Annotated in this window: 48 protein-coding genes (2 of these 48 cut by a window edge); 21 read left to right on the plus strand and 27 right to left on the minus strand. The window is 68.0% G+C overall.

The window, feature by feature from the left end; genetic code table 11:
- The 9 genes from urtE to FHS55_RS09200 form a co-directional block, all read left to right on the plus strand.
- Window positions 1–208 carry the 3' portion of an urea ABC transporter ATP-binding subunit UrtE gene (urtE, locus tag FHS55_RS09160; RefSeq protein ID WP_183189423.1) on the plus strand. 488 nt of this gene lie to the left of the window's left edge, so 208 of the gene's 696 nt are visible here — the last part of the coding sequence; the start codon falls outside the window, past its left edge; its stop codon occupies window positions 206–208.
- Complete coding sequence (locus tag FHS55_RS09165; RefSeq protein ID WP_183189424.1) at window positions 183–1,076, plus strand: urease accessory protein UreD; 894 nt, start codon at window positions 183–185, stop codon at window positions 1,074–1,076. The genes urtE and FHS55_RS09165 overlap by 26 nt, the downstream gene beginning before the upstream one ends.
- Window positions 1,077–1,116: 40 nt before the next feature.
- The gene (locus FHS55_RS09170) at window positions 1,117–1,737 is read left to right on the plus strand and encodes an urease subunit gamma (RefSeq protein ID WP_183189425.1); all 621 of its coding nucleotides are present in this window, start codon (window positions 1,117–1,119) and stop codon (window positions 1,735–1,737) included.
- A gap of 62 nt (window positions 1,738–1,799) precedes the next feature.
- Window positions 1,800–3,512, plus strand: a complete 1,713-nt coding sequence (gene ureC, locus FHS55_RS09175) for an urease subunit alpha (protein ID WP_183189426.1) — start codon at window positions 1,800–1,802, stop codon at window positions 3,510–3,512.
- 121 nt (window positions 3,513–3,633) lie between these two features.
- Entirely contained in the window at window positions 3,634–4,410 is a 777-nt protein-coding gene (locus FHS55_RS09180) for an urease accessory protein UreE (RefSeq protein ID WP_183189427.1), read from the plus strand.
- 9 nt (window positions 4,411–4,419) lie between these two features.
- On the plus strand, window positions 4,420–5,169 hold the full coding sequence (locus tag FHS55_RS09185) for an urease accessory protein UreF (protein WP_183189428.1): 750 nt from the start codon (window positions 4,420–4,422) through the stop codon (window positions 5,167–5,169).
- 19 nt (window positions 5,170–5,188) lie between these two features.
- The gene (ureG, locus tag FHS55_RS09190; protein WP_183189429.1) at window positions 5,189–5,827 is read left to right on the plus strand and encodes an urease accessory protein UreG; all 639 of its coding nucleotides are present in this window, start codon (window positions 5,189–5,191) and stop codon (window positions 5,825–5,827) included.
- Between the two features lie 151 nt (window positions 5,828–5,978).
- Window positions 5,979–8,264: a sensor domain-containing phosphodiesterase gene (locus tag FHS55_RS09195; protein WP_183189430.1), complete on the plus strand. Its 2,286-nt coding sequence runs from the start codon at window positions 5,979–5,981 to the stop codon at window positions 8,262–8,264.
- A gap of 113 nt (window positions 8,265–8,377) precedes the next feature.
- A complete protein-coding gene (locus tag FHS55_RS09200; protein WP_343056088.1) occupies window positions 8,378–10,102 on the plus strand; it encodes an ArnT family glycosyltransferase in 1,725 nt (574 codons plus the stop codon).
- A gap of 38 nt (window positions 10,103–10,140) precedes the next feature.
- On the opposite strand, the gene metC is transcribed toward FHS55_RS09200, so the two are convergent.
- Window positions 10,141–11,340, minus strand: a complete 1,200-nt coding sequence (gene metC / locus FHS55_RS09205; RefSeq protein ID WP_183189432.1) for a cystathionine beta-lyase — start codon at window positions 11,338–11,340, stop codon at window positions 10,141–10,143.
- A gap of 276 nt (window positions 11,341–11,616) precedes the next feature.
- Between metC and FHS55_RS09210 the strand changes: the two genes are divergently transcribed.
- From FHS55_RS09210 to FHS55_RS09225, 4 genes are all read left to right on the plus strand, one after another.
- Window positions 11,617–12,648 (plus strand): amino acid ABC transporter substrate-binding protein, encoded by a 1,032-nt coding sequence (locus tag FHS55_RS09210; protein WP_183189795.1) that lies wholly within the window; start codon window positions 11,617–11,619, stop codon window positions 12,646–12,648.
- A gap of 118 nt (window positions 12,649–12,766) precedes the next feature.
- Window positions 12,767–13,957, plus strand: coding sequence for an amino acid ABC transporter permease (locus FHS55_RS09215; protein ID WP_183189433.1), 1,191 nt, complete (start codon window positions 12,767–12,769; stop codon window positions 13,955–13,957).
- 10 nt (window positions 13,958–13,967) lie between these two features.
- Window positions 13,968–15,344: an amino acid ABC transporter permease gene (locus tag FHS55_RS09220; protein ID WP_183189434.1), complete on the plus strand. Its 1,377-nt coding sequence runs from the start codon at window positions 13,968–13,970 to the stop codon at window positions 15,342–15,344.
- Window positions 15,345–15,361: 17 nt separating this feature from the next.
- Window positions 15,362–16,159 (plus strand): amino acid ABC transporter ATP-binding protein, encoded by a 798-nt coding sequence (locus FHS55_RS09225; RefSeq protein WP_246340003.1) that lies wholly within the window; start codon window positions 15,362–15,364, stop codon window positions 16,157–16,159.
- Window positions 16,160–16,171: 12 nt separating this feature from the next.
- On the opposite strand, the gene FHS55_RS09230 is transcribed toward FHS55_RS09225, so the two are convergent.
- The 6 genes from FHS55_RS09230 to phnA are packed head-to-tail and all read right to left on the minus strand — an operon-like array spanning window position 16,172 to window position 23,754.
- Complete coding sequence (locus FHS55_RS09230) at window positions 16,172–17,836, minus strand: dipeptide ABC transporter ATP-binding protein (protein WP_183189435.1); 1,665 nt, start codon at window positions 17,834–17,836, stop codon at window positions 16,172–16,174.
- On the minus strand, window positions 17,833–18,756 hold the full coding sequence (locus tag FHS55_RS09235; protein ID WP_183189436.1) for an ABC transporter permease: 924 nt from the start codon (window positions 18,754–18,756) through the stop codon (window positions 17,833–17,835). Before FHS55_RS09235 ends, FHS55_RS09230 begins: the two co-directional genes overlap by 4 nt.
- Complete coding sequence (locus tag FHS55_RS09240; protein ID WP_183189437.1) at window positions 18,753–19,619, minus strand: ABC transporter permease subunit; 867 nt, start codon at window positions 19,617–19,619, stop codon at window positions 18,753–18,755. Before FHS55_RS09240 ends, FHS55_RS09235 begins: the two co-directional genes overlap by 4 nt.
- Complete coding sequence (locus FHS55_RS09245; RefSeq protein WP_183189438.1) at window positions 19,616–21,175, minus strand: ABC transporter substrate-binding protein; 1,560 nt, start codon at window positions 21,173–21,175, stop codon at window positions 19,616–19,618. The genes FHS55_RS09240 and FHS55_RS09245 overlap by 4 nt, the downstream gene beginning before the upstream one ends.
- Complete coding sequence (locus FHS55_RS09250; protein WP_183189439.1) at window positions 21,172–22,491, minus strand: alkaline phosphatase family protein; 1,320 nt, start codon at window positions 22,489–22,491, stop codon at window positions 21,172–21,174. Before FHS55_RS09250 ends, FHS55_RS09245 begins: the two co-directional genes overlap by 4 nt.
- 3 nt (window positions 22,492–22,494) lie before the next feature.
- On the minus strand, window positions 22,495–23,754 hold the full coding sequence (gene phnA / locus FHS55_RS09255; protein WP_183189440.1) for a phosphonoacetate hydrolase: 1,260 nt from the start codon (window positions 23,752–23,754) through the stop codon (window positions 22,495–22,497).
- Between the two features lie 156 nt (window positions 23,755–23,910).
- On the opposite strand from phnA, the gene FHS55_RS09260 reads away from it, so the two are divergent.
- Window positions 23,911–24,807, plus strand: a complete 897-nt coding sequence (locus FHS55_RS09260) for a LysR family transcriptional regulator (RefSeq protein WP_183189441.1) — start codon at window positions 23,911–23,913, stop codon at window positions 24,805–24,807.
- A gap of 31 nt (window positions 24,808–24,838) precedes the next feature.
- On the opposite strand, the gene FHS55_RS09265 is transcribed toward FHS55_RS09260, so the two are convergent.
- From FHS55_RS09265 to FHS55_RS09350, 18 genes are all read right to left on the minus strand, one after another.
- Window positions 24,839–25,630 (minus strand): ATP-binding cassette domain-containing protein, encoded by a 792-nt coding sequence (locus FHS55_RS09265; protein ID WP_183189442.1) that lies wholly within the window; start codon window positions 25,628–25,630, stop codon window positions 24,839–24,841.
- Window positions 25,627–26,499, minus strand: coding sequence for an alpha/beta hydrolase (locus tag FHS55_RS09270; RefSeq protein ID WP_183189443.1), 873 nt, complete (start codon window positions 26,497–26,499; stop codon window positions 25,627–25,629). Before FHS55_RS09270 ends, FHS55_RS09265 begins: the two co-directional genes overlap by 4 nt.
- Window positions 26,496–28,523 carry a Fe(3+)-hydroxamate ABC transporter permease FhuB gene (gene fhuB / locus FHS55_RS09275; RefSeq protein ID WP_246340005.1) on the minus strand — a complete coding sequence of 676 codons (2,028 nt, stop codon included), beginning with the start codon at window positions 28,521–28,523 and terminating at the stop codon, window positions 26,496–26,498. Before fhuB ends, FHS55_RS09270 begins: the two co-directional genes overlap by 4 nt.
- Window positions 28,513–29,433: an iron-siderophore ABC transporter substrate-binding protein gene (locus tag FHS55_RS09280; RefSeq protein WP_343056090.1), complete on the minus strand. Its 921-nt coding sequence runs from the start codon at window positions 29,431–29,433 to the stop codon at window positions 28,513–28,515. Before FHS55_RS09280 ends, fhuB begins: the two co-directional genes overlap by 11 nt.
- Window positions 29,430–31,865, minus strand: a complete 2,436-nt coding sequence (locus FHS55_RS09285; RefSeq protein ID WP_183189444.1) for a TonB-dependent siderophore receptor — start codon at window positions 31,863–31,865, stop codon at window positions 29,430–29,432. Before FHS55_RS09285 ends, FHS55_RS09280 begins: the two co-directional genes overlap by 4 nt.
- Before the next feature lie 126 nt (window positions 31,866–31,991).
- Window positions 31,992–32,978 carry a FecR domain-containing protein gene (locus tag FHS55_RS09290; RefSeq protein ID WP_183189445.1) on the minus strand — a complete coding sequence of 329 codons (987 nt, stop codon included), beginning with the start codon at window positions 32,976–32,978 and terminating at the stop codon, window positions 31,992–31,994.
- A 123-nt stretch (window positions 32,979–33,101) separates the two neighbouring features.
- Window positions 33,102–33,596, minus strand: coding sequence for an RNA polymerase sigma factor (locus tag FHS55_RS09295; protein ID WP_183189446.1), 495 nt, complete (start codon window positions 33,594–33,596; stop codon window positions 33,102–33,104).
- 178 nt (window positions 33,597–33,774) lie between these two features.
- Entirely contained in the window at window positions 33,775–34,677 is a 903-nt protein-coding gene (locus FHS55_RS09300; RefSeq protein ID WP_183189447.1) for a ribokinase, read from the minus strand.
- Between the two features lie 6 nt (window positions 34,678–34,683).
- On the minus strand, window positions 34,684–35,325 hold the full coding sequence (locus tag FHS55_RS09305) for a cysteine hydrolase family protein (protein WP_246340007.1): 642 nt from the start codon (window positions 35,323–35,325) through the stop codon (window positions 34,684–34,686).
- Window positions 35,322–36,389, minus strand: a complete 1,068-nt coding sequence (locus tag FHS55_RS09310) for an ATP-binding cassette domain-containing protein (RefSeq protein ID WP_183189448.1) — start codon at window positions 36,387–36,389, stop codon at window positions 35,322–35,324. The genes FHS55_RS09305 and FHS55_RS09310 overlap by 4 nt, the downstream gene beginning before the upstream one ends.
- Window positions 36,376–37,155 carry an ABC transporter permease gene (locus FHS55_RS09315; RefSeq protein ID WP_183189449.1) on the minus strand — a complete coding sequence of 260 codons (780 nt, stop codon included), beginning with the start codon at window positions 37,153–37,155 and terminating at the stop codon, window positions 36,376–36,378. The genes FHS55_RS09310 and FHS55_RS09315 overlap by 14 nt, the downstream gene beginning before the upstream one ends.
- A 12-nt stretch (window positions 37,156–37,167) precedes the next feature.
- Window positions 37,168–37,989: an ABC transporter permease gene (locus tag FHS55_RS09320; protein ID WP_183189800.1), complete on the minus strand. Its 822-nt coding sequence runs from the start codon at window positions 37,987–37,989 to the stop codon at window positions 37,168–37,170.
- A gap of 94 nt (window positions 37,990–38,083) precedes the next feature.
- Complete coding sequence (locus FHS55_RS09325; protein ID WP_183189450.1) at window positions 38,084–39,157, minus strand: ABC transporter substrate-binding protein; 1,074 nt, start codon at window positions 39,155–39,157, stop codon at window positions 38,084–38,086.
- A gap of 229 nt (window positions 39,158–39,386) precedes the next feature.
- Window positions 39,387–40,412 (minus strand): 2,5-dihydroxypyridine 5,6-dioxygenase NicX family protein, encoded by a 1,026-nt coding sequence (locus FHS55_RS09330; RefSeq protein ID WP_183189451.1) that lies wholly within the window; start codon window positions 40,410–40,412, stop codon window positions 39,387–39,389.
- Between the two features lie 100 nt (window positions 40,413–40,512).
- Complete coding sequence (locus FHS55_RS09335) at window positions 40,513–41,145, minus strand: N-carbamoylsarcosine amidohydrolase (protein ID WP_183189452.1); 633 nt, start codon at window positions 41,143–41,145, stop codon at window positions 40,513–40,515.
- A gap of 10 nt (window positions 41,146–41,155) precedes the next feature.
- A complete protein-coding gene (locus FHS55_RS09340; RefSeq protein WP_281379578.1) occupies window positions 41,156–41,911 on the minus strand; it encodes a maleate cis-trans isomerase family protein in 756 nt (251 codons plus the stop codon).
- Complete coding sequence (locus tag FHS55_RS09345) at window positions 41,908–42,729, minus strand: alpha/beta fold hydrolase (RefSeq protein ID WP_183189453.1); 822 nt, start codon at window positions 42,727–42,729, stop codon at window positions 41,908–41,910. The genes FHS55_RS09340 and FHS55_RS09345 overlap by 4 nt, the downstream gene beginning before the upstream one ends.
- Before the next feature lie 7 nt (window positions 42,730–42,736).
- Entirely contained in the window at window positions 42,737–43,882 is a 1,146-nt protein-coding gene (locus tag FHS55_RS09350) for an FAD-dependent monooxygenase (RefSeq protein WP_183189454.1), read from the minus strand.
- Between the two features lie 470 nt (window positions 43,883–44,352).
- Here FHS55_RS09350 and FHS55_RS09355 point away from each other — a divergent pair, with 470 nt between their 5' ends.
- The 5 genes from FHS55_RS09355 to FHS55_RS09375 are packed head-to-tail and all read left to right on the plus strand — an operon-like array spanning window position 44,353 to window position 53,755.
- Window positions 44,353–44,820, plus strand: coding sequence for a MarR family winged helix-turn-helix transcriptional regulator (locus FHS55_RS09355; protein ID WP_183189455.1), 468 nt, complete (start codon window positions 44,353–44,355; stop codon window positions 44,818–44,820).
- A gap of 34 nt (window positions 44,821–44,854) precedes the next feature.
- Window positions 44,855–45,352 carry a (2Fe-2S)-binding protein gene (locus FHS55_RS09360; RefSeq protein ID WP_183189456.1) on the plus strand — a complete coding sequence of 166 codons (498 nt, stop codon included), beginning with the start codon at window positions 44,855–44,857 and terminating at the stop codon, window positions 45,350–45,352.
- Window positions 45,349–48,864: a molybdopterin cofactor-binding domain-containing protein gene (locus FHS55_RS09365; RefSeq protein WP_183189457.1), complete on the plus strand. Its 3,516-nt coding sequence runs from the start codon at window positions 45,349–45,351 to the stop codon at window positions 48,862–48,864. The genes FHS55_RS09360 and FHS55_RS09365 overlap by 4 nt, the downstream gene beginning before the upstream one ends.
- Window positions 48,865–48,887: 23 nt before the next feature.
- Window positions 48,888–51,110: an amylo-alpha-1,6-glucosidase gene (locus tag FHS55_RS09370; protein WP_183189458.1), complete on the plus strand. Its 2,223-nt coding sequence runs from the start codon at window positions 48,888–48,890 to the stop codon at window positions 51,108–51,110.
- Window positions 51,107–53,755, plus strand: a complete 2,649-nt coding sequence (locus FHS55_RS09375) for a hypothetical protein (protein ID WP_183189459.1) — start codon at window positions 51,107–51,109, stop codon at window positions 53,753–53,755. The genes FHS55_RS09370 and FHS55_RS09375 overlap by 4 nt, the downstream gene beginning before the upstream one ends.
- A gap of 43 nt (window positions 53,756–53,798) precedes the next feature.
- Here the strand turns inward: FHS55_RS09375 and FHS55_RS09380 are convergent, their stop codons facing one another.
- Together FHS55_RS09380 and FHS55_RS09385 are read right to left on the minus strand one after the other, a co-directional pair.
- A complete protein-coding gene (locus FHS55_RS09380; protein WP_183189460.1) occupies window positions 53,799–55,082 on the minus strand; it encodes a nucleotide disphospho-sugar-binding domain-containing protein in 1,284 nt (427 codons plus the stop codon).
- Window positions 55,079–56,038 (minus strand): GntR family transcriptional regulator, encoded by a 960-nt coding sequence (locus tag FHS55_RS09385; RefSeq protein WP_183189461.1) that lies wholly within the window; start codon window positions 56,036–56,038, stop codon window positions 55,079–55,081. Before FHS55_RS09385 ends, FHS55_RS09380 begins: the two co-directional genes overlap by 4 nt.
- Before the next feature lie 162 nt (window positions 56,039–56,200).
- Here FHS55_RS09385 and FHS55_RS09390 point away from each other — a divergent pair, with 162 nt between their 5' ends.
- The gene (locus FHS55_RS09390) at window positions 56,201–57,247 is read left to right on the plus strand and encodes a polyamine ABC transporter substrate-binding protein (RefSeq protein WP_183189462.1); all 1,047 of its coding nucleotides are present in this window, start codon (window positions 56,201–56,203) and stop codon (window positions 57,245–57,247) included.
- A gap of 127 nt (window positions 57,248–57,374) precedes the next feature.
- Window positions 57,375–57,671, plus strand: partial view of an ABC transporter permease gene (locus tag FHS55_RS09395; RefSeq protein WP_246340008.1) — the start only. The gene runs 570 nt beyond the window's last position; 297 of the gene's 867 nt are visible here — the first part of the coding sequence; the start codon lies at window positions 57,375–57,377; the stop codon falls past the right edge of the window.

The raw sequence follows: 57,671 nt of genomic DNA on the forward strand, positions 1-57,671 counted from the left end.
CCAGCCCTCCATCATCAAGGATATCGGCAACGCCATCCGCTACCTACGCTCGAAGGGTGACATCGCCATCGTGCTGGTCGAGCAGTATTTCGACTTCGCCAAAGAACTCGCGGACCATTTCATCGTCATGGAGCGCGGCGCCGTGGTGATGTCGGGCGATGGCGCCGCCCTTGAGGATCCCGATGTTCGCAACCGAATTGCCGTTTGAACCCGTTGCCGCCTCGATCCCGATCGAGCGGCGCGGGCAGGGGCGGCTTGTCGTGGAGGCGCACGCGCGGGACGGGCGCACGCAGCGAGGGCGGGTCGAGGAATCGGGCTTCGCCCGGGTGCGCTTTCCGCTCTCCGGCCGCCGCGCCCATGCGCTGGAGGCGGTGCTGATCAATACTGGCGGCGGACTGGCCGGGGGCGATGTCTCGCAGACGATCATCCGCGCGGCAGACGCTGCCCAACTCGTCGTCACCACCCAGGCGGCGGAGAAGATCTACCGTTCCGACGGCGCGCTTTCGCGCATCGCGGTGGACCTTTCGGCCGGAGCGGGCGCGCGGATCGACTGGATGCCGCAGTCGACCATCGTGTTTGACGGCGCGCGGGTGGAGCGCTCCATCGCGGCCGAGATCGCGGCCGACGCGCGGCTGCTGCTGGTGGAGCCGGTGATCCTCGGGCGCACCGCGCGCGGCGAGCGCTTCCGCCAGGGCCTGCTGCATGACCGCTGGCGCATCCGCCGCAACGGCAGGCTCGTCTATGCCGACGGGTTGCAGCTGGAGGGCGACATCGCGCGCCTGCTCGATCGCCGCGCCACGGCCGGCGGCTGGGCGGCCTTTGCGACGCTGCTGCTGGTCGCGCCCGATGCGGAAGGCCGGCTGCAGGAGGTGCGCGCCGCGCTCGGCCTGCGCGATGGCTCGCCCGAAGATCCGCCCGATACGCTGCCCGCCAATCTCGAGGCCGGCGCCAGCGCCTGGGACGGCATGCTGTCGGTTCGGCTGCTGGCCCGGGACGGCGCGCCGCTGGAGGCCGCGATCCGCCGTGTCCTCGCCGCGCTGGGCGTCGCCGACATTCCGCGTATCTGGCATTCCTGATGCAGGTAACACTCGCCTTATTCGATCCGGAGACCGCCCGATGAACCTGAGCCCGCGCGAGAAGGACAAGCTGCTCGTCGCCATGTCCGCGATGGTGGCGCGCCGCCGCCTGGAGCGTGGCGTGAAGCTCAACCATCCCGAGGCGATCGCGCTGATCACCGATGTGGTGATCGAGGGCGCGCGCGACGGCAAGAGCGTGGCCGAGCTGATGACGCTCGGCGCGCAGGTGCTGACCCGCGATCAGGTGATGCCGGGCGTCGCCGAGATGATCTACGACATCCAGGTCGAGGCGACCTTTCCGGACGGCACCAAGCTCGTCACCGTGCACGAGCCGATCCCGTGGCACAGCGGCCCTGGGGCGCCGGGCGAGTTGCTCATCGAGGAAGGTGAGATCGAGCTGCTGGTCGGGCGCGAGATCATCGACCTCGTCGTCGCCAACACCGGCGACCGGCCGATCCAGGTCGGCAGCCATTACCATTTCTTCGAGACCAACCCGGCGCTGGCCTTCGACCGCGCGCGGGCGCGCGGCATGCGCCTCGCCATTCCTTCCGGCACCGCGGTGCGCTTCGAGCCGGGCCAGAGCCGCGAGGTGAAGCTGGTGGCGCTCGCCGGGGACCGCGAGGTCTATGGCTTCCGCCAGGACGTGATGGGCTCGCTCTAGGCGACGGTATCCGCCCGCCCGCACCTCCTTGCCCGCGGCCTTGCCGCTGAACGGATTGTCCCATGTCGATCAAGATTTCCCGCGCCACCTATGCCGAGATGTTCGGTCCGACAACCGGCGACCGGGTCCGGCTCGCCGATACCGCGCTCATCATCGAGGTGGAGAAGGACTTCACCGTCTATGGCGAGGAGGTGAAGTTCGGCGGCGGCAAGACTATTCGCGACGGCATGGGCCAGTCGCAGGTCACGCGCGCCGCGGGCGCGGTGGACACGGTCATCACCAATGCGCTGATCCTCGACCACTGGGGCATCGTGAAGGCCGATATCGGCCTGCGCGACGGGCGCATCGCCGGCATCGGCAAGGCGGGCAATCCGGCGATCCAGCCGGGCGTCGACATCGTCATCGGCGCCTCGACCGAGATCATTGCCGGCGAGGGCAAGATCATCACCGCCGGCGGCTTCGACAGCCATATCCACTTCATCTGCCCGCAGCAGGTCGAGCACGCGCTGATGAGCGGCGTTACCACCCTGCTGGGCGGCGGCACGGGGCCGGCCGCCGGCACCAACGCCACCACCTGCACGCCCGGCCCGTGGCATATCGAGATGATGCTGCGCGCCGCCGACAGCTTCCCCGTCAATCTCGCCTTCTCCGGCAAGGGCAACGCCTCGCTGCCCGGCCCGCTGGTCGAGCAGATCGAGGCCGGCGCCTGCGCGCTGAAGCTGCACGAGGACTGGGGCACGACGCCCGCGGCCATCGACAATTGCCTCTCGGTGGCCGACGACTACGACATCCAGGTGATGATCCACTCGGACACGCTGAACGAGAGCGGCTTCGTCGAGGACACGATCGAGGCGTTCAAGGGCCGCACCATCCACGCCTTCCACACCGAAGGGGCGGGCGGCGGCCATGCGCCCGATATCATGAAGGTGGCGGGCCTGCCCAACGTGCTGCCGTCTTCCACCAACCCGACCCGACCCTTCACGGTGAACACGCTGGACGAGCATCTCGACATGCTCATGGTGTGCCACCATCTCGACCCGCTGATCGCCGAGGATCTCGCCTTCGCCGAAAGCCGCATCCGCAAGGAGACCATCGCGGCCGAGGACATCCTGCACGATCTCGGCGCCATCTCGATGATGAGTTCGGACAGCCAGGCCATGGGCCGGCTCGGCGAGGTGGTCACCCGCACCTGGCAGACCGCGCACAAGATGAAGCTGCAGCGTGGCCTGCTGCCGGGAGACAGCGAGCGCAACGACAATGCGCGCGCCAAGCGCTATGTCGCGAAATACACCATCAACCCGGCCATCGCGCATGGCGTGTCGCGCCATATCGGCTCGGTCGAGGCGGGCAAGCTGGCCGATCTCGTCGTGTGGTCGCCAGCTTTTTTCGGAACCAAGCCGGACATGATCATCAAGGGCGGCGTCATCGTGGCGGCGCGCATGGGCGATCCCAACGCCTCCATCCCCACGCCCCAGCCGGTGCATTACCGGCCGATGTTCGGTGCCTTCGGCAAGGCACGCACCGCCACCAGCGTCACCTTCGTCTCGAAGGCGGCGATCGAGCGCGGTGTCGGGGACAAGCTCGGCCTCGCCAAGACGCTGGTGGCGGTGGAGAATGTGCGCGGCGGGATTTCCAAGGCGTCGATGATCCACAATGACGCGACACCGCATCTGGAGATCGACCCGGAGACCTATGAGGTGCGCGCCGATGGCGAATTGCTGACCTGCGCCCCCGCCACCGAGCTGCCCATGGCGCAGCGCTACTTCCTGTTCTAAGGATCGGTGAGACTGGCCGCGCGCCTCCTCGGAGGAAGCGCGGCGGATTTCAGCCGCGTAGGCATGGCATCGCCGCAAAGGTTTCCCACCTTTGTGGCAGCTGTCCCGAGGAGACCCGATCATGATCCGTGCCCGTTCGCTTCTGCCCGCCGGAACCTGGGACGCCGCCCAAGCGGCCGACCGCGTGGTGCTGCCGCATGACGGCCGCCACCGCCGCCGTATCGCCATGCGCGGGGAGGGCGACGTGGTATTCCTGCTCGACCTGCCGGAGGCGACCCGCCTGAAGCAGGGCGACGGGCTGGCGCTCGACGACGGGCGCACCATCGCCGTGGTGGCGGCGGACGAGCCGGTGGCGGAGATAGTCGCGCGCGATTCCCATCACCTCGCCCGCCTCGCCTGGCATCTGGGCAACCGGCATGTGCCGGCCGAACTGCTGGAAGACCGAATCCGCATCGCCCGCGATCCCGTGCTGGAGGAAATGGCGCGCGGCCTGGGCGCGCGCGTCGACGTGGTCGACGCGGCCTTCGAGCCGGAAGGCGGCGCCTATGAGGCGGCCGAGGCACATGGCCATCCCCATGGCCACGCGCATGACGATGCGCATGATCACCACCATGCCCATGGCGAGGCCTGCGGCTGCGGCCATGACCATGGCGACCATGATCACGAACACCATGACCATGAGCGCCACGGTCACCAACCTCATTCGCATCATGATCACGGCGACGCGGCGCACGCGCCGGCGGCGGCACCGGAGCGCGACGTGCTGCATGTTCATGAACATGCCCGCGAGCATGCGCACGAGCACAAGCATGGCGACGCCTGCGGTTGCGGACAGGATCACAGCCATGATCACGAGCATGCGCACGATCCTTCCCATGGCCATCGCCACGGCCACTAGGCCCGCGCGATGAGCGGAGACGCCGCACCCGAGCGCCGCTTGCCCGCGGGTGTCGCATCGTCGCAGACCACGTCCGCCGAGGCGCCCGCCGATCTACTGGCGCTGTTCGTCTGGCTGTCGCCGGCCTATCCGGTCGGCGCCTTCGCCTATTCGCACGCCCTCGAATGGGCGGTGGAGACCGGCGACATCCGCGATGCGGCGACGCTGGCAGGCTGGGTGGACGATCTGCTGCGCCATGGCGGGCCCTTCGCCGATGCGGTTCTGCTGGCCCATGCCTGGCGCGCGACGGAGACGGAGGACGATGCCGCGCTGGCGGAGGTGCTGGAGCTTGCCAGCGCCTTCGCGCCGGCCCGCGAGCGGCAGATGGAGACGCTGAACCAGGGCGATGCCTTCATCAGTGCCACCCGGCTCGCCTGGCCCTCGCCGCGTCTCGATCGACTGCCCGACATATGGGCCGGGCGTGTCGCCTATCCGGTCGCGGTGGGCATCGCGGCCGCCGCGCACGGGCTGCCGCTGGGGGCGACGCTCGGCGCCTATCTCAATGCGGTGGCGGCCAATCTCATTTCGGCGGCGGTGCGCCTCGTGCCGCTCGGCCAGACCGATGGCAACCGCACGCTGGCGGGTACGACAAGCACCGTCCGCGCCGTGGTGCCGCTCGCTCTGCAGGTGCCGCTCGATCGTCTCGGCGGCGCGGCGTTTCGTTCCGACATCGCGGCCATGCGCCACGAGACGCAATATACGCGGCTGTTCCGCAGTTGAGGCGAGGGGAGTTCATTCGATGGCAATTGAGGCGAGCAGTCCGCTGCGAGTGGGCATTGGCGGGCCGGTGGGCTCCGGCAAGACGGCACTGATGGAGGCTTTGTGCCGCACGTTCCGGGACCGTTACGACCTCTGCGCCATCACCAACGACATCTACACCAAGGAAGACGCCGAGATCCTCACCCGGGCAGGCGCCCTGCCGGCCGAGCGCATCATGGGCGTGGAGACCGGGGGGTGCCCGCACACGGCGATCCGCGAAGACGCCTCCGCCAATCTCGCGGCGATAGCGGAGATGCGCGCGCGCTTTCCCAAGCTGGACCTGATCCTTATCGAATCCGGCGGCGACAATCTAGCAGCCACCTTCTCGCCCGAGCTTGCCGACCTTACCGTCTATGTGATCGACGTCTCGGCCGGCGAGAAGATTCCGCGCAAGGGCGGGCCGGGCATCACGCGTTCGGACTTGCTGGTGATCAACAAGACCGACCTCGCCCCTCATGTGGGCGCGTCGCTCGAAGTGATGGACCGCGACTCCCGGCGCATGCGCGGCCGGCGGCCCTTCGTGTTCTCCAACATCCGCAGCGGAAGCGGGGTTGCGGAGGTCGCGCGCTTCATCGAGGAGGCGGGTGGGCTGGTGCCGGCGGAGGCCGGCGCGGTGTAGTGATTACCCTCTATTGCCGCAATGGTTGCAGGATGGTCAAATCGCCGCGTGATGGTATCATGCGGCTTTCTTGCTGGCATGCTTGCTACTGCGGTCCCGTGGGTCCGACGGGTCGCGCGCTATTTGCTTTAGCCGTCCTATCGGGTGCCAGATGGATTTTCCGCTTCCCGACAACGAAGCCGAGCGCCTTGCCGAGTTGCATGCGCTCGATATTCTGCGCTCGGCAAGCGCCGAGGCGCTGGACGGGGTCTGCGTGCTCGCGCGGCAGATGTTCGACGTGCCCTATGCCTGCATCGGCCTTGTCAACGAGGACCGGCATATCTTCAAGGCCAATTCCGGCTGGGGCGATACCGATGGAACGTCCCGGGCCCATTCCTTCGGCACCTGGACGATCCTGTCCTCCGAGACGCTGTTCATCCCGGATACCCGCACGGATCCCCGTTTCGCGAGCAATATCTACGTCACCGGTCCTCCGCACATCCGTTTCTATTTGGGTTCGCCGCTCGCGCTGCGTCCGGGGGTGAATATTGGCTCGCTCTGCATTTTCGGCTGCGAGCCGCGCGAATTGCGGCCGGGTGATCTTGCACTCCTCAGCCATCTGACGCGCATCATTATCGACCAGTTCCGGCTGCATCAGGCGAACCAGCGCGCCAAGCGCGAGCTGGAGCACCGACGTGCCAGTCAATGCCTGCTGGAAACGCAGAGCCGGGAATTGTGGCGCCGGCAGACGCTGCTCGCCCAGACCGAGCGCATGGCCCGGGTGGGCGGCTGGGAATATGACGTCGCCAGCGCCCGGCTGAGCTGGTCGGACGGCGTCTTCCGCATTTACGGACTGACGCCGGGACTTGAGCCGACCACCGCGCTGGCGCAGTCCTATTTCCCGAGCGAGGCGCGCCAGCATTTCCAGAAGCGTTTCGAGGCCGCGCTGCGCACGGCGGAGCCGTTCGAGTTGGAACTGCCCTTCATCAACGCGCAGGGTCATCACCGGCTGATCCGCAAGACCTGCGAACTGGAGACGGACGGTGCCAGGGTGCTGCGCGCCTTCGGCATCCTGCAGGACATTACCGAGCAGAAGGAAGCCGAGCAGCGCATGTGGCACATGGCCAATCATGATGCGCTGACGGATCTGCCCAACCGTGGGCTGATGCGCGAAAAGCTCGATCTGGCGGTGCGCCGCGCCCGTCGCGCCAGCCATAATGTCGGCGTGCTTCTCGTCGATCTCGACCATTTCAAGGATGTGAACGACACGCTCGGGCACGATGCCGGCGATGCGCTTCTCGTGGAGGCCGCGCGCCGGCTGAGCGGCTGCGTCGACGATGCCGACACGGTGGCGCGGCTGGGCGGCGATGAATTCATCGTGCTGCTGTCGCGGCTGACGAGCCCGGCCGAGGGCATGGCGGTGGCGCAGCAGCTTCTCGCCGTGCTGGCGCAGCCGTTCAGCTATCGGCGCTCCACCCTGTCCTGCCAGGGCAGCATCGGGGTGACGGTTGCCCCCATCCACGGCAGCGATCCGCTGACCCTGCTGAAGAATGCGGACATCGCCCTCTATCGCGCCAAGTCGGCCGGTCGCGGGGTGGCGGTGGAATATGACCCGCGCATGCAGCAGGCGACCGAGAGCCGCATCCAGCTCGCCGCGCGAATCCGCTTGGCCCTGCGCCATGGCGAGCTTGTGCCCTATTACCAGCCCAAGGTTTCGCTGACCAACGGAGAAATCGTCGGTTTCGAGGCGCTGATGCGCTGGCACCATCCGCGCCGGGGCGTGCTGGGGCCGCAGGATTTCGGCGAGGTATTCGACGATCCCCAGCTCTCGATCGAGATCGGCGAGCAGCTGCTCGGCCAGGCGACGCGCGACATGGCACGCTGGGCGGCGATGAACTGCCCGTTCGGCCATGTCGCCATCAATGTAAGCTCGGCGGAATTCTCGCGCGGCCACCTTGCCGAGCGGGTGCTGGCGGCACTTGCCGCTGCCCGGCTTGCCCCCGAGCTCATGGTGGTCGAAGTGACGGAGTCGGTGTTCCTTGGCCGCTCCATGGAGACGGTCCGCCAGAGCCTGCAGGCGCTCAGCCATGCCGGCGTGAAGATCAGCCTCGACGATTTCGGCACCGGTTACGCCTCGCTCACCCATCTGAAGCAGTTCCCGGTCGATCGCATCAAGATCGATCGCTCTTTCGTGCAGGATCTCGAACACGATGCCGACGACGCCGCCATCGTGCGCGCGGTCATCCATCTGGGCCGAAGCCTGGGCATCGAGACCGTGGCGGAAGGGGTTGAGACCCGGGCCCAGGCTGCCTATCTGCGCGCCAATGGCTGCGATTTCGCGCAGGGCTTTCTCTATGCGAGGGCGCTGCCGGCCTCGCGCGTGCCGGCGCTGATGGAGGGCTGGTGCGCGGCCGATGCCGTTCATGGCTCCGACGGGCCGCTGGTCGTCGCGGTCTGAGCGCGGGTGACGCGCGGTGGGGGCGGCGCTTCTGATATGGTCGCCGCCTACCGAATCGGACGAGCGCGATGACTGGCAGAACTGCATGGGAGACCGGGCCTGGGACGTCGCCCGTGCGACGCAACGGGCTGCGGATCGCAAGTCACATCGTCGCCCTGTTCGACGCCTGCGCCACCTCGACGCGGCGTGCCTGCCTGTTCCTGACATTGGTCAGCCTTCTGGCCTTCCTGCCCGGCTTCTTCGCGCTGCCCGTGCTGGATCGGGATGAGGCACGCTTCGCGCTGATCTCGCGGCAGATGGTGGAGACCGGCGATCTGACCGATGTCCGGCTCGGGCTGGAAGGCCAGCGCACGCGGCCGTTCGGGCTGTACTGGCTGCAATCGGCGCTGGTGGCTGGGGCACAGGCGGTCGGCATGCCGGACGCGGCGCGCAGCATCTGGCTCTATCGGCTACCCTCCCTGCTGCTGGCCATCGCGTCGGTGCTGCTGAGCTACTGGGCCGCGCTCGGCTTTGTCGGGCGTCGGGCGGCGCTACTGGCCGGGCTGCTGCTGGCAACCTCGGCATCGGTCGGCGTCATTGCCCGCCTCGCCGTGCCGGATGCGGCGATGCTTGCGGCCGCCGCCGCGATGATCGGCGCGATCGGCCGTCTCTATGTGCGCGAGACCCCGGTGCTGGCCGCGGGCACGGCCGATCCGTCCGCCACCCGCCGCCTGGTGGCGCTGTTCTGGGCGGCGCTGGCCTTTGCCTTCCTCTTCAAGGGGTTGTTCGCGCTGGTCTATCCGGCGCTGGCGCTGACGGCCCTGGTGGCGCTTGACCGTTCGCTGCGCCTGCCGCGGCTGCTGGCGCGTTTTCCGCTGGGGATTGTCCTCCTGCTGGCGATGGGGGCCATCTGGTACTATCTGCGCCATTTCGCCGGCCCGACCGACGGGTTGACGACGCGCTTCGTCGTCGGCTGGGTGGCGCCGGCCTTCACCGGCATCGGTGCGCCGCCCGGCGCCTTCCTCTTGATGTTCTGGGCGCTGTTCTGGCCGGCCGCGCCGCTGGTGGCGCTCGCGGTACCCATCATCTGGAAGGCGCGCCGGCTGCGGGGGGTGCGCAGCCTGCTGGTGTGGATCCTGCCGGTCTGGTTTCTGCTCGAACTGCTGCCGACGAAGTTTCCCGCCCATCTCGTGCCCACCTTCCCGGCGATCGCCATTCTGGTCGGTCTGGCGGTGGAGAAGGGGGCGCTGGCGCTGGCCAATGCGCGGCTGGCCCGCATTCTCTGGCTCTGGCCGCTGCTCGGCGCCATCATCGCCATCTCGTCGCTGCTGGTCCTGGCGGTGCTGGATCGGACAACGAGCCTTCTGGCCTGGCCGCTGCTGCTGGCGGGCCTGTTCGCGCTGATCACCGCTGCCAGCGCGGTGCGCGAATACGGGGTGGAGAAGGCGACGCTGCTCGCGCTGGCCGGCACGCTGGTGTCCGGCTTCGGCGTGGTCGATCTGGTGATTCCGAAGATGGAGAGTCTGTGGCTGTCGCGGCGCATGGCCGCGGTGGTGGAGGGCGAGGCCTGCGCGGCCGGCGCCGCGTCGCTGGCGGTCGGCACGGCCGGCTACAACGAGGCGAGCCTGATGTTCGAACTGCCGGGGCGGACCTGGCTGCTCGACGGCGGCAGTGCCGCCGATTTCCTCAAGGAGGGCGGCTGCCGCCTCGTCTTCGTGGAAAGCCGGCAGGAGGCGCGCTTCGTGCGCCGGGCCGAGGCCATCGGCCTGCGGATCGAGCGCCGGGCCGATATTCGCGGCTATGAATATACCAATGGCCGCCGCGTGCGGATTTCGCTCTATCGCAATTCCGGCGGCTGAGTGCCGCGCTCAACCGCCGGCGGCTGCGCGTTCGCGCGTCAGCCGGCGTCGTCCGCGGCGCGCAGCCGGGCGAAGCCCTGCTCGAGGTCGGCGATCAGGTCGGCTGGATCCTCCAGCCCGATATGCAGCCGCAGCGTCGGCCCGCCCGGCTCCCAATGCGTGGCGGTGCGCGAGGAGCGGCAGTCGAAGGGGATGATGAGGCTCTCGAAGCCGCCCCAGCTGTAACCCATGCCGAACAGCGCGAGATGGTCGAGCATCGCCGCGACCGAGGCCTTCGACACGGGCTTGAGGATGAGGCTGAACAGGCCGGACGCGCCCTTGAAGTCGCGCTTCCACACCGCGTGTCCGGGATCGTCCGGCAGGCCCGGGTGCAGCACGCGCGCGACTTCCGGCCGCCCGGCCAGCCAATGGGCGATCGTCAGCGCGGATTGCTGGTGCCGCGCCAGCCGCACCGCCAGCGTGCGCAGCCCGCGCGCGGCGAGGAAGGCATCTTCGGGGGCAATGGTGAGGCCAAGATCGCCATACGTGCCCTTCACGCGGTCAAACTGCGCGGCATTGGCGGAAATAATGCCGATATTGATGTCGGAATGGCCACTTATGTACTTGGTGCCGGCCTGGATGGAAATGTCCACGCCGGCATCATGCGGCCGGAAGAACAGCGGCGTCGCCCAGGTATTGTCCATCAGCGTCACGATCCCGCGCCGCTGCGCGACCTCCACGATGGCGGGGATGTCCTGCATCTCGAAAGATTGCGACCCGGGCGCCTCCAGAAAGATCGCCCGCGTGTTCGGCCGGATGAGCTGTTCGATGCCGGCACCCGCGAGCGGGTCGTAATAGGTGGTCTCGATACCGTAGCGCTTCAGCACCACGTCGCAGATCCGCCGCGTGGGATGGTAGCAGGTATCGACCATCAGCAGGTGGTCGCCCGCCTGCAGCACCGACAGCAGGCCGATGCTCACGGCGGAAAGGCCGGATGGGGTAAGCACCACGCCGGCGCCCCCTTCCAGCACGCACATGGCCTGCTCCAGCCCTTCCAGCGTGGGGTTGCCGCGCCGGCCATAGGTGTAGCGGCCGGCATGCCCCTCGAGATCGGCGACGGTGGGCGAGAGCACGGTGGAGCCACGCACGATGGGGGTATTCACGAACCCGTCATAACGCTGGGGATCGCGACCGGCGACAACCAGCTCGGTTTCGACGGCAAAGGCGGGGCGGTTGGCGCCCCCGGTCTGGCGGGACATGCGTTTCAGAGGCTCCTGCATCGATGCTGGGGGCATTGATGATGGATGGACAAGCTCCGTCAAGCGCTTGACCGAAAGACGATAGAGCGTTCTGATGACCTTAGGGCTGCCGCGGGGCGGTGCATCCCTTTGCTCCGCTGCGGATCAGACCAAGGACGCAGGGTGTGCCACCCGGGCGCGGCATGCCGCGGCACACGAATTGCTTTGACTGTTCACCCGTGCCGTCCGTTACGGCAGATGGCACGTCAATCATAACCGATGAAGAAGGCTGCAATGATGAAACGCCTCCTCTCCACGCTTGCCCTCGCGGGTGCCTGCGGCCTCGCGGCCGTTGGCGCGCAGGCGCAGACGAAGCCGGCAAAGCTCGACCAGATCAAGGCGAAGGGCTTTGTCCAGTGCGGCGTCAGCCAGGGTCTGCCGGGTTTCTCGACACCCGACGACAAGGGCAACTGGACCGGACTCGACGTTGACTTCTGCCGCGCCGTCGCGGCAGCCGTGTTTGGCGATGCCACGAAGGTGAAGTTCACCCCCCTCTCGGCCAAGGACCGCTTCACCGCGCTGCAGTCCGGCGACATCGACGTTCTTTCCCGCAACACCACCTGGACGATCTCGCGCGATACCTCGCTGGGCCTCAACTTCACGGGCGTCACCTATTATGACGGCCAGGGCTTCATGATCCGCAAGGACAAGAAGGTCACGTCCGCGATGGAACTGTCGGGCGCCTCGGTCTGCACGCAGACCGGCACCACGACCGAGCAGAACCTGGCCGACTTCTTCCGCGCCAACAACATGACCTATGAAGTCATCGCCTTCGCCACCAATGACGAGGTGGTCAAGGCCTATGACGCGGGCCGTTGCGACGTGCTGACCACGGACCGCTCCGGCCTGGCCGGCGAGCGCCTGAAGCTCACCAACCCCGACGACCACATCGTCCTGCCGGAAATCATCTCCAAGGAGCCGCTCGGCCCGGTGGTCGCTCACGGCGATGACCAGTGGTTCGACATCGTCAAGTGGGTGCTGTTCGCGCAGCTCACCGCGGAAGAACTCGGCGTGAACTCGAAGAACGTCGACGAGCAGCTGAAGTCCTCCGCCAACCCCGAAGTGAAGCGCCTGCTCGGCACCGAAGGCAAGTTCGGCGAGGGCATGGGCATCGGCAACGACTGGGGCTACCAGATCGTCAAGACGGTCGGCAATTACGGCGAAATGTATGACCGCAATGTCGGCCCCGACACCCCGCTGAAGCTCGCCCGCGGCGTCAATGCGCTGTGGAACAAGGGCGGCCTCCAGTACGCGCCGCCGATCCGCTGAGACGCGGCTAGCGAAAAGGCTCCCGGCGTCATGTCGGGAGCCACCTCGTCCGGCCAGACCAGCCAAAAAGGCGGCGTGCCGGGCATCGTATCGAGCCTCGTGAGAGGCGAGGGGGAACATGTCGGATCTGGTCGAGCCCGCAATCGGGCGTTCCAAGACGTCTTTCATCAATGACCCGAAGGTCCGCAGCATCGGGTTGCAACTGATCGCCCTGGTACTGGTCGTTTTTCTCGGCTGGATGTTTGTCGACAATGCCCGCCAGAATCTCGCGGCCCAGAAGATCGCGACCGGCTTCGGCTTTCTCGACAACACGGCCGGCTTCGGCATCAGCCAGACGCTGGTCCCCTATAGCGAAACCTCGACCTATGGCCGGGCCTTCCTGGTCGGCCTGCTCAACACGCTGCTGGTGGCGGTGGTCGGCATCTTCTTCGCCACCATTATCGGCTTTTTCGTGGGCATCGGGCGCCTGTCCAAGAATTTTGTCGTGCGCCTTCTCTCGACCATCTATGTCGAGGTGATCCGCAACCTGCCGCCGCTGTTCCAGATCCTGTTCTGGTACCTCGCCGTTCTCAGCGCCATGCCGAGCCCGCGCCAGAGCATCAATCTGCTGGGCGAGGTGTTCATCTCCAATCGCGGCATTATCGTTCCCCGGCCGGTCTTCGAGGCCGGAACCGGCTACGTGCTGTGGTCGTTCGGCGCGGCCTTGCTGGTCGTCATCGTGCTGCACTACTGGTCGCGCGAGCGGCGGGCGGAGACCGGACGCGGCCTGCCCATGCTGCCGATCGGGCTCGGGCTTATGATCGTGGTGCCGTTCATCGCCATGGCGCTCACCGGCTTTCCCATCAGCCTGGAACGCCCCGAACTGAAGGGCTTCAACTTCGTCGGCGGAGTGCGCGTCATTCCCGAATTCGTCGCGCTGACCGTGGCGCTGGCGACCTATACCGGCGCCTTCATCGCGGAGAACGTGCGGGCCGGCATCCAGTCGGTCAGCCACGGCCAGACCGAGGCGGCCCACTCGTTGGGCCTGCGGAACGGGCACACGCTGCGTCTCGTGGTGATTCCGCAGGCCATGCGGGTCATCATCCCCCCGCTCACCAGCCAGTATCTCAACCTCACCAAGAACTCGTCGCTGGCGGTGGGCATCGGCTATCCCGATCTCGTCGCCGTGTTCGCCGGCACGACCCTGAACCAGACCGGCCAGGCGATCGAGATCATCGCCATCACGATGGGCGTCTATCTCGTGCTGTCGATCATCACCTCGGTCATCATGAACGTCTACAACAAGCGCGTCGCGCTCGTGGAACGGTGAGGGGCGTGCGATGAGCCTGACATTCGACGACGGCACCTTCATCCGCTCGGAACTGGTGACGCCGCTGCCCCCGCCGATCCGCAATGTCGGCATTATCGGCTGGATGCGGGAGAACCTGTTCTCCAGCGTTCTCAACACCTTGCTGACGCTGTTCGGCCTCGCGCTGCTGATCCTGATCGTGCCGCCCATGGTGCGCTTTGCCTTGATCGACGCGGTATGGACCGGCGAGAACCGCGAGGCCTGCCTCGATCCCGGCGTGGGCGCCTGCTGGCCGTTCATCCGGGCAAAGTTCGCGCAGCTGATCTATGGCTTCTATCCGATCGAGGAGCGCTGGCGGCCGAACATCGTGTTTGCCGCCGGCGCGATCCTGCTGGTGCCGCTGCTGGTCCCGAGCTGGCCGATGAAGCGGCTGAACGCGCTGCTGTTCTTTGTCGTCTACCCCATCATCGCCTTCATCCTGCTGACCGGCGGCAATATCGACGCCTCCTCGTTCCTGTTCCAGCGCTTCGGCCTCATCCAGCCGATCACCGGGGATGCCAGCATTGCCGGTGTCAACATCGCCTTCTGGGCGGATTTCGTGCTGACGGCGCTGGTTGCCGCGGCACTCGTCGGCGGCATCATCGGGCTGATCGGCGGCAACGCGCTGAGCGCGGGGCGGGCGGTATTGCTGGCCTTCGCGGCCTTCGGCGTGCTGGTGCTGGCGTGGGACATCGATTTCGGCCTCCGGCCGGTCGAGACGCGCCAGTGGGGCGGTCTGCTGGTGACGCTGGTCATCGCCGTCACCGGCATCGTCGCTTCGCTGCCCCTCGGCATCCTTCTGGCGCTCGGGCGGCGCTCGCAGATGCCGATCGTCAGGCTGCTCTCGATCGTCTTCATCGAGTTCTGGCGCGGCGTGCCGCTCATCACCGTACTATTCTTCGCCACCTACATGCTGCCCCTGTTCCTGCCGCAGGGCGCCAATCCGGACGGGCTGCTGCGCGCGCTGGTCGGCGTCGCGCTGTTCTCCGCCGCCTACATGGCGGAGGTGGTGCGCGGCGGCCTGCAGGCGATCCCCAAGGGGCAGTATGAGGGCGCGATGGCGGTGGGGCTGACCTGGAGCCAGATGATGCGCCTCATCATCCTGCCGCAGGCGCTCACCCTGGTCATCCCCGGCATCGTCAACAGCTTCATCTCGCTGTTCAAGGACACGACGCTGGTGCTGATCGTCTCGATCTTCGACTTTCTCGGCCAGCTGCGCGCCTCCTTCACCGATCCCAACTGGGCGACGCCGGTGACGCTCTATACCGGCTTCGCCTTCGCCGGCATCGTCTATTTCCTCTTCTGCTTTGGCATGTCGCGCTACTCGCTCTTCGTCGAGCGGCGGCTCAACACATCGCACCGGCACTGACCGACGGAGACACATTCATGAGCGACACCCATTCGATCGTCCCGCCGGATGCGCTTCCGGCGGTTCACACGCCGCCGGGCAAGGACGTCGCGGTCGAGCTGGTCGGCGTGCACAAATGGTATGGCGAGTTCCATGTGCTCAAAGACATCAACCTGAAGGTGCGGCGCGGCGAGCGCATCGTCATCTGCGGGCCGTCGGGGTCGGGCAAGTCGACCATGATCCGCTGCATCAACCGGCTGGAGGAGCACCAGCAGGGCACCATCGTGGTGGACGGCATCGAGCTGACAAACGACCTCAAGCGGATCGACGAGATCCGCCGCGAGGTCGGCATGTGCTTCCAGCATTTCAATCTGTTCCCGCACCTCACCATTCTGGAGAACCTGACGCTGGCGCCGATCTGGGTGCGCAAGATGCCCAAGAAGGATGCGGACGAGCTGGCGATGCACTTCCTGAGGAAGGTGAAGATCCCCGAGCAGGCGACGAAATATCCCGGCCAGCTTTCGGGCGGGCAGCAGCAGCGCGTGGCGATCGCCCGGGCGCTGTGCATGAAGCCGAAGATCATGCTGTTCGACGAGCCGACCTCGGCGCTCGACCCGGAAATGGTCAAGGAAGTGCTGGAGACCATGGTGAGCCTGGCCGAGGAGGGCATGACCATGCTGTGCGTGACGCATGAAATGGGCTTCGCGCGGCAGGTGGCGAACCGGGTGATCTTCATGGATGCCGGCCAGATCATCGAGATGAACGAGCCCGAGGCGTTCTTCTCCAACCCGCAGCACGAGCGCACCAAGCTCTTTCTCAGCCAGATCCTGCACTGAGGCGCGTGGATTTTACCAGGCCGGCAGGCAATCGGCGGCGGTTGAAACTTGCAGCCGCGGTTGCCCGCCGGGTTTTTCGACGATCGCGCCGTCGAATTTCGGCATCAGCCGCGCGGACAGGAGACGCCGCGTATAGGGGTCGCGAACGGCGGATAGCTCAAGCTGCTCGGGACGGCAGCGCTCGACAATGCGCCCCTGATGCATGACCAGCACCTCGTCGGAAATCCACCGCACCGCCTCGATGTCGTGGCCGACGAACAGCATGGCGAAGCCGCGCTCGGCCTGCAGCCGCTTCAGAAGGTCGAGGATCTGCACCTTCACCGTCATGTCGAGCGCCGAAATCACCTCGTCGCAGATCAGCACCTCGGGTTCGCACAGCAGCGCCCGCGCGATGCAGGCGCGCTGGCGCTGGCCGCCGGAAAGCTGGTGCGGATAGCGCATGGCGTGGTCGGCATCGAGACCGACCTCATTGAGGCCCGCGACAATCCGAGCGGCCTGCGCCGACGCGGGCACGCGGGCAAGCGCCAGCGGCTCCGCCAGCGCGCGGCCTATGGTGAGCCGCGGATTGAGCGCGCCATAGGGGTTCTGGAACACCATCTGGCACCGGCGGCGCAAAGCGTCCGGCAGCGGTTTTCCACGCGGTTCGAGAGCATGGCCAAGAAGGCGGATGCGCCCGTCGGCGAGCGGTCGCATCCCGGCGAGTGCCGCCGCGAGCGTACTCTTGCCGGAGCCGGATTCGCCGAGCAGTCCCAAGGTGCGGCCCGCCAGCAGGGAGAGCGAGGCGCCGTGCACGGCGCGGAACGACGTGCCGAACAGCCGGCGCGCGGAATAATCGACACACACGGCTTCAGCTGTCACCGCAACGGGGCGCGCCATCGTCTGCGCCGCCGGCACGTCGGCCAGACGTCGCCGCGCACCGACGAGGCGGGCGGTGTAGGGATCGCGCGGCCGCGAGATGACCTCTGCCGCCGGCCCGGTCTCGACAACGCGGCCATGCTGCATCACCGCGATGGAATGGCCGAGCACGCCCGCTACCGCCAGATCATGGGTGATGATCAGCAGGGCGAGCCGGCGTTTCGCCTGAAGGCGCGCCAGCAGCGCCACGATGTCGGCCTGCACGCTGGCGTCGAGCGCGCTGGTCGGTTCATCGGCGATGAGAAGATCCGGCTCGCCGGCCAGCGCCATGGCGATCATCACCCGCTGCTGCTGGCCGCCGGAGAGCTGGTGAGGATAACGCGTGGCCAGCGCGGCCGGATTCGGCAGTTCCACCTCGGCAAGGCCGGTCACGATCCGCTGCCTTCGCTCGGCGGGCGCCGCGATGCCGGCGCGCTGCAGCGTCTCCTCGATCTGCTCGCCCACCCGCATGAACGGATTGAGGCAGGCCATCGGATCCTGAAACACAATGGCGATGCGACGTCCGCGCAGCGCCCGCCAGCCGCGTTCGTCGCGCGGCGCCAGCACGCGACCGTCCACCGTGATGCGGGTCGCGGGATCGACCTCCAGCCCATCCGGCAGCAGGCCGAGCAGAGACAGCGCGGTGAGCGACTTGCCGGAACCGGATTCGCCGATGATGGCGAGGGTGCGCCCGGCCTCAAGATCGAGCGAGACGCCATCGACCAGCCGGCGTCCGCCGGCGCTGATGATGAGGTTGCGCAGGGAGAGAAGCGGCGCGGTCATGACGTCATCCTCGGGTCGATCAGGCGATGGAGGAGATCCGTGGCGGCATTGATGATCACAAGTGCGATGGCGATGACGAGGATCGCGGCCTGGATCACCGGATAGTCGCGGCCGTGAATGGCGTTGAGCAGCAGGCTGCCGACGCCCGGCAGGCCGAACAGCACTTCCATGGTCAAGGTGCCGGCAACGAGGCTGGTCAGCACGAGGCCGGACAGCGCCAGCATCACCGGCACGGCGGTCGGCAGCAGATGGCGCAGGGCGATGCGCGAGGGCGCCAGACCCTTGGCGCGGGCGGTGCGCACATGCGCGGAGGTCGCGGCCTCCCGCAGTTCCTCGTGCAGCGGCTTGACGATGAGCCCGGCACTGTCGATCCCGATGATGATCACCGGCAGCACCATCGATCCGAGCACCGGCAGCCAGCCGAGCCAGATGGAAAAGACCAGGATGCCGACCACGCCGACGCAGAAGGTCGGCAGGGCGATCGACCAGACGTTCAGCACATCGACCAGCCCGCGCAGGCCGCGATGGCCCGTCGTCACCGCGCTCACCGCGACGCCGAGCGCGAGGAGCAGCGCGAAGGTGAAGCTCAGCGCCGTAAACAGCAGGGTCGTCGGCAGCGCGGTTGCCAGCATGGCCGAGACCGGCCGGCCAAATCGGATCGACGCGCCGAAATCGCCGTTGAGCAGCCGCCAGCTCCAGCCGGCGAGCTGTTCGACGACGGGACGATCCAGCCCGAGTTGATGGCGCAGTTCCACCTGCTGGGCGGCGGTAAGATCGCCCTCGAGGCCCTTCACATCCACCGCGTCACCTGGAACGAGCCGGGCCAGAAGGAAGACGATGACGACGATGCCGGCGGCTTGCACCAGCATCCGCGCCAGGGTGAAGGCGAGGGGGGCGAGACGGTGGAGAAGGTTGGTCATAGCTTTGCCTCGCCGGCCGCGCGCAGTGGATCGAGATTCCGACGCACCGCTTCGCCGAGGATGGAGAGCGACAGGGTGAGCAGGATGATCGCAATCACCGGCGCCAGGATGACGTGCGGGGATGTCTCGATATAGCGGCTGGCGTCGGCCACCATGCGGCCCCAGGTCGGCTCATCGGGCGAGGAGCCGAGGCCGAGGAAACTGAGCACCGATTCCGTCACCACGCAGCGCGGCAGCAGGATGGCCGCCTGGGTGACGAGCCCACCGACAAGGTTCGGCGCCAGATGCAGGCGCAGCACATGCAGCTTGCCGCCGCCGAACAGCCGCGCCGCCGTGACATAATCCTTCACCGCCTCGCGGTGGAAGGTGGCGCGGGCGACATAGGCGAAGAAGGGCGCAAAGGCGACACCGAGGGCGATGACAACCGGCTGCGCCCCCGCCCCGAGCGCCACGATCAGCAGCAGCGCCAGCAGCACGTCCGGCATGGCGCGCACCAGGTCGATCAGCGCGAACATCACCGTCTCCGCCACCCGCCCGAGCGACAGCGCGACGAGGCCGAACCCGGCGCCGAGGATGAAGGCGACCAGTGCTCCGCCAAAGCCCACCATCAGCGTGGTACGGGCACCCATGACGAGGCGGGAGAAAACATCCCGCCCCATGTGATCGGTGCCCAGCCAGTGCTCCGGGCCCGGCGGCTGGTTCAGCGCCCGCAGATCCTGGTCGAGCGGGTCGAACGGGGCGACCAGCGGTGCGGCAAGCGCCAGCGCGACGATCAGCGCCAGCACCAGCGCGGCGATCATGGTGCGCGGGGAGGGCCCCCGCCGCACCGCTTCGCCCGCCTTGGCGGGGAGCGCGAGGCTCACGACCGGCCCGCGAGCCAGGTCTGGGCGACGCCGCCATCCACCCGGTTGGGCGACCAGGTGAAGCCAGGCTCGTAGCCCTCCACGCCCTTGCGGATGACGATCTGGTCGGCGTTGAGGCCGAGGGCGACGACGTAATACTGGTCCATCACCCGCTTCCACGCCGCGAGATAGAGCTGGCGACGGGCCGAAAGATCGGTCTCGGCCACGGCCTTCTTCACAAGCGCGTCGTAGTCGGCATCCTGGATGCCGCCCCACAGCACCGGGTTGGGTCCGTCGCTCATCATGCGGACATAGCGCAGGAAAATATCGGCGCGCGGACCGGAATCCATGCAGTTCATGTCCCAGTCATACTGGCCGAGGCGCTTCTGCGTACCGATGTCGTCGAGCGCGACATGGTTCACGTTGAAGCCGAGCTTGCGCACCATCTGCACCACCACCTGCGGGTAGCTTTCCTGCCAGGAGACAAACTCGATGGTTTCCTTGGTGGGGTCGACGCCCGCCTCCTTCAGCAGCGCCTTCGCCTTGGCGAGGTCCGCCTTGGCATGTGGGTCGGCCTTGAACAGCGCCTCGTCGAAATAGAGATTGCCCGGGCCGACCATCTGGTTGGAGACCACGCCAGTGCCCGCCGAGGCGAAGTTGATGAACGCCGCCTTGTCGATCGCGTAGGTCAGCGCCTGACGCACGCGCACGTCATCGAAGGGCGGGCGAGGCTTGCGGTTGTTGAAGGCAACGAAGTACCAGCCGGCGTCCTTGAGCTGGGAGACGCGCAGGTTCGGATCCTTGGCCAGCTGCTTGGCGATGTCGGCCGGCACGCTGGCAATGTCGATCTCGCCGGCGCGCAGGGCCAGCTGGCGGTCGGCGCCATCGCGCAGGTCCGCCTCGATCGCGGCGAGGTAGGGCATGCCGCCGCGCCAATAGGCGGTGTGGGCCGGCGCGGTCAGCTTCACCTTGGGCTGCCAGTCACCGAAGGTGAAGGGACCGGTGCCGATCGGGGTGGTGATGGTGTCGTCCCAGCCCGGAGATTTGGGCGAGAGGATCCACAGTTCGGACATCAGGTTCAACAACGGCGCGTAGGGCTCGCGCATGGCGATGACTACGGTGCGGGCATCGGGGGCCGTCGCGGTGTCGACCAGCTTCATGGCCGAGGCAAGCCAGCCGCCCTTCACCTTTTCCTTCACGCGGGTGATGTTGGCGACCACGTCGCCGGCGCTCATCACCTCGCCATTGTGGAACTTCACGCCGTCGCGCAGCGTGAACGAGTAGGTCTTGCCGTCCGGCGAGACGCTGAAGCTCTCGGCGAGGAAGGGCTTCACCGAGCCGTCATCGCCGATCGAGGTCAGCGCCTCGACATAGATCTGCTGCACCGAAATCGACCCGGTATGGCGGTGCGGATCGGCGGTATCGAGCCCCAGCGTCGCGTAGCGCAGAACGCCCCCGCGCTGGGGATCGGCGGCGGCGCGGGCATTCTGCGGCTGGAAGCCGGTCAGTCCGCCGGCAAGGCCGATGGCGGCGGTACCGGCCAGGAATGTGCGACGGCTGAGACGTAGCGAGGTCATGGGCGGGTCTCCGAAACGGGAAGCTGAAGGGAGAGGGGGCGGGAGCCCGAACGCGAGGGCTCGATCTCCTGCAGCGGCGCGCCATCGAGTTGGTTCACCGGCAGGCCGAGATGGGCGAGAAGGGTGGGGGCGATGTCGACCACCGCCACCGGGGCGGCGCGTTCGCCGGATATGAAGCCGCCGCCGTCGATGACGAGCGCCGGTGCCTGTTCATGGCCATTCAGGCCGCCATGCTGGCCGAAGCCGAGCCGGTCGGCCTTGCCGCCCTGCGGCTTCACGGCAAGGCATGAGCCGGGAATGCCGAAGGCGTTGGGCGCCTCGCTGCCCTTCATCGACACCGCGAAAGCGAGGGCGCCGGCCGGCGCCTGCCCGACGGCGCCCAGTTCGTCCCTGCCGAAGACCGCGCCGGCCCAGGCACGGCCGCGCAGGAAATCGTCGAGCCGGCCGCGCCGGCTTTCATGGTCGGGGTGCAGATAGATCAGCGCCGCGGTGCCGTTGGCGGCAACCACGACATCGTCGGAATGAAGCTCCGCCTTGAGGCCAGAAGCGACGAGTTCTTCTTCGATATCGACAATGCCGGTGATGGTCTCGTGGCCATGATCGGAGCCCGCGATCAGCAGCACGTCCTCACCCTCGCGGCGCAGCGCCTCCACCATGGCGATGACGCGGCCGAGATTGGCATCGGCTGCCCTCAGCACCGCCAGATGGGCCGGCGAACCCAGCGGCGTCTCGTGCTGGATATGGTCCGGTTCGCCCATCCACAGCACCGCGAGAGCCGGACCACCGGGAACCAGCGCCTCGGCGATGAAGCGCGACGTCATCGCCGTATCGCCGGCCACGTCCAGCGCAATATCGAGCCCGTCGGGAATCGGCACCCGCCCGGGCCCGAAGGAGCCGGCGCGATGGAACACCCGGCCATGGCCATCGGGGTCATGGGCATAGGCGGCGCCGGGCGAGACATTGTTGAAGATCATCGCCCCGCCATGGCCGGCCACGCGCTCGGCAAGGGTCGGCGCGGCGAGGGAGCGGCCGGTCACGCGGCGCTTGTGCTGCAGGAAGTCCGGGTGACCGACATCGTGGCGCACCAGCCGCCCGGCCTCGACCAGCACCATGGAATTACCCTGCAGGCCGTGCCGCGCCGGCCAGCAGCCGGTCGCCAGCGTCGAGGACACCACCCGCGTCGCGGAGGGAAAGGCGGAGCGATAGCCGGCAAAGAAGGCGCCACGCTCGCGCAGCGCCGCCAGATGTGGGGTGCGCTCCGCGTCGACGAAGTCGCGACGCAGGCCATCGAGAACCACGAGGACAGCGCGGCGCATGGCTCAGCCCACCCGGTTCAGCACGAAGTCGAAAATGTCGAAATTGCGCAGTCGGTGGCCCGCCTCCGCCTCCAGCAGCGGATGCGAGAGAAGGAAGGGCACGCGCTGTTCCGACAGGCTGCCATGCGAGCGCAGCCGCTCGCCGGCGAGCTGGGTGATATCGTGGTCCACCGCACGGGCGCCGAGCGCGAAGCCCTCGGCCCCCACCACCACGAAATCGGCCTCGCGGTCTTCCGGCATCTCGAAGCGGGCGGCGGCTTCCTCTCCCGTCAGCGCGAGCGCGACGCCCGGCTGGGCGGCCAGCAGGTCGTGCACCGCCTGGCGCGACAGGCCGTCCTTGAGCAGATGGACCCGCACGAAGCCGCCGAGGGCGCCGTGATGCCGCACGAAAGGATCGGTGATCGGGCAGATCACCCGCGTCGCGCCCTCGCCGAAGGCGGCATCGAGCACATCGCCGAGATAGGTCACGCGCGGAGCGCCGTCAGGCCGGGCCATGTCGGTCATGCCGTGATCGGCAGTGATGCCGACAACGGCGCCGAGCTCCAGCAGTCGTGCCACGCGCGCATCCACCGCCGCCATGAAGGCCAGCGCCTCCGGGGCTTCCGGCGCATGCTTGTGCTGCACATAGTCGGACAGCGAGAGGTAGAGCACCTCGGCACGCCCCGCCTCGATCAGCCGGATGCCGGCATCGAGCACGAAGAGCGACAGTTCCGGCGAATACTGGTCGGGCTTCGGCAGACCAACGAAGCTTGCCGCATCGTCTATGCCGTGCTCGTCATCCGTGGTGCCTTTCGCGCATTCGGCGGAGAAGGCGATGCCGTCGAGCCCGAAGGCCAGCGCCTTGCGCAGCTTGTCCTTCGCCGTGACCACCGCCACCGGGCTGCCGATGTCGGCGAGGCCGGCCAGAATGGTAGGCGCGCGCATCAAGGCGGCATCAAGCATCATCACGGTCTCACCCGTGGCGCGGTCGAGATAGAAATTGCCGGCCACGCCATGGACGGAGGGCGGCGCGCCGCACACGATCGACACGTTGTTCGGATTGGTGAAGGTCGGCATCGCCGCATCGGCGAGGGCGAAGTGACCGTTCCTGCGCATGGCATCGAGCGCGGGCGTGACGCCGGTCTGCGTGGCGGCCTCGATATAGGCCGGGTCGCATCCATCGAAACAGATCACCACGGTGGTACGCTGCGGCCTGCGATAGTGTCGCCCATTCACGTCAATGCATTCGCGCGACGCGCTGGCGTCGGTCGTTATCGTGTTCATTTTATCTATTCCGTTATTAAATCGTCGCAAATGAGATGTAACTTATTGTGATTTGTTACTTTTATATCTCATTCTTATTGTCTTTATTATTGACTATACACTGTGTGAGTAAAGCGATATTAGTTCCGTCATAGTGTGAGGTTTTGGAACAAAGGAATGAGGCGCAGTCTTCCCCCGCTGAAGGCGGTCGTGGCATTCGAGGCGGTGACCCGCATCGGCAGCGTCACGGGAGCCGCCCAGGAGCTCGGTGTCACCCATAGCGCGGTAAGCAAGCAGCTGGCGGTGCTGGAGGCCTGGCTCGGCGTGCCGCTTTTCGACAGCAATCGACGTCACATGACGGCGACGCCACCGGCCCTGCGGCTGGCCTCCGCGGCCGGTGCGGCGCTGGACCTGCTTGCCTCCGCCATTGACAGCTTCATGCCGGACGAGGCGTCGGAAGTGCTCGATGTCATCGCGCCGGCCACTTTCGCCATGCGCTGGCTGATGCCGCGCCTCCCGGCCTTCGAGGCGGAGTTCAGCCATGTCGATGTCCGCGTGCGACCGATTCACACGGGCGAGGAGTGGAGCGGCATTCCTTTCGATGTGGTGATCCGGCGCGGGGAGGCGCTGCAGGGCGACCTGCGCGGCATCACCTTGCTGCGCGAGGAGATCGGGCTACTGGCACGGCCGGAGGTCGCGGCGTCTCTCGCCACCTGCGCAGATCTGGCCGGCATTCGTCTGCTGGAATCCGTGACGCGGCCGGGCGAACTGGCTCGCTGGCTGGTGGCGGCGAATATGCCGGCGGAGCTTGCCGCCGGCGCATCGCGCTTCGGCCATTTCTATATCGCGCTTGAAGCCTGCCTGGCCGGGCAGGGCGCCATTGCGGCGCCGATCGAGGTCGTGTCGGATCTGCTCACCCGCGGCGATCTCGTCGAGCCTTTCGCGACCCTGCGTGTGAGTGGACCGGAGTATCGGCTCGGCTATGCGCCCGCCGGTGCGCGGGCAAACCTGGCTGCCTCTTTCGCCGAATGGGCCTTGCGGACGGTAACGATGGATTCGGGCCTGTCGGCGTGACAGCCGACGGTCGACAATGCGTGCCGGCCGTTCAGATGCGGGGCATCGCGACGTACCCTCCGCCATCCTGGCGCATCACATCCATGGCGATGCCGTAGATGCGCGCGAGCGTATCGGGCGCCACGATCTCCTGCGGCGTGCCGCGCGCGATCAGCCGGCCGCCATGCAGCGCGATGATGTCGTCGCAGAACCGCGCGGCCATGTTCACATCGTGCAGGACCACGATCACGCCCGTGCCGCGCTCCCGGCACAGGCTGCGGATCAGCGTGAGCGTCTCGATCTGGTGCGCGATGTCCAGCGCGGAAGTCGGCTCGTCCAGCAGCAGGCAACCCGCGTCCTGCGCCACCAGCATGGCAATCCACACACGCTGGCGTTCGCCGCCGGACAGCGTGTCGACCAGCCGGTCGGCGAAGGCGCCGGTGTCGGTCAGCGCGATCGCCTCCTCCACCTTCTGTCGGTCCACTGCGGTGAACCGGCCGAGCGCGCCGTGCCAGGGATAGCGGCCGAGGGCTACCAACTCCCGCCCGCTCATGCTGCCCGTCGCGGGCGATGATTGCGGGAGATAGGCGACACGGCGGGCGAAGGCCCGCGTACCCCATTCCCAGAGCGGCCGCCCTTCGAAGCGGATCTCTCCGCCCGTGGCTGCGTGCTGCCGGGCGAGCAGCTTCAGCAGCGTCGATTTGCCCGAGCCATTATGCCCGATCAGCCCGACAACGCGCCCCGCCGGTACCGTGAGACTGAGTGGATGCAGCAGGGTGCGGGCGCCGATGCGCATCTGGGCGTCGACGAGTTCGAACAGCGCGGGCGAGGGCGGGGCACTCATGCGCGATCCCGGCCGAAGGCGAAGCGTATCGCCAGATTGAGTGTCGCCGGAAGCACCGACATATGCGTCTCGCCGGGGATAAGGGCGAATTCCGCCGTGAGGCCCGGTGCCTGCGCGAGGCGCTCGGCCATCTCGCGCGTATTGTCCACGATCCGGCTCTCCTCGAAACTGGCGCGCCGCGTCGGCGCGTCGGCGGCACCGACCTGGAACGGCGCGAGCTTCTGTTCATATTCGCCGGCAAGGAGCAGCACCCGACCCTCGCTCGCGATGCCCTCGGCAAGGAAAGCCTTGGCGCTATCGACAATGCCCGCGCCCTCCCACCAGATGGCCGGGCTGGCGGCGATCCACCGGGCAAAGGCGGTAGGGCGGCGGAACAGCGCGTGCAGCACGAACAGACCGCCGAAGGAATGGCCGAGAATGGATTGTCGCGCCGGATCGACCGGAACGCGGCGGGCGATTTCCGGCTTGAGAACGTCCTCGATAAAGGCGAGGAACCCGTCCGCGCCGCCGGTACGAACCTCCGGCCCATCCGGGGTGTGGGGCGGATAGGACTGGCCAGGCGGCGGCCCCATGTCCCAGGAGCGGCGCACGCTGTCATAGGCACCCTCGACGGGATAGCCGATGCCCACCATCACGCCCCACGCGATGCCGGTGCCGAGCGGATAGGTCGCCTGAACGCGCATGATGTCGGCAGCGGTGCCGGCGACGGCGTTGGCGTCGAGATAATACAGCACCGGCCATCCCGCCTCCGGCGCCTCGTCCGGCGGCCGGTAGAGGTAGATGCGCCAGGGCTTGTCGCCGGAGGTTTCGCCGCCCGCGGGCGCAGCGATCTCGAAGACTTCCGTGTCGGGGATGGGGGCGGCGATCATGCGAGGTCCTGCTTTCGCGAAAGGAGCCAGAGGAAGGCGGGAGCGCCGATCATCGAGGCGACGAGCCCGGCCGGCATCTGCCAGGGAAAGGCGATGGTGCGGCCGAGGAAATCGGCCGTCACCAGGATGAACGCGCCGATCAGGGCGGCCCCGTAGAGTTCGCTCAGGGGCCGGCGCAGGCCGAGGAGCCGGGCGGCATGCGGGGCCACGAGGCCGACGAAGGACAGAGGCCCGACCAGCAGAGTCGCCAGCGCCGTGGCGACCGCCGCGATCATTAGCAGCAGCAGCCGGCCCGCGCCGAGCGGCACGCCGAGCGCGCGCGCCGTGTCCTCGCCCAGAGGCAGCATGCCGAGCCATCGCCGCACCAGCGGCAGCAGCGCCAGCAGGACGAGCGCGGCGAGGAGGCTCGCGCCGGCCGTCGAGGCGTCGACGCCGTAGGTCGAGCCGGTCATCCAGTTGAACAGCAGGATGGCGCGGGGATCGCCGCTGGCCATCAGCACGCTGACCAGCGCGTCGAGCAGCGCGCCGATGGCGATGCCCGCCAGGATGATCCGCTCCGGATTGGCCTTCGATACGCGAGCGGCCAGCAGTAGCACGATCAGAGCCAGAAAGGCCCCGAGCGAGGCGGCCAGCATCTGCTCCAGACGACTGGTCTCGGCGATCAGGAAGATCGCGACGGTGAGTCCGCCGGCCGCGCCCGCGCTCACGCCCATCACTTCCGGGCTCGCCATGGGATTGCGGGTCAGGCGCTGCAATACGCAGCCCGCCACCGCGAGCAGCGTGCCGCCCGCCAGCGCCGCCAGCGCGCGCGGCAGCCGCAGCGCCCAGGCAGATGAGGGATCGCCCGGCAAAGCCAGGCTCCACCCGGTGGCTGTCGGCCCGATGAGGCTCGATAGCGTAAGCGCGAGGAGAAGCAGACCGCCCAGCAGCAGCAGGCGTCGCCCCGGCCGTCCCACACTCTGTCCAAGCTGGACGGAGAGGCTGCCGGCGGCGGCCGGGGGAAGGCGAAGGCGCGGGATGATCCAGAGCAGCAGCGGCGCGCCGAACAGCGCGGTGACGGCGCCGGTCGGTATCATCTGCGCAGAGATGACGGCGGCGACCTGCACCATCTGGTCGGTCGCCCAGAGCAGCGCGGCGCCGGTCGCGGCGGAGGCGAGCATCCATGGACCGATCCGGCGCGCGCCCGCGATCCGTGCCAGCGCCGGCGCGGCAAGGCCGATGAAGCCGATGCAGCCCACGCTCGCGACGACGAACGCGGTCAACGCGACCGCCACCAGCAGCGCGGCGAGCCGGACCATGCCGACGGAGAGCCCGAGACTGCGCGTCTGCGCGTCCTCCATCCCCAGCAGCGCCAGCGGCCGCAGCAGCAGGATCGCCGCGAGCCCGGCAAGGCCCAGACGCGGCGCGAGGAACAGAGGTTCCTCCCAGCCTTGCAGGCTGAGCGAGCCGGCGCCCCACAGGAACAGGCCAGCCAGATAATGGCTCTCGAACAGCGCCAGCAGCGCGGCGAGCGAAGCGCAATACAGCCCCGCCACCATGCCGGCGAGGATCACCACCAGCGGCGCGAAGCCGCTGCGGCGCGACAGCAGGAACACAACGGCGATGGTGAGAAGACCACCGGTCAGCGTCACCCATTCCCGCCCGAAGCCGAGCAGGCCCGGCATCCAGATGAGCGCGGCCGAGAGCGCGAGATTAGCGCCGGATTCAATGCCCAGCGTCGTCGGCGAGGCGATGGGATTGCGCAGCACCTGCTGCAGGATGGCACCGGCAAGGCCAAGCGCTGCGCCCGCCAGCAGGCTCACCACGAGGCGTGGGGCGAAGCTGTAGGCGGCGAGCAGCTGGTCGGGAAGGCCGGCGTCCGGCCGGACGATCGCCGCCCACCATCCCCCGCCGGGTAGCAGCATGGCGAGATTCGCCACCGTGCCGGCGAGGCCGATGGCGGCAAATCCCAGCACCAGCGCGGCCGCTCCGAGGCGCGACGGCGCCCGCGCGCGCCGTCGCGCCCATGGCGTATCAGCCATCATTCCGCTCTCCGGCGAGGTGGAGCGTCAATTGCCGGGCGAAGCGCATGGCGGAGGGAAGCATTCCGAACATGAGGACGGCGGGCAGGCGGATGACCCGCCCGGCCTTCACGAAGGGAAGGCTGCGCCAGAGCGGGCTCGCGGCCAGACGGCCCAGCGTGTCGGCCGCGATGGGCTCGAGATAGACCAGGCGGCTGGCCGGGCTTGCCGCCAGCGCCTCGATGCCCACGGTGCTGAAGCCCCAGTAGTTGCTCGGCTGGGTCCAGCCATTGACCAGCCCCACACGCTCCAGGACATCGCCGAACAGGCTCCACGCGCCGTAGACGCGGACGTGGCGAGCGTCGAGGAAGTTGACCGCCAGCACCGGCCGTCCCGCGAGGCCTGCCGCGGCTAGATGCCGGCGCGCCTCATCCATGCAGGCTTGCGTCCGCGCGATCAGTGCCTCGCCGGCATCCTCCCGGCCGAGTGCGGCGGCGAGTTGGTTCGTGGCCACCACGCTGCGGTCAAAAGCATGGCCGACCGGCGGCGCATAGACCGAGAAGGTCTTCGTCGGGGCAAAGCGTGCCAGCAGAGGCGCGATGGCGTCGAGATAGGGCGTCGTCACGATGAGGTCCGGCTTCAGCGCGGCGAGAATTTCCAGATTGGGCTCCCGGTCGGTGCCGAGATTGACGATGCCGGGCGGCAGCGCCGGCTCCACCACCCATTGCGTCCAACTGGCGGGATCGGGCAGCGCGACCGGGGGCAGCCCCATCTCGATCAGGGTCTCGGCAAGGCCGAAATCCATCGAGACAATCCGCAGTTCCACCGCTCCTTGCCGCGCGGTGGCGCCCCAGGCATTGGGAAAGGGCAAGGCGGCGGAGGAAAGCCCGCCGAGCATCACGGCCCGGCGGGAGGGCATGGACAATACGCTCACCAGCGATACTTCAGGCCGGCGAGAACGGTGCGCGGTGCCCCGAGATAGCAATAGCCGGCATCGCAGGTGACATATTCCTCGTCGAGCAGGTTCTGCGCGTTTACCTGCAGGCTCCACCCCTTGAGCTTGGGGTCGAGATGGCTGAAATCGTAGCTGATCTTGGCATCCACGAGGGTGTAGGCGCTGTTCTGGAACGTATTGAGCGAGTCGCCCCAGGTGGCGCCGACATAGCGCACGCCGGCACCGACGCCGAGGCCCACCAGCTTTGAGCCGGGCTGGAACTGGTAGTCGGCCCAGAACGCGAACGTGTTCTCCGGCGTGCCCGACGGCACCAGGCCGATCGTCTCCGCGGCGCCCGAGACATTGACCATGTCGAGATAGCTGTAGGCGCCGCGCACCTTCAGCCCCGCGCCGAGATTGGCCACCGCCTCCAGCTCGAAGCCGCGCGCGCGGACCTCGCCGGTCTGCACCTGATAGAGCGGGTTCGTATCGTCCGTCACCAGGCCGTTATTCTGGTCGATCTGGAACACCGCAGCGGTGATGTAGCCATCGAACCCGACCGGCTGGTATTTCACGCCCGCCTCGATCTGCTTCGCGGTGGTCGGCGTAAAGGCCGTGCCGGCCATGTCCACACCGAGATTGGGCGCGAACGAGGTCGCATAGCTCACATAGGGCGCGAGGCCGTTGTCGAAGCGATAGGTCAGCCCGGCGCGCCCGGTGAACTCGCTGTCGTCGATAGTCTCGGAACTGTTGTCGAGCAGGTCGTCGCTCTTGGTGTCGACCCAGTCCTGCCGGCCACTCAGGGTGAGGATGAGACGATCGAAGGTCGCCTGTTCCTGTACATAGAGGCCGGTCTGGTTCTGCCGCTGCCGGTAGCGCGAGGCGTTGAGCTCGGGATCATAGGTGGGCCCGAGCGGCTGGCCCGCGTTCAGGTCATAGTCGGACGCCGTGCCATAACCGATGCCGCCATCCAGCGCGAGATAGGAATAATCGAGCCCGATCAGTAGCTTGTGATCGATTCCACCGGTCGCGAAATTCGCCTCCAGCTGATTGTCGACGACGAAGGAGTCGAGATAATCATGCACGAAGCCGGTGTAGCGGCTGGCGATATTGGTCGCCGCGTCCACGGCGCTCGTGCCGGCATAGCGCACCGAGGTGTTGGCGCTGCCATAGCGCAGGTTCTGCCGGACGGTGAAGACCTCGTTGATGTCGTGCTCCGCGAGATAGCCGACGCGGTACTGCTCCTGGTTTTGCGCGTTGTAGTCGCCGAAATTCTTCGAGAAGGTTTCGGTTCCGCTGCCGGTCCAGCCGAAATAGGGCAGGGAGGCCGGTGTTTCCGACTTCTGGTACTCGCCGAGGAAGGTGATGCGGGTGTCGTTGCTCGGCTTCCAGGTCAGCGCCGGGGCGATGAAGTTCATGTCGTTGGTGCCGCCATTATAGACGTTCGGCGAGCCGGCATCGCGCAGCACGCCGGTCAGGCGGTAGAGCCACGTGCCGTCCTTGTCCGCTGGGCCGCCAATGTCGAACTGGCCCTGCCACCAGTCATAGGTGCCGCCCTGCAGTTCGACCTCGCCGAAGGCTTCCTCGGTCGGCCGCTTGGAGGTGATGTCGACGAGGCCGCCGGGCGAGCCGAGCCCGTACAGGGCGGAACTCGGGCCGCGCAGAACGGTCACGCTCTCCACGCCATAGGGCTCGACCTTGAAGATCGACATGTTGGCGCCCGGCAGGCGCAGGCCGTCGCGGTAGATGCCGTTATAGGTCACGTCGAAGCCGCGAATGGAGAACGCGTCGAAACGCGGATCGTAGCCGCTCTGCTGGGTCCGCACGCCCGGCGTGTAGGCCACGGCGTCGGTCAGCGTCTGCACATTGCGGTCGTTAAGCTCCTCACGCGTGACGACGGAAATCGACTGCGGGATTTCGATAAGGGGCGTGTCGGTCTTGGTGCCGACGGTGCTGGTCGAGGCGACATAGCCGACCGTGCCCTGGCCTTCGACGGCGATGGTTTCCAGTTCGATGGCATCCGGGTCGGCGCTTCCCGCGCCGGTGCGGATGGCGGGATCGACCACGGTAACGCGGTTCGGCGCGGTGAAGCGATAGCTCAGACCGGTGCCGCGCAGCAGCATGTCCAGCGCTTCCGGCGCGCTGAGCGTGCCCACCACCGGGCTGGAGCGGCGGCCGCCAAACTTTCCCGTGTCGAAGAACACGCGCACGCCGGCCTTCTGCGCGAACGAGAGCAGGGCGTCGTTCAGGTCCTGCGCGGGAATGCTGAAGGAAATGCGCGCCGGCGTCACGCTGGCCGTGGCCTGCGCCTGCGCGGGGGCGGACGGAGCCGTCAGGCCGAAGCCAGCGGCCAGCGCCCCGAGGGTGAGGGCGCGATGCGCCACGTACCCACGAAAATGCCGCCGCTGCCGCAAAGGAGCCGAACGCGTCATGGGGTCTTCTTCCTTCCTGCCAGATGGCGCGACACACGCATCGTCCGGCCTTGGCACCGGCTTGCAGTAGGGAAGACAATCGAGCGGGGGAAAGCCGTAAAAGATTCTGACGCTTTCCGCGAAAATCTAATAAAGTACTGTGATAAAAGGATAAATAGACCTTTCGCCGATCCCCAGCTCGGCGGTGATCGTCTCGATCGCGTCGCCGAGGTCATTCGTGGCGAAAACGCCGCTGACCCGACGCCGGGCCAGGTCGTCATCGAGAATAACGATGCGGCCACGGCGATAGCGGTTCAGCGTCTCCACCACATGGCGCAGCGGGGTGTCGCTGAACACGAGCATGCCACGCCGCCAGGCCGTCGCCGTCTCGATGTCGCGCGTGCGGACCTCGCCGATGCCCCGCCCGGCGGCGTAGCGCACTTCCTGCCCCGGCGAGAGCACGACGCCATTGCCCGTGGCGCGGTCCTTCAGCGCGACTTCGACATCGTGCTCGACCGCCAGCACGTCGGCACCTTCGCCCGCCTGCTCGATGACGAATTGCGTGCCAAGCGCCGTGGCGGTTCCCCCGGCCGCCTCGACCACGAAGGGGCGCGTCTCCATCCCCGCTCGTGGCGCGGCTGCGAAGAAGATTTCCCCGGCGAGCAGCCGTACGCGGCGCTCCTTGTCGGTGAAGTCGAGGGCGAGGGCGCTGGCGGGGCCAAGCTCCACCTCGCTGCCATCGGATAGCGTCACGCGGCGCAATTCGCCCGGTGCGGTCCGGTAGTCGGCCGCCGCCAGCAGCCAGGGATCGCCAAAATGGAAACGGGCAGCGCCGGCGGCGGCCAGCACGGCCAGCACCAGGGCGATGCGGATGCCGGCCCTGCGGCGTCTGGCACGGCTGCGGCGCCAGTCGGGCAGCAGGTCCCGCAGGGGGCCGGGGTCATGCCGCAGCAGCGAGAGTTCACGCCAGGTCGATCCCGCCTCCTCGAAGGCGGCGCGGTGCTCGGGATCCGCGGCGAGCCAGTCGCGCAGCGCGCGTGTCTCGGCCTCGCTCAGCGACGCGCCTTCGAGCCGCGCCACCCATTCGGCGGCGCGCAGGCCGATTTCATCCGGTTGCCCGTCGACCCAGCTCACCGTTCAACTTCCGCAAATCGATGCCCGCCCATCGACGTCCCCAATTCATGCCCCTGCCGCTATAGGACATTCCAACCGGGGCCGCGTCGAAAATGACGGCAATCTCGTTTGCCCCGCGCGCGCTCATCGCCCTCGCAGGCGGCGGGTCATGTGCGCGATGGCAACGGCCAGATGCTTCTGCACCGAGCTCTCGGATATCCCGAGGCGCCGGGCCACCTCGATCTGGGTCAATCCCTCGATGCGGCTGAGCACGAAGATCTCCTGCGTGCGCACGGGCATTTCGCGAACCAGCCCGTGCAGGCGCTCCAGCTGAAGGCGGGAATCGACGATCTCCTCCGGCGAGGGGCGATCATCCACCATCTGGGCGAAGGCTTCCGGGGCCAGCGTCTGCGTGCGCCGCCGGCGCTCCTGTTTGTGGTGGTTGACGAGGAGATTGCGGGCGATCGCGTAGAGATAGGCGCGAATGTCCTGGATGCAGGTTTCCGGCCGCTCCAGCACGTTCAGGAAGGTGTCCTGCATAAGGTCGCTGGCTGTATGTCCGTCGCCGAGCCGGCGTTGCAGATAGGTCCGCAGCTCGCGGCTATGGCTCGAAAAAACAAGCGACAGGTCTGGTTGCATGAACCGGCCCACTCTCCACATCACGAAGGCGTGCGTGGATCATTATCATGCACCAATTATCAAGGTAAGCTGAAGTACCGTCTTTTAGTATCGGTCCAATCTACTGAATTAGAACCATTCTTGACTTGGGAATTCTTGCGCGCCGCAGTGCGCCGCGCGCCGCCCGGCCGGGCTGATGTCAGGCGCGGTCCACCCAAGCATCGATCGCCGCGCGATCGGGAATGCTGTCCTGCGCGCCGGCCCGGGTGCAGGCCAGCGAGCCCGCCACGACGCCGCGCCGCAGCGCTTCCGCGAACGGGCGGCCTTCGTCCATGGCGGCGGCGAAGCTGCCGACGAACGAATCCCCGGCCGCCGTCGTGTCGATGGCCTCGACGCGAGGCGCGGGCTGGCGATGGATGACGCCATCGCGGAAGGCTACCACGCCGTCGGCACCCACCGTCACCACCACGGTGAGGCCATAGCTGCGGTGAAGTTCCTGCGCGGCGCCGTGCGCATCGGCGGCGGTGAGGCCGGCCTCGCGGGCGACATGCTGCGCTTCATGCTCGTTGACGATCAGCGTATCGATCCGGCGCAGGATGTCGTCCGGCACGCGACCGGATGGCGCTGCGTTGAGCATCGTCCGCCAGCCGCGCTGCCCGGCCAGATGCACGGCCGCGAACAGCGCCTCGTCGCGGATCTCGCGCTGCAGCAGCAGCACGCTGCCGGGGGGAGCGGCGAGGGCGGCGAGCCGGCTGGCGTCCACCGCGTAATTCGCGCCGGCCGCCACGACGATAGCGTTCTCGCCCTGCGCATCGACGCTGATGAAGGCGACGCCGGTGGGCGTGTCCACCCGCGCCACGCCGGCGAGGTCCACGCCGCTCCCGGCCAGCGAGCGCAAGGCAAGCGTGCCGAAATCATCGCGCCCCACCGCCCCGACAAACGCCACCCGCGCACCGCTGCGCGCGGCGGCGACCGCCTGATTGGCCCCCTTGCCGCCGGGAATGGTGCGGAAGCCGGGCCCGATCACCGTCTCGCCCGGCGCGGGGATATGGGGAACCTCGGTGACGAGATCGAGATTGATGGAGCCGAAGACGATGATCATCGCGGGTCAGTCCGTCCAGAGCGCGAGCAGCGTCGCCGTGTCCATCAGCGCCACCTGTTCCGGCATGCGCGGCAGCAGGTGGGTCATCACCGCCTCATGCGAGGCGGGCGCCGAGCTGGTGACGGCATCCGTCACGACAATGGCATGGAAACCGCGATCGAGCGCATCGAACAGGCTCGCCAGCACGCAGATGTCGGTCTCCACGCCGGTGAAGACCAGCGTGTCGATGGCATTGTCCGTCAGCCAGTCGGCAAAGCCCGCATTCGCGAAGATGGAATAGCCGGCCTTGTCGAACACCCGGTCCGGGGCGGCATGCGCCGCCAGCGGCGCGACCAGTTCGTGCAGTTGCGGGTCCATCTGCTCAAGGGTGAGCGTGGACCATTTGAGGTAATAAGGCTGCCAGCAGCCCGGCGCCGTCTGCGCGCTGTCGGCCACGATGAAGCGGGCAAACAGGCTGCGTCCGGGCTTGGCCTCGGCGATGCGCAGGATGTTGGGGAGCACGTCGGCCATGGCCGGTGTGTGCCACGGTGTCGGCTCCGCGAAGAGCCGCTGCATGTCGATGCACAGATGCACGGCATGCGCACCGGGACGGCGCGGAGCCGCCGCCACGTCGCCCGCCACGTCGCCCACGATGTCGCCCGCCATCATGGCGCGTCCTCGATCGGCACGGTGTGGTCCGGTGACCAGCTGAGCGTCACCGCCGCGCCGCGCGCCAGCGGCTGTGCATCGCGGTTCTGCGCGAAGATCTTGAAGCGCTGACCCGCCGCGTCCACCTCATAGGTAAGCGCCGTGCCGGAATAGAGCGAGGCGATGATCGTGCCTTCCACCCGGTTCGTCAGCCCGTCCTGCGGCGCGGCATCGCGCGCCGCGACGGTGATCTTCTCCGGCCGGACCGCGAGCGTGACGGGCGCGCCACTGGTCGGCAGCGGCGAGGCAGTGGCGATGCGCATCCCATTGGGCAGGCTCACGCGCCCCTCCGCCACCGTGCCGGTGAGGAAATTGGTGTCGCCGAGAAACTCCGCCGCGAAGCGCGTGCGCGGCCGCTCATAGACCTCGGCCGGCGCGCCGATCTGCACGATGCGGCCGCGATCGAGAATGGCGACCTTGTCGGAAAGCGTCAGCGCCTCTTCCTGGTCATGCGTGACGAAGATGGTGGTGAGGCCGCTCTCGCGCTGGATTCGCAGCAACTCCACCTGCATTTCCTGCCGCAGCCGCCGGTCGAGCGCCGAGAGCGGCTCGTCGAGCAGCAGCACGCTCGGGCGGGTCACGATGGCGCGGGCCAGCGCCACGCGCTGCTGCTGGCCGCCGGAAAGCTGCTTGGGCTTGCGCGTCCCGAAGCCGCCGAGATGCACCATCTCCAGCGCGCGCTGCACCTCGCGGCGGGCCGGCTCGCCCTTCACGCCGCGCTGCGCGAGCCCGAAGGCCACGTTGTCGGCGACGCTCATGTGCGGGAACAGCGCATAGGACTGGAACACCATGCCGATATTGCGCGCCCAGACCGGCACGCGTGTGACATCGCGCTCGCCGATCGTCACCCGCCCGGTATCGGGGATCACGAAGCCGGCGATGATGCGCAGCAGCGTGGTTTTCCCCGAGCCGGAGGGGCCGAGCAGGCTGGTGAACGAGCCTTCGGGAAAATGGGTCGTGATGTCGGAGAGCACCTGGACCTTGCCGTAGGACTTGGCAATGGCGGTGACGTCAACTGCGGTCACGGGAGGCTCCCGGTTTGGCGAACAGAGTGAAAAGCAGGAAGATCGATACCGAGCCGGCGAGCAGGATTGTGCAGACGGCGTTGATCTCCGGCGTGAATCCCTTGCGGATGGCGGAATAGATCTCCACCGGCAGGGTGGAAGAGCCCGGCGTCGCGAGGAAATAGGACACCACGAACTGATCCAGCGACACGGCGAAGGCGAACAGCGCCGCGCCGAAGATGCTGGGCGCCAGCAGGGGCAGCGTCACCTGGAAGAACGCCTTCACCGGCGGCGCCCCAAGGCTCATCGCCGCTTCTTCAAGGTCGGCGCGAATGGTGGTGAGGCCGGTGCCGACCACCAGCACCACATAGGGTATGGCGAGCGCGACATGGCCGATCAGGATGGCGTGGAAGCCACGCCCGATGCCGGTCCAGTAGAAAAACACCAGCATCGCAGTGCCGGTGATCAGCCAGGGAATGGCGATCGGCGGCAGCAGCAGCAGGCGCAGCGCCTCCTTGCCGAAGAACTGGCGGCGCGACAGCGCCACGGCCGCGAGCGTGCCGAGCACCGTGGCGATCACCGCGGTGATGGCGGCGATGAGCACGCTGTTCCAGCTGGCGCTGATCAGCTTGCGGTTGCTCATCAGTTCCACATACCAGTGGGAGGAGAACTGGAAGGGCAGCTGGTAGAGCGGCGATTCGTTGAACCCCATCGCGATCAGCACGCCGATCGGCAGATAGAGGAAGACGAGGACGGCGAGGATGTAGGTGCGGGCGGCGAGCTTCATGGCGCCTCTGCCTCACAAGGACGAGCTGCGGCGCAGCACGCCGGAGAAGGTCGCGAAGATGCCGAGCACCAGCGCCAATATGGTGAAGGACAGCGCCGCGCCCAGCGGCCAGTTGAAGGCCTGGGTGAACTGTTCCTCGATCACCGTGCCGAGCGTCACCCCGCGCGGGCCGCCAAGGATGCGCGGTTCCATGAAGGCGCCGATGACCGGCACGAAGATCAGCACCGAGCCGGAAATGAGCCCGGGCGCCGCCATCGGCACGATGATGCGCCACAGCACGGTCCATTTGCGCGCGCCAAGGCTTTCCGCCGCTTCCAGAATGGAATCGTCGATCGTCACCAGCGCGATGTAGCAGGTGAGCACCATGTAGGGCAGGTAGCCGTGCACGAGGCCGAGGATGATGGCGGGCAGCGAATAGAGAAAGCCGAGCGAGGGCGCATCCGGCCACACGCTGCGGGCCAGAAGGTCGAGGAAGCCGCCCTCGCGGATCACCATGGTCCAGGAAAATACGCGCACCAGCCCGTTCGTCCAGAAGGGCAGGATGACGAGGATCAGTAGCGTCTCGCGCAGCCGCCCGGCGGTGGCACGCGCCAGGGCCAGCGCCGTGAAGAAGCCGACGACGGCGCAGAGGAAGGTGGTCCACAGCCCGATGAGCAGCGAGGTCCAGGCCACGCCGATGAGATAGGGCTGGTCGATGAAGGCGCGGTAATGCTTGAAGGTGAACGCCACTTCCTTCTTGCCCAGCGGCGTCGCGGTCATGAAGCTGAAGCTCAGCATGGCGCCGAGCGGCAGCAGGATGGCGAGGGTCAGCCACGCATAGGTCGGCAGCAGCATCGTCAGCGTGACGAGCCAGCTCGGCAGACGCAGGCCGGCCGAAGGGACCGCGCCAAGGGCGCGGTCCGGGGTCGGCGGGGTCCGGGAGGCGGCGTCAGCCGGCATAATAGGCTTTCACTTCCTGCCAGAGATTGTTGAAGGACTCGCGCCGGTCGTCGGGCAGCGGCGCCATCAGCGTCATGGTCTCCAGATACTGCGCCGCATGGACGCGCCGGTTGAGATCGTCGGCCGGCAGCCGGTCCATGGCAAGGGCATTGGCCGAGGCCGGGGCGCCGATCTTGGTCGCCCATTCGTGGTAGAAATCGGGGCTGATCATGTAGTTGATGAACGCCTCGGCATTGGTCTTGTTGGTGCTGGAAGCGGGAATGGCCAGCGTGTCCAGCCAGCCCACGGCGCCTTCCTTCGGCACCACGAAGGTCACGGGCAGCTTGAAGTTGCGCTGCGAGCGCACCGAGGCGCCCGACCAGTAAACCGAGAGGTCGAACTCGCCCGCGGCGAAGCCCTTGTTCCACTGGTCCTCGCTGGACCACAGGGTCTTGATGTTCGGCTTCAGGCTCTTCAGCCAGTCGCCGATCGGCTTGAGGTCCTTGGGCGCGTTCATGTCCTGGCCGGTCATGAAGGCGCCCAGCGCGATCGCGGTGACGGCATCGTCATACATCGCCACCTTGTTCTTGTAGGCGGGGTCGGCGAGCGCGCCATAGCTCTCCGGCAGCGCCCGGCCGTCGCGGATGGCGAGCGAGTTCATGCCCCACAGCCACGCGACGCCGTAATGCTTGCCGTCCACGGTGAAGGCCGCGTTGTCGCGCAGCTTGGGGACCAGGCCGGCGGCGTTGGGAATCTTCGCCAGATCGACCGCGTCAAGCAGGTCGTCCGCCATCGCCTGCTGGGTGCGCGCGCTGTTGATCAGCACGACGTCGTAGACGCCCGGATTGGTCCGCAGCTTGGTGATCATCTCGGATTCGGCGTTGAAGTAGTCATTGACCACCTCGATGCCGGTCGCCTTGCGGAAGGCTTCGAGCGCCCACTTCTCGTCCGTGCCGTAGCCCTGCCAGTTCAGCACGGTGACGGTTCCCGCCGCCCGCGCCGGACGGGAGGTGGCGCTGAGCCCGGACAGGGCGGCGGTGCCGGCACCGAGCAGGGTGAGAAACTCGCGTCGAGACTGCTTCATTGTCGTTATCCCCTTGGAAGCTGTGGTCTGGAAGGCCGTTGCCTGGAAAGCTGCTGACCGGAAGATCCGTGCCTGTTCTCGTCTCGTCGGTGCCGGTGCGGGCGGAGCCTCCGCCCGATCATCGGTTCTGGAAAGCCGGTGCGCGCCCGAAGGGAGCATGCCGGCCGTCCGCGTCAAGGTCCCCGTGCCAAGGTCCTGGCGCCAAGGTCCTGCCGCCGGGGGGCGCCCCTCAGGTCCGGCGCTGCATTTCCTTCACGGCGATGTCGCCGTCGAGAACGATCGGCTCGTCGTCGAGGAAGAGGGAGCACCCGCGCATCGGAATGTCGAGATGGCAGGCGGTGTCATTGGGCCCGCCCAGCTCGTTGTTGGGGCCGGTGGAGAACATCACGTTCCCGTAGAACGAGCGCAGTTCCATGCCCATGCCGCCCGGGAACTGGGTCAGCCCGTGCCACTGGGCCCGGTGGTCGAGGCCCCAGCCGACATGGCTCATTCCCATGCCGCGCGGGTCGTTGAACTCGCCCATGTAGCTCTTGATCAGCTCGGCATCGAGCCCGCCACGGATGTCGGTGACGAAGCCCTTCTCGATCGTGTAGGTGACCTTCTCGCGCACATAGGTGTTGAAGGGCAGCAGCACGTCGCCGGGCGCGAGCACGATCTGGCCGTCGACGCCGTCATCGGTGCCGCCGGTGAAGACGAAGGCCGCTGGCCAGTGGTCCCAGCGGCCGGGCTCGTCGGTGTAGCCATATTCGGCGATGGTGGGGTACTTGCCGATCGTGTAGGTCACGTCGGTGCCGTGCTTCGAGGTGATGCGCATCACCTTGGCCTTCGCGAGGATCTCCGCGCCGACCTCGACCCGCTCGCGCAGTTCCTTGGTCGGCAGAAGGCGAGCGAGCAGCGGGGCCGGCTCCACGGCGGTGAGCACGCGGGTTCCGGCGGCCTGGATGGCCATCTGCTCGGGGCTGAACAGCAGGAAGATGAGGTCGACCACCATGTCGGCCTGCTTGAGCGCCTCCACCGCATCGGGATTGGCGGCGAGACCGGTCTGGCCGACCGCCCAGGAGCCGGTGGCCGGCAGCGGCGCGGGCAGGCGCATGTGGTACATCTGCGCGCCGAGGCGCTGGCCCGCCGCGAGGAACGCATCGGCATAATCGAGCCGGTCGCTGCCCTGGCTGAGCACCACCACCTTCTCGCCCTCATGAACGCCCGACAGCGTGAGCTGGTGAAGGCAGATTTCCGTCAATACGTTGCGATCCATGGGTCTTGTCTCTCCTCGGAGCATGGGAGGGGCGGCAAGCCCCCATCCGTTCAGGCACGCAGGCGGCACGGCTCAGGTGGCACGGGCCCGGTAGCGGGACTCAGGCGCGGCGGCCGAGCGCCTGCAGCGCCTCGTCCAGCGTGACGACGTCGCCATATTTGGAATCGATGTCGAACAGGTTGGCCTCGTGCGGGCCGTCATGACGGTCGCCGACGCAGTCGCGCACCACGATGGTGCGGAAGCCGTTCTGGCAGGCATCGACCGCGCTGGCCCGCACGCAGCCGCTGGTGGAGCAGCCGGCGAGGATCACCGTGTCGACGCCCTGCACATGCAGCATCGAACCGAGGCTGGTGCCGAAAAAGGCGCTGGCATATTGCTTGGTGAAGACCGGTTCACCCGGCGCCGGCTCCACACCCTCGCAGAATTCCGCCAGCGGGTTGCCGGGCACCATCGCGGTCATGACCGGCGCCTTCTTCACCCACACGCCGCCATCGGCGCAGTTCGGCGCGTGGTAGAGAATATTGGTGTGGATGACCGGCACGCTCGCGGCCCGAGCCGCCTCCAGCAGGCGGGGCGCCTGCGCCACCGCCGCGACCACGCCGGGGGCGAAAAGCGGCGCGCCCTCGGTCGTGTAGGCCTTCATGAAGTCGATCATCAGCACCGCCGGCCTCGCGCCGAAGCCGATGCGATGCCCCCAGACGCCGCGATAATTGTCCGATGCGCTCTCGCTCATGGCTCGCTCCTCAGTAGGCGCCGGAGAGCAGCGCGCCGGCACCGGGCACCACCGGCTCCAGTTCCAGCGCCTGCAGCATGCGATAGGTGGTGGCCACCGCCGCGGTGAGGGTCGGCTTGCCGGTGAGCGCCTCCACCTTGGCGACGCTGCCGAGCGAGGGCATCTGCACGCAGGCCGACAGCACGATGGCGTCGACGCCGGACGTGTCGAGTTCCGCGACGATGCCGGGCAGGCGGGCCGGATCATGCGCCGCCACCGCCAGATTGTCGGAAATCTCCAGCGCGCGATGCGTCACCACTTCCACGCCTTCGGCCTGGATATAGTCGATCACCATGCGGGTGAGCGGCTTCATGTAGGGCGCGACAAGCGCGATGCGCCGGGCCTTCAGTACGCCGAGCGCCTCGACCAGCGCCCCCGCGCTGGTGACGACCGGCGCCGGCGCGCCATTGGCGGCGGTCACGCCCTCCAGCCGGCTCTGGCTCTCGCGGTGATAGCCGTGGCCCATCGACATGATCGCGACCAGGCAGGCATAGCCGAGCACGTCCACACGCGCATCGGACAGTTCCAGCGCGCAGCGGTCGGACTGTGCGTCCATCGCCGCCAGCTCGTCCTTGGTCACGTGCTTCATGCGCATGCGGGCGGAGTGGAAGGTGAAACGTTCCGGCCGGATCAGCTGGCGGGCCGCCAGCATGGCCGGAATTTCCGTCTCCATGGTGACATTGGAGCTGGGGACGATCTGCCCGATACGATAGCTGCGCGCGCTCATGGGCGGTTTTCCTCGAAATCCGTGCCGAGCAGTTCATCGAGGGCGCGGAAGAAGCCGTCGAAATCGTCCCACGGGATCATGTGCCCGGCATCGGCCACATGGGCCACGCGGATGCCGGGCGTGAGCGCGGCGATCTCCGCCTCGTCCGCCGGCTCGATGACGCCGCCGCGCCCGGCAACCATCAGCGCCACGGGGAGGGCGAGGGCGGGCAGGTCGCGATGGATGTCGTCCGTGTGGAAGCCCTCGAAGGCGGTGACGATGGCCGGCTCGAAGCAGGTGTGCAGCCATTCGGCGCGCAGCGCGCGCTGCTCCTCGCTCCAGGTCGGGCAGAAGGCGCGCATCGCCTCCGCATCCATGCCCGCGCTCGCCAGTCGGATGGAATCGACATACCAGGGCAGCTTCGAGGGGTAGGCGCGCCGGCCGGGGCCGGAGACCGGCGGGTCGACCAGCACCAGCTGGCTCATGCCCGAACGATCGCGCGCGGCCGCGCGGATCGCGACGCGCGCGCCCATGGAATGGCCGAGCACGGTCACGCCATCGAGCTTGAGCGCGGCGATGAGGCCAATGAGGTCGTCGGCCATGGCGTCCAGCCCATAGTCGAGCGCGGGGCCGGTGGAGGACAGGCCGCGCCCGCGCACGTCGACCACATAGGTGTCGAACACCGCCGCAAGCCGCCGCGCGACGAAGCCCCAGGTCACGGCCGGGCTGGTAATGCCGGGAACGAGAATGAGCGGGGCACCGGGGCCGCGAAAGCGCAGCACATGCTGGCGGATGCCGTTGGCGGCGATGTTGTGACCGGTCGGAATGAAGGAATCCATCACATCCTCACGCGGCCGCGTCGCTGCCGAGCGCATGCTCATAGATATCGTAGCCGAACACCCAGGCGGGATCTTCCTGCGTGCGCAGCCAGGTATTGGCGTTGGACACCGCCTGCACGCGCGAGGCGCGCTCGCGGCGGTTCGCCTCATAGAGCTGGAAGCCGGTGGCGAAGTCCGACAGCCCGGTTTCGGCCAGGCATCGCGCCAGCATGGCGCCGTCCTCGATCGCCATGGCCGCGCCTTGCGCCATGTGCGGCTTCATCGGGTGGCAGGCATCGCCCAGCAGCACCATGCGCCCACGGCTCCACAACGGCAGCGGATTGCGGTTGAGCAGCGGCCATTTGGAAATCTCGTCGGCGCTGGCGATCAGCCCCTGCACGACCGGATGATAACCGGCAAATGCCTCGTGCATTTCCTCCCGGCTGGCGGGCACCGAATTGCCGTCGAACTCCCAGGCCGGGTGCGGCACGCCGGTGACGAAGTAATATTCGTTGCGGGTGGACGTGGTGTAATAGGCCATCATGTGGCGGTCGTCGGTCCACCACTTCACGCAGGGCTCCACCGCGATGCCCGCGGCCTCCAGCGTCGCGCCGGGGATCAGCGCGCGGTGCGCGACCCAGCCGCTGTAATTGGGCTTTTCCGGGCCCAGCAGCGCCTCGCGGATGCGCGAATTGATGCCGTCGGCACCCACCACGATGTCGGCGCGATGGCGCGTGCCGTCGGCGAAGGTGAGGTCGACGCCTGCGCCATCATCCTCGATCTCGGTGAGGCGCTTGTCGAAATGCAGCGTGCCCGGCTGCAGCGCGGCGATCTGCAATTCGTGAAGATCGCCGCGATGGATGGTGACATAGGCCGCGCCATATTCGCGCCGCGCGAAATCGCCGAGCGGAATGCGGGAGAAATAGTCGCCGCTGGCGCCGTCCCGGCTCAGCCAGAAATCGGGCTGCGATCCCAAGCGGGCAACGGCATCCTCGATGCCGAGCCGGCGAAAGATCTTCATCACGTTCGGGCCCATGTGGATGCCGGCGCCCAGCCGCGAGAAGGCATCCGCCTGTTCGAAGACATCGACCGAGAAGCCGGCACGCTGGAGAAGCGCGCCCGCGGCGGCGCCTCCCAGTCCGGCGCCGATAATGGCGATTTTCTGTGGTGACATAGGCGCTCCAAGCGGCGGTGCGGTAACTGAGATTGCTCTTAGAGAATAGCGTATGCGCTATAATCGCAAGCCTAAAAAACACGCAGCTTACGCATTTTTCCTGATTGAAATTCAGTCATGACGACGTTTTTGGACAGTGCTATTGACATAACGCAAGATCTTGATGGCCGCCGTATCAGTGTATACGCTTATATCTCGGGGTCGAGAGGATGGTGCGCGGCACGCCTCGCGGGGGCAGGCCCTGCTGCGGTGAGGGGAGCGTGATATGCCGGGCGGCGGTCGGATCAAGGCGAGCGGTCATCGCAGGATTACAGGCTGTGATGCGGGCTCCCACGTCGCCCCCCACGTCGCCCCCCATGGTGGCTCCCCTGGCGGCTCTTGCCCTGCGCCGAGTTTGCCCGTACCCGCACATAGCGAGGGTCGCGGCGATGGTGCGCCGGTGCCCGCCCATGGCAGGGAAGGGGAGGCGAATGCACGATCCGGACGACGCGCCCGAAGCGACGCAGGCGGCTGGGTACATCCTCGCCGAGCAGGTCGGCTATCTGCTGCGCCGCGCCTATCAGCGCCATCTCGCCATCTTTCAGGCCGAGGCCTGCGATCCGCAGCTGACCTCGGTGCAGTTCTCGACCCTGTGCGCGCTGCGCGACGGCGGGGCGCAATCGCAGGGGCAGCTGGTCAAGGCCACGGGCATCGACCAGGCGACCATTCGCGGCATCGTCGACCGGCTGAAGGCTCGCCATCTCATCGCCCTGTCGAAAGATCCGGGCGATGCGCGCAAGGTGATCATCGCCATCACCCCCGCCGGCAGCGCCCTGCTGGACCGCATGATCCCCTGCGCCCAGCTCATTACCGAACTCACGCTCGACGGGCTGAATCCGGCCGAGCGCATGGCGCTGCTCTACACGCTGAAGCGGATCGCGGGCACGGACGAGGACTGAGCCGCGCCGGCTCCCGCCGCCGGAGGCCCCCGCGATGACCGCCTCCACCATCCTGTGCGTCAACGGCCGGGATGTCACCGTCCAGGCCGACCCCCGGACGCCGCTGCTCTATGTGCTGCGCAACGATCTCGGGCTCAACGGACCGAAATATGGCTGCGGGCTGGGCGAATGCGGGGCCTGCGCGGTGCTCATCGGTGATCGCGCCGCGCGCTCCTGCACGGTGCCGATCGGCGCGGTGAAGACGCGCCCGATCACCACGCTGGAAGGGCTGGGCACGGAGCGGGACCCGCACCCGGTGCAGGCCGCCTTCATCGCCCATCAGGCCGCCCAGTGCGGCTATTGTCTGAACGGCATGATCATAGCCACGGTGGCGCTGCTGCGCGCCAATCCGCGCCCGGCAGAGGCCGAGATCCGCCAGGCCCTGCGCCATCATCTGTGCCGCTGCGGCACGCATATCGAGATACTCGCCGCCGTCCGCGCGGCGGCCGCGCCCGCCGATACCGGGGACAGGACATGCGGGGACAGGACATGACCGCGCCTCACGATCGCCCCGCGGCCGACTACCGGGCCGATGCGGATACGCTGCTTGTCACGCGGCCTGTCGCCGGCGGCGCGCCGGAACTTTTCCTCGCGCTGCAGGCCGATGGCGGCATTACCGCCTTCAACGGCCATGTCGACCTCGGCACCGGCATCCGCACCGCGCTGGCGCAGATCGTCGCCGAGGAGCTCTGCGCACCGTTCGAGCGGGTGACGATGGTGCTGGGCTCGACGGCCGCGACGCCGAATCAGGGCGCCACCATCGCCAGCGAGACCATTCAGGTCGCCGCCATCCCGCTGCGCCAGGCAGCGGCGACGGCGCGCGGCTTCCTCCTTGGCGAGGCGGCGCTCCGGCTGGCCCGTCCCATGGACAGCCTGCGCCTCGAGGATGGCGTGATCCGCGCGGCGGCCGGCGACAACCTGTTCGTGACGGTCGGCGAACTCATCGCCGGCCGAGCGATCCGCCTCACCCTCGATCCCGCCGCGCCGCTGAAACCGGTCGCCGCCTACACGCTGGTCGGCCGCGCGCAGCCACGCTCCGATATTCCGGCCAAGGCGACGGGCGCCTTCCAGTATGTCCATGACGTGCGCGTGCCGGGCATGGTGCATGGCCGGGTGGTGCGCCCGCCCCATGTGGGGTTCGATCTCGGCCCGCATGTCGGCGCCAGCCTCATCTCGGTGGATCGCGCCTCGGTGGCGGACATTCCCGGCCTGATCGACGTGGTGGTGATCGGCGATTTCGTCGGCGTGGTCGCGACACGCGAGGAGAACGCGGTCGCGGCGATGCGCCAGCTCAAGGTGGCGTGGCGGACGCCGCCGCGCATCCCTGATCTCAACGCGCCGCAAGCGCCCCTGCGCGACAACCCCTCCACCGCCCGCGTGCTCGCCGATCGCGGCGATGTCGGGCGGGCGCTGGACGCCGCGGCCGGGGCGATGGAGCGGACCTATGTCTGGCCCTATCAGATGCATGGTTCGATCGGGCCGTCCTGCGCCGTCGCGGAGTGGCAGGACGAGGGGCTGACCGTCTGGTCCGGCACGCAGAATCCGTTCCCGATGCGCCGCGATCTGTCGCGCCTGCTCGACCTGCCGGAGGAGCGCATCGTCGTCGAGCGCCTGGAGGCCGCCGGCTGCTATGGGCGCAACTGCGCCGATGACGTGACGGCCGATGCGGCGCTGCTGTCGCGGGAGGTGGGCCGCCCCGTGCGGGTGCAGCTGACGCGCGAGCAGGAGCATGGCTGGGAGCCCAAGGGCGCGGCGCAGGTCATCGATGTGCGCGGCGGGCTCGATGCGGAAGGCGGGCCGGCCGCCTATGATTTCGAGACGCGCTATCCCTCCAATCTCGCGCCGACGCTGGCGCTGGTGCTCACCGGCAAGCTGCCGCCCGTCGCCGATGTCGCGCAGATGGGCGATCGCACGGCGATCCCGCCCTATGCCATCTCCAATCTGCGCGTCACCGTGCACGACATGCCGCCCATTGCGCGCGCCTCGTGGTTTCGCGGCGTATCGGCGATGCCGAACAGCTTCGCGCATGAATCCTTCATCGACGAACTGGCGATCGCGGCCGGCGTCGATCCCATCGAATACCGGCTGCGCTACCTCACCGATCCGCGCGCGATTCACCTCGTGCGGGCCGTGGCCGAGCGGGCGAAATGGCAGCCCCACACCGCGCCGTTCAGCCATGGGCAGGCGGGCGACATCCTCTATGGTCGCGGCTTCGCCTATGCCGTCTACATCCACGGCACGTTTCCCGGCACGGCCGCTGCGTGGGCCGCGTGGGTGGCGGACGTCGCGGTAAACAAGGTCACCGGCGAAATCGCGCTGACGCGGGTGATCTGCGGTCAGGATACCGGCCAGGTGGTCAATCCCGACGGCGTGCGCCACCAGATCCACGGCAATGTCATCCAGTCGACCAGCCGCATCCTGAAGGAGGAAGTGCGCTTCTCGGAGACGGCGGTGGCCAGCCTGGAGTGGGGCGCCTATCCGCTCCTCACCTTTCCCGAGGTGCCGGATATCGACGTGCTGATGATCCCGCGCCCGGACGAGCCGCCGCTCGGCGCGGGCGAATCCGCCTCCGTGCCGAGCGCGGCGGCGATTGCCAATGCCGTGTTCGACGCGACCGGCATCCGCTTCCGCGAATTGCCGCTGACGCCGGAGAAGGTGCGCGCCGCGCTCAACCCGCTGCCGGCCCCTCCGCCGATGCCCGCGCCCGAGAAGAAGCCGGCCGGGCGCCGCTGGGCGTGGCCGTTCGCTGGCATGCTGTGCGGCGCTCTCGCGGCCGGCGCCGCCCTGCTGCCCTGGCGCGCTCCCATCGCGCCGGTCTCGGCCATGGGCGGCGACGTCTTCTCCAGCGCCGCCATCGAGCGGGGCCGGCTCGCCGCCGCGGCGGGCGCCTGCAATGTCTGCCATGTCGGCGCGGACGGCACGGCCTTTGCCGGCGGGCGGGCGCTGGAAACGCCGTTCGGCACCATCTACGCCTCCAACATCACGCCGGACCGCGCGGCGGGAATCGGCAGCTGGAGCTACCTCGCCTTCGAGCGGGCCATGCGGCAGGGAATCCGCCGCGACGGCCGGCATCTCTACCCCGCCCATCCCTACACCTCCTTCGCGAAGGCCGACGAGCGCGACATCCAGGGGCTCTACGCCTATCTCTCGACGCAGGCGCCCGCGCCGGTGGCGGCGCCCGACACCCGGCTGCGCTTCCCCTTCAATCTGCGCCCGCTGATGGCCGGCTGGAACGCGCTGTTCCTGTCCAGCGCGGCGGTGCCCGCCGACCCCGCTCGCAGTGCGGAATGGAACCGGGGCGCGGAACTGGTGGAGGGGCTCGGCCACTGCTCGGCCTGCCATTCGCCGCGCAACGCGCTGGGCGCGGAGAAGACCGGCGCGGCGCATCTCGCCGGCGGTTTCGCCGATGGCTGGGACGCGCCCGCGCTCTCTTCCGCCTCGCTGGCGCCGGTGGGCTGGAGCGAAGCGGCGCTCTACGACTATCTGCGCACGGGGCGGGCCGTCGATCACGGTGCGGCCGCCGGGCCCATGGCGCATGTGGTGGAATCGCTCGCGCCCTTGCCCGATGCCGATATCCGCGCCATGGCCACCTATCTCGCCAGCCTCAACACCGGCACGGCCCAGCGCGATGCCGCCACGGTCATCGCCGCGTCCGACGCGGCTGCCGGCCGCGCAGCCATGGCCGAGCCGGTCGGCGCGCGGATCTTCGAGGGCGCCTGCGCCGCCTGCCATGGGCCGGGGACCCGCCTGCCGTCGCTGGCGCTGAACAGCAACCTGCACGCGAACCAGCCCACCAACGTGCTGGCGGCGCTGCGCGCGGGCATCGCCGCGCCCGCGGGCGAACTCGACGAGACCATGGCGATGCCGTCCTTCGAAGGCGTGCTGGATGAGCGCGCGCTCGGCGACCTCCTGCGCTATCTCAGGGCGCGCTTCGCCCCCGAGCGGGCGCCGTGGCAGAATCTATCCGACGCCATCGCCTCCGCCCGTACCGCCCCCGGGCCTTGACCTTGAAGTGTGGAACTCTCCCGATGCTTTTGGATCCCAACATCGCCCCGGCCGAGGCCTGGAACAGCTGGTCCGAGCGGCCGGCGGAAATGGTGTTCCTGCCGCTGGGCGTGCGCATCACCCCGGTGCTCTATTCCAGCAAGATGCGGCAGGCGACGCTGATCTGCCCGCCCGAGGAGATCCGCTTCGGCCGGCATGATCTGGCTGGCGAGCACATCGCCTTCGAGACGTTTCACGGCGGCACCCGGCTGGCTTTCGCCTATGAAAAGCGGGACCCCTTCACCTTCAGCGGAGGCTGGGAGCGGGTCGAGACCGGCGAATGGGGCCTGCGCTACTGGGTCGTCCTCGCCATCAGCGCGGGGGGCCGTGAGATCGCGTTCGACGCGGCCAGCGGCTGCGCCCTCGTGGAGGTGGGCGGGCGCTTCATGGCGCTGGCCTCGACCGAAGCGCCGGTGCTGGTGACCGCCCATGACGATGCCGAAGCGCTGGCCGCCGACATGCAGGCCAATGGCTATTTCGACAAGTCGAGCCGGGGCACGCGCGGCCCCACCCTCGGCCTGCGCTTCAATCTGGAAATGATGCCCCGGCAGCGTTTCGCCGCCGCCGTGGCGGACAGAAGCGACCTCGCCATCGCGCGGGCGCGGCAGGCGCTCGAAGCTCCCCCCGCGGAGGGCGCGACGTTGCAGGAGGGACGCAATGCCGGCGCGCTCGATGCGGTGCGCGACGTGCTCGGCTGGAATACGGTGTTCGATGCCAGCCGGCGGCGGACCTATACGGCGGCGAGCCGCATCTGGGGCCTTGGCGACGCCGTATGGTTCAATGACCAGTGCTTCGCGGCTCTGATGGGCAGCGTGCTGGACACCGCTTTCGGCCGCGCCAATCTCGCGGTCGCGCTCAGCAACGCGACGCCGCAGGGCAACATGGCCTGCCTGGTCAACCCTAGGGATGCGTGGGTCGATCGCAGCCAGGCCCCGCACGGGGCCTTCACCGTGTGGACGATGTATCTGCGCAGCCGCGACCGCGCGCTGCTCGATGCCGCCTTCGCGCCGCTGGCGCGCAATCAGCTGTGGTGGCGCGCCAATCGCGATCCCGAGGGGCGCGGGCTTGTATCCTGCGGGACGTCGGATGTCGGCGATGCCATGTACAAGGGCACGGCGTTCGGGGCGCGCAACGAGACCGGCATGGATAATTCCTCGACCCATGACGAGGCGGTCTATGACCCGGTGACGCGCACGCTTTCCACCTTCGATGTGGGGCTCAATTCGGCGCTGGCGCTCGATGCGCAGATGCTGGCGCGGATGGCGCGCGAACTCGGGCGACACGACGAGGCCAACCGCTTCGAGGCGCTGGCCGCCGAAACCTGCGCGCGCATCCATGACGAATTGTGGGATGCCGCGCGCGGCCTGTTCGCCAACCGCCAGCGCGATGGCGGCTTCGTGCGCAGCGTCTCGCCAACCAGCTTCTTCCCCCTGCTGTGCGGCGCCGCCGATGCGGATCAGGTGGTGCGCCTGCTGGGTCATCTCGCCGACCCGGACATGTTCGCCACCCCGTTCGGCCTGCCCAATGCCACGCGCAACGACCCCGCCTATCGGGACGACACCTATTGGCGCGGCCGGATATGGCCGAACGTGAACTATCTCGTCTGGCAGGGGCTGCGCCGCTACGGCCTCGACGCCCCGGCCGATACCCTGGCGGAAGCGAGCTTCGCGCTTTTCCGCGGCCCCTGGTCGGCGCGCCGCCTCTGCGGCGAGAATTACGGCGCCGAGACCGGGGAGATCGATGACAAGCCGGGCAATGATCCCTTCTATACGTGGGGCGCCATGCTGCCGCTGATGGCGGTGGCGCAGGTGATGGACATCAGCCCGTGGAACGGCTGGGAAGTGAGCAATACCGGCGCGCCCGTTCGCCTCGGCCCGCTGGCGAGCCCGGCCGGCGCGGTGACGGTCGCGGTCACCGACGGCGCGCTCACCCTGTCCGGGCCCGAGGGCGCCCTGTTCACCACCAACCTCACGGGACGCCTGACCCACATCATCGTGGAGCGCGGCCTCCTCTCCTTGACGCTTCCCGCGCGGATCGCAGCCGGCACGTGGTTGCGGCTGGGGGAGGGGCCATCCGCCCGCTTCCTCATCGCGCGCTGCGGCGGGCAGGAGGTGGCGACCCGTATCGAGCAGGGATGCCGCGTGATCGACCTGACCGGCCTGCCGCCGGGCGACCGGCTCGACTGCCATTTCGAGCCGCGCACATGAGTGAAAACTCCATCGCACAGACCTCGGCGCCGGACTGGTTCCGCAACCCGGGTCGCCCATTCCAGGTCGCCACCTTCTGGTTCTGGCACCGGCTGCCGACCGAGGACGAGATAGAGGCCCAACTCGCCGACATGAAGGCGAAGGGCATCGGCACGGTGATGATCCAGGCGCGGCCGGCACTGGAGCGCACCACCTATCTGTCGCCGCCCTATCTGGATGCCTGCCGGGCGGCCTGCGCGCAGGCCCGGCGGCTCGGGATCGGCATCACGCTCTATGACGAGTATGGCTGGATGTCCGGCCATGGCGGCGGGCGCACGGTGGAGGGGGCGGATCACCTGCGCGAGCGGCACCTGTTCTGGGCCAGCGGGCCGGGCGATGCCGCCGGCATCGAACTGACGGTGAGCGGAATCCGCGCGCCGTTCTTCGACTTCATGGGTCAGATGGGCCGCGACTGGCTCTATGAGGACGGCGTTGCCCGCTGGGGCGACTGGCGCACGGTGCTGGTCGTCGCCCATCCTGCGTCCGTCACCACGCCGGACGATATCCGCCCGCTCGACGGCGCAATCATCGAGGAGACCGGTCCGGATTCGTGCCGCATCCGTCTGGCCCCCGGCGCGCCGATCCCCGAGGGCTGGCGCGTGACGGCCTTCATCTCGGCGCGGTGCCTAACCTCGCGGCTGGTGAACTACCTGCTGCCGGAAACCGCGCAGCGTTTCGCGCAGACGGTTTACGCCCCGCTGCTGGAGGCTGCCGGCGGGCAGGCGGACAGCGTGTTCTTCGACCATCCCTATGCCGGTTTTCAGATATGGAAAGAGCGGCACGGTCCGCTCGGCAACAGTCTCCTTTCCGACGGGGCGCCGGCCGACCCGGCGGATGCGCGCGCCCTGCTCGCGCTCACGCGCGACATCGGCCCGGATTCCGCCCGGCTGCGAGCCGATTATCTGCGCCGCTATGGTGAGCGGATGCACGAAGCCTTTTTCGGCACGCTGTCGCGCTGGGCGCGGGAGCACGGCATCGGCTTCACCGGCCATGAGTTGCTGACCCATGTGGGGAGCTGGAACCTGCAGGGCGATCTCAGGGGATTCGACCCGCGCTCCATGCCCGGCGTCGATTATTTCGGCATTGACGCCTACCGCACGCAGACGACGGTCGACGCCGCCGATTACGCCCCGCAACTGGCCGCCCGGTTTGGCGACAGCGTGGCGCGGGCGCATGGCCGCACGCGCTGCACGATCGAGCAATATGCGACGGGACGGGAGGTCGGCCTGCCGGCGCTGGCCGGCCAGTGGGGCCTGACGCCCGCGCGTTTTCGCGCCCAGTCGATCCGGCATCTGCTGTTCGGCGCGCGCCGCATCCTGCTGCACGCGGTCAACGTGACCGACGGCTTCGACGACGATCCGCGCCCGCTGGCCAATCCGCGCTTCGATTTCCCTCCCGCCTTCAATTTCGAACCGTGGTGGGAGGATTGTTCCCTCATCTTCGGCGAACTCGCCCGGCTTTCCGCCTTTCTGGAGGAGGGCGAGCCGGTGCGTCCGGTCGCGCTATTCTACCCCCTGCACACGCTCTACGCCGAAGGGCCGGACCATGCCTGCGGGGTCGTGTTCGGCCGCTGGGCGCAGGCCCTCGCCCGCGCCGGCATCGGCTATGACATCGTCGACGAAGCCACGCTCGCGCACTCCCTCGGGCCCGCGACGCGCTACACGACCCTGATTCTGCCGGCCGTCACCCTGTTCGGCAGGGCGGAGACGGCGGAAATCATCACTGCCTTCGTCCAGAGGGGTGGACATGTCGTCCTCGCACCGGCGGCGGATGACGCGCTCCTGCCGGACATGGGCGAGGATGGACCGGTCACGCGGCTCGCCGATCCCTCGTTCGAGGCCATCACCGCGTGGGTCGCCCAGCTGGAGCGCCCCGTGCCGGATGTGCGCTTTGCCGATGGCGGCACGGCCTGGTGCACGGCGTTGCACTGCGGGGATGAGTGGCGGCTGGCCATTTTCAACGACATGCCGCAGCCGCGCGACCTTAGCATGACCTTCGCGGCCGAGTCGCTGGAAGGCGATATATGGTGCCCAAGCACCGGGGAGCGGACGGCGCTGCCGGCCTCCGCCTTCGAGGGCCGGCGTTTTCGCGGCACTCTGGCGGCCGAGGGCGTGCTGTGCCTCTCCGTGCGCGCCGCCACGGCCCGGGCAACGGGCGACCGTGCGGTGCCGGCGCCGCAGACCGAACCACTCGCCTCCCTCACCCTGTCGGAGGGCTGGACGCTGGAGGCCGATGGACGACCGCCCGTTGCCATCGCGGTGGATCGCGGCTGGGAAGGGCAGGGCTTTGCCACCTTCGCCGGCACCGGCATCTACCGGTGCACGGTGCGGCTACCCGAACTGGCGGCGGCCCGCTGGCAGATCCGGCTTCCCGCGGTCCATGAGACCGCTGAACTGTGGGTCAATGGCGCGTGGGTGGGAACGCATATTGCCGGCGACGCCTGCTTCCCCATCCCCTCGGTGTCGGGAGCCTTGTGCGCCATGGAACTCCGGGTGAGGAACACGGCGGCGAACCGCTATTATGCCGGCACCACCTTCGGTGCCCGGCCCAGCCCCTCCGGCCTTACCCAGCCTCCGCGACTGGAGGCGCTGTCGTTCCTGGATTGATCCGGACGCGCTCCCCGGATGGCGCGAGGGGCCGCCCCCTCGTTCAGCGGGCTCCCAGCCGCGACAGCACCGCGTCGGCCGCCCGCACCACGCCCGGATCGGCCTTCATCTGTGCCGAGATCGCGGCGAGGCGGTCCCGCAGGTCGCGATCCTTCAGCAGCGCGTCGATCGTGGCGCGCAGCCCGTCGGGCGACCAGTCCGAGCGGTGCATGCTGCGCCCGGTGCCGGTATCCTGCACGCGCCGGGCATTGTCGTGCCCGTCCCAGCAATAGGCCATCACCAGCGATGGCACGCCGTGGAACAGCGCCTCGCAGAAGGAGTTGTTGCCGCCGTGATGGATGAACAGCGCCGACTGGGCGACGACGGAGGGCTGGGGAAACCAGCTGCCGAGAAAGACATTGTCCGGCACTTCGCGATATTCATCGAGAAACCCGCCGACATTCACGAAGAAGCGGGCGGGAATGGTCGCGAAGACCGCGATCATGCGCCGGATCTGGTCGGTGTCGATCGCGCCCAGGCTGCCGAAGCTCATATAGACCAGCGGCCCCTCATTGGCCGGCAGGGCCGGGGGATCGAACGGCACCTCGTCGCGCACGCAGCCTTCGAGAAAGGTGAAGCGATCCGCCGGCAGCGTCTCGGCGCGTCGATAGCGCACGGCGGAAGGTGCCAGCAGCAGGTTGAGCCAGTCGGAACATTCCAGAAACTGCCCCTGGGGCAGCGGCCGCAATCCGCGCGCGCGGCGGAACGCGTTGTAGCGATGATGCGCGGGCCGCAGCGCCGCGCTCGCCGCCTTCTCCCAGAGGGCACGGCCGGCGACGTCATCGGGGCCAAGGCCGGAGAGATAGGGCGGCACGAGCGCATCCGGTATCTCGGTCTCGGCGCAAGAGACCACCCGCGCCCAGGGCCGGCCGCAGCGCAGGATGGCCGGGAACATGATGACATTGTCCAGCAGGATGGCGTCCGGCTGGATCTGCGCCAGCAGCGCCTCCAGAGAATCGTCGACCGCTATGACGGTATCGACGATCGCCTCCCAGGTGGGGGCGACATAGGCCTCCAGCTGCGCCTGCGGCGTCAGGTCGAAATGGGCGAGATGCGTGTTGACGAAGTTCTGCCAGTAGGCCTCGCCGCGCGCCTGCACCGCTCCCGCCTCGGGCTGGAGGTGATATTCCCGGAAGCCATATTCGGCGAAGACGCCGGTAAAGCCGGGATGGCACAGGAAGACCGGCTCCGCGCCCCGCGCCGCCAACTCGCGCGCGATGCCGACGCAGTTGAGCGCCGCGCCGAAGCTCGCTTCGGGGAAGAGCGCAATGACGGGAGGGCGCGTCACGAAGCGGGTCCTTTGCGCGCGGGCGCGGGTTGCGCGCCCCGGAGCAGCGCCGACATGCCGCGCCCGGCGGTTTCGGGCCGGCGAATTCCGGAGCGACGCAGATGCAGCACCATTTGATCGGCCGCAAGCTCCAACTGGGTGCGCTCCAGGCTATCGAGAATGTCGAGATGCTCCTCCATCGCCTGACGCTGGCGAAACGGCGGCGGGGCGGCTTCCTTCTGCGCCATGCGGCGCAGCCGGTGATGGGCGAGCAGCGCGCCCTGCACGAATCGGTTGGCGGAGCCTTCCGCGATCATCACGTGGAAATCGATGTCGAGGCGCTGGAACCCCGCCGCCGTCAGCCGCCCGTCCGGCAGCAGCTGGAAGGCGCGCATCTGCGCGCGCAGGGCGCTGGCGCGGGTGGGATCGAGCGCAAATCCCGGCGTGAGGATGGCCTGCGGCTCCAGCGTCAGCCGGAAGGCGAAACTCTCGGCGATCGCCGGCGGGGTGTCGAGCAGCGGCTGAAAGGCCCAGGCGCTGCCCGGAAGCTGGGAAACAATGCCGTCGCGCGACAGTATTTTTAGCGCATTCAGTACTTCAACGCGGGAGGCGGAATAGCGCCGCGCCAGCGCGCTGACGGACTGCACGTCGGCGATCCGCCGCGCCGCGCGATCGGCCAGGATGCGGGTGAACAGGCCCTGGTCGCGATCCGCCGCGGCGATGCTCGCGTCCGAGAGCCCCTCCTGCGCGCTGCGGGCGAGAAAATAGCCCTGCTCTTCCTTCCAGATCAGAATATTGTTCTTTTCCAATATTTTGAAGGCCGCGCGGATCGGCGTCCGGGAAACGCCGCAGGCTTCGGCGATGGCCTGTTCCGGCATGTGCTCGCCCGCCTTCAGGCCGCGATCGAGCGCCAGCGCCACGATCTGCTGCGCCAGCGACTGATGGTTGTGGCGCGCGGCGCGGCGGCGTTCGGCCATGGATTTCCCCCGGAAGGCCCCTGTGGGGCGGGCAAGACAGGCAAAGAACCGTGAATACAGTTTGACGTATTTTTCCGCTTATACGTACTCTTGTCGTCAGCGGTCATCAAGAACCGCTCCTTCCGACACACCGCCTCCGGCGGGGGACAACAGGAGTTTGCAATGGTGGGGATTTCCTGCCGCGCGGCGGTCATTGCGGGTGTGGCGCTGAGCCTCACCGCGTTTTCCGCCAGCGCCGATCCGCTGGTGATTTCGAACTGGGACGGCTATCTCGCCCCCGACGCGATCAAGAAGTTCAACGAGGCCAGCGGCAACAGCGCCGAGCTGGTGCTGCACGCCACCAACGAAGAAATCATGGGCAAGCTCATCGCCGCCAAGGGCAAGGGCTATGACGTGGTCTTCGTCTCCTCGCCCTTCGCCGAGGTGCTGCACAATCTCGGCCTCGCCGAGACGCTCGATCATTCCAAGATCCCCAATCTCGCCAATCTCTACCCGGAAGCAACCGCGCTCGCCCATGACAAGGGCAACACCTTTTCCGTGCCCTATACCTGGGGCACCACGGGGCTGTGCTACCGCTCGGACCTGACCCCCGCGCCGACCTCGTGGAACGACCTGCTGAAGCCGACGGATGCGCTGAAGGGCAAGACCACGATGCTGGCGACCGACCGCTGGCTGCTGGCGGCGGGCTTCCTGGCCGAGGGTTATTCGGTCAACGAGACCGACAAGGCGAAGCTGCAGCAGACGCGCGACCTGCTGATCGCCGCCAAGAAGACCCTGCTCGCCTATGACGACACGACCTTCTATTCCAAGCTGGTCTCCGGCGAGGCGCAGTTGGTGCAGGCGTGGGATGGCTGGTGCAATTACGGCATCACCGAAAATCCGCAGATCAAGTACGTGATCCCCAAGGAGGGGTCGGATCTGTGGGTCGACACGATGGTGATCCTCAAGTCCTCCGAGCACAAGGACGCCGCCTACGCCTTCGTCAACACGATGCTCGACGGCGCCAACCACCGCTGGGCGGCGGAGAACATTCTCTACAAGGTGCCGAACAAGGCCGCGATGGACGGGCTCGATCCGAAGCTGCTGGAAAAGTACCCGAACATGACGATGACGCCGGCCGAGCTTCTCACGCATGAGCAGCTTCGCGATGTCGGCGCCGCGCAGCGCGATTATTCGCGCACGGTCTCCGAGATCAAGGCGTCGAACTGACCGTCGAGGTCCGTCTGCCCGTCAACCATCGAGCACCTGTGAGCCGATCCGATTGCGACGCGACCGGATCGGCGCGGGCTCCAGCGCCGGATCACCGAGCGGTGACGTATCGCCATGCAAGATCGCCATGCAAGACCGTAGATCCCTCGTGCTGGTCGCGCCCGCCTTTGCGTGGCTGACCGCCTTCATGGTCGTGCCCTGCCTCTTGATCCTCGCGCTGGCCTTCTTCCGGCGCGGGCTCTATGGCGGCATCGACTATGAATTCACCTTCGAGAATTTCGCGATGGTGCTGGATCCGCTCTACGCGCGGATCTTCCTGAAATCCGCCTGGATTGCCGGGCTCGCCGCCCTCATCGCGGCGGTGGTCGGCTATGCCGCCGCCTATGCGATCGCGAGCATGCCGCGCCATCGCCAGCCGGCGCTG

This window comes from Ancylobacter tetraedralis, assembly GCF_014195655.1.
Classification (GTDB): Bacteria; Pseudomonadota; Alphaproteobacteria; order Rhizobiales; family Xanthobacteraceae; genus Ancylobacter; species Ancylobacter tetraedralis.

Bases quoted from the DNA above. Each gene is read 5' to 3' on its own strand.
- FHS55_RS09165 (WP_183189424.1), top strand. From the start codon at position 183: ATGTTCGCAACCGAATTGCCGTTTGAACCCGTTGCCGCCTCGATCCCG.
- FHS55_RS09170 (WP_183189425.1), top strand. From the start codon at position 1,117: ATGAACCTGAGCCCGCGCGAGAAGGACAAGCTGCTCGTCGCCATGTCC.
- ureC (WP_183189426.1), top strand. From the start codon at position 1,800: ATGTCGATCAAGATTTCCCGCGCCACCTATGCCGAGATGTTCGGTCCG.
- FHS55_RS09180 (WP_183189427.1), top strand. From the start codon at position 3,634: ATGATCCGTGCCCGTTCGCTTCTGCCCGCCGGAACCTGGGACGCCGCC.
- FHS55_RS09185 (WP_183189428.1), top strand. From the start codon at position 4,420: ATGAGCGGAGACGCCGCACCCGAGCGCCGCTTGCCCGCGGGTGTCGCA.
- ureG (WP_183189429.1), top strand. From the start codon at position 5,189: ATGGCAATTGAGGCGAGCAGTCCGCTGCGAGTGGGCATTGGCGGGCCG.
- FHS55_RS09195 (WP_183189430.1), top strand. From the start codon at position 5,979: ATGGATTTTCCGCTTCCCGACAACGAAGCCGAGCGCCTTGCCGAGTTG.
- metC (WP_183189432.1), bottom strand. From the start codon at position 11,340: ATGTCCCGCCAGACCGGGGGCGCCAACCGCCCCGCCTTTGCCGTCGAA.
- FHS55_RS09210 (WP_183189795.1), top strand. From the start codon at position 11,617: ATGAAACGCCTCCTCTCCACGCTTGCCCTCGCGGGTGCCTGCGGCCTC.
- FHS55_RS09215 (WP_183189433.1), top strand. From the start codon at position 12,767: ATGTCGGATCTGGTCGAGCCCGCAATCGGGCGTTCCAAGACGTCTTTC.
- FHS55_RS09220 (WP_183189434.1), top strand. From the start codon at position 13,968: ATGAGCCTGACATTCGACGACGGCACCTTCATCCGCTCGGAACTGGTG.
- FHS55_RS09225 (WP_246340003.1), top strand. From the start codon at position 15,362: ATGAGCGACACCCATTCGATCGTCCCGCCGGATGCGCTTCCGGCGGTT.
- FHS55_RS09230 (WP_183189435.1), bottom strand. From the start codon at position 17,836: ATGACCGCGCCGCTTCTCTCCCTGCGCAACCTCATCATCAGCGCCGGC.
- FHS55_RS09235 (WP_183189436.1), bottom strand. From the start codon at position 18,756: ATGACCAACCTTCTCCACCGTCTCGCCCCCCTCGCCTTCACCCTGGCG.
- FHS55_RS09245 (WP_183189438.1), bottom strand. From the start codon at position 21,175: ATGACCTCGCTACGTCTCAGCCGTCGCACATTCCTGGCCGGTACCGCC.
- FHS55_RS09250 (WP_183189439.1), bottom strand. From the start codon at position 22,491: ATGCGCCGCGCTGTCCTCGTGGTTCTCGATGGCCTGCGTCGCGACTTC.
- phnA (WP_183189440.1), bottom strand. From the start codon at position 23,754: ATGAACACGATAACGACCGACGCCAGCGCGTCGCGCGAATGCATTGAC.
- FHS55_RS09260 (WP_183189441.1), top strand. From the start codon at position 23,911: ATGAGGCGCAGTCTTCCCCCGCTGAAGGCGGTCGTGGCATTCGAGGCG.
- FHS55_RS09265 (WP_183189442.1), bottom strand. From the start codon at position 25,630: ATGAGTGCCCCGCCCTCGCCCGCGCTGTTCGAACTCGTCGACGCCCAG.
- FHS55_RS09270 (WP_183189443.1), bottom strand. From the start codon at position 26,499: ATGATCGCCGCCCCCATCCCCGACACGGAAGTCTTCGAGATCGCTGCG.
- fhuB (WP_246340005.1), bottom strand. From the start codon at position 28,523: ATGATGGCTGATACGCCATGGGCGCGACGGCGCGCGCGGGCGCCGTCG.
- FHS55_RS09285 (WP_183189444.1), bottom strand. From the start codon at position 31,865: ATGACGCGTTCGGCTCCTTTGCGGCAGCGGCGGCATTTTCGTGGGTAC.
- FHS55_RS09295 (WP_183189446.1), bottom strand. From the start codon at position 33,596: ATGCAACCAGACCTGTCGCTTGTTTTTTCGAGCCATAGCCGCGAGCTG.
- FHS55_RS09300 (WP_183189447.1), bottom strand. From the start codon at position 34,677: ATGATCATCGTCTTCGGCTCCATCAATCTCGATCTCGTCACCGAGGTT.
- FHS55_RS09305 (WP_246340007.1), bottom strand. From the start codon at position 35,325: ATGATGGCGGGCGACATCGTGGGCGACGTGGCGGGCGACGTGGCGGCG.
- FHS55_RS09315 (WP_183189449.1), bottom strand. From the start codon at position 37,155: ATGAAGCTCGCCGCCCGCACCTACATCCTCGCCGTCCTCGTCTTCCTC.
- FHS55_RS09320 (WP_183189800.1), bottom strand. From the start codon at position 37,989: ATGCTGCTGCCGACCTATGCGTGGCTGACCCTCGCCATCCTGCTGCCG.
- FHS55_RS09325 (WP_183189450.1), bottom strand. From the start codon at position 39,157: ATGAAGCAGTCTCGACGCGAGTTTCTCACCCTGCTCGGTGCCGGCACC.
- FHS55_RS09330 (WP_183189451.1), bottom strand. From the start codon at position 40,412: ATGGATCGCAACGTATTGACGGAAATCTGCCTTCACCAGCTCACGCTG.
- FHS55_RS09335 (WP_183189452.1), bottom strand. From the start codon at position 41,145: ATGAGCGAGAGCGCATCGGACAATTATCGCGGCGTCTGGGGGCATCGC.
- FHS55_RS09340 (WP_281379578.1), bottom strand. From the start codon at position 41,911: ATGAGCGCGCGCAGCTATCGTATCGGGCAGATCGTCCCCAGCTCCAAT.
- FHS55_RS09345 (WP_183189453.1), bottom strand. From the start codon at position 42,729: ATGGATTCCTTCATTCCGACCGGTCACAACATCGCCGCCAACGGCATC.
- FHS55_RS09350 (WP_183189454.1), bottom strand. From the start codon at position 43,882: ATGTCACCACAGAAAATCGCCATTATCGGCGCCGGACTGGGAGGCGCC.
- FHS55_RS09355 (WP_183189455.1), top strand. From the start codon at position 44,353: ATGCACGATCCGGACGACGCGCCCGAAGCGACGCAGGCGGCTGGGTAC.
- FHS55_RS09360 (WP_183189456.1), top strand. From the start codon at position 44,855: ATGACCGCCTCCACCATCCTGTGCGTCAACGGCCGGGATGTCACCGTC.
- FHS55_RS09365 (WP_183189457.1), top strand. From the start codon at position 45,349: ATGACCGCGCCTCACGATCGCCCCGCGGCCGACTACCGGGCCGATGCG.
- FHS55_RS09370 (WP_183189458.1), top strand. From the start codon at position 48,888: ATGCTTTTGGATCCCAACATCGCCCCGGCCGAGGCCTGGAACAGCTGG.
- FHS55_RS09375 (WP_183189459.1), top strand. From the start codon at position 51,107: ATGAGTGAAAACTCCATCGCACAGACCTCGGCGCCGGACTGGTTCCGC.
- FHS55_RS09385 (WP_183189461.1), bottom strand. From the start codon at position 56,038: ATGGCCGAACGCCGCCGCGCCGCGCGCCACAACCATCAGTCGCTGGCG.
- FHS55_RS09390 (WP_183189462.1), top strand. From the start codon at position 56,201: ATGGTGGGGATTTCCTGCCGCGCGGCGGTCATTGCGGGTGTGGCGCTG.